The 55,154-nt window shown below is 57.9% G+C and carries 61 protein-coding genes (2 of these 61 running past the window's edge); 28 read left to right on the top strand and 33 right to left on the bottom strand.

Going from position 1 to position 55,154, the window contains the following annotated elements; translation table 11 throughout:
- Positions 1-581: the 3' portion of a lipocalin-like domain-containing protein gene (locus I9H07_RS06115; RefSeq protein WP_024672259.1), read on the top strand. It extends 499 nt beyond the left edge of the window; 581 of the gene's 1,080 nt are visible here — the last part of the coding sequence; the start codon falls outside the window, past its left edge; the stop codon is at positions 579-581.
- A 15-nt stretch (positions 582-596) separates the two neighbouring features.
- On the opposite strand, the gene I9H07_RS06110 is transcribed toward I9H07_RS06115, so the two are convergent.
- Together I9H07_RS06110 and I9H07_RS06105 are read right to left on the bottom strand one after the other, a co-directional pair.
- Positions 597-1,001 carry a type II toxin-antitoxin system HicB family antitoxin gene (locus I9H07_RS06110; protein ID WP_024672260.1) on the bottom strand — a complete coding sequence of 135 codons (405 nt, stop codon included), beginning with the start codon at positions 999-1,001 and terminating at the stop codon, positions 597-599.
- Between the two features lie 35 nt (positions 1,002-1,036).
- Positions 1,037-1,219 (bottom strand): type II toxin-antitoxin system HicA family toxin, encoded by a 183-nt coding sequence (locus I9H07_RS06105; protein ID WP_024672261.1) that lies wholly within the window; start codon positions 1,217-1,219, stop codon positions 1,037-1,039.
- Between the two features lie 275 nt (positions 1,220-1,494).
- Between I9H07_RS06105 and I9H07_RS06100 the strand changes: the two genes are divergently transcribed.
- The 4 genes from I9H07_RS06100 to I9H07_RS06085 all read left to right on the top strand — a co-directional run bounded on the left by I9H07_RS06100 (position 1,495) and on the right by I9H07_RS06085 (position 6,595).
- Positions 1,495-3,267 carry an N-acetylglutaminylglutamine amidotransferase gene (locus I9H07_RS06100; RefSeq protein ID WP_024672262.1) on the top strand — a complete coding sequence of 591 codons (1,773 nt, stop codon included), beginning with the start codon at positions 1,495-1,497 and terminating at the stop codon, positions 3,265-3,267.
- Positions 3,268-3,270: 3 nt separating this feature from the next.
- Positions 3,271-5,019 carry an N-acetylglutaminylglutamine synthetase gene (gene ngg / locus I9H07_RS06095; protein WP_236423636.1) on the top strand — a complete coding sequence of 583 codons (1,749 nt, stop codon included), beginning with the start codon at positions 3,271-3,273 and terminating at the stop codon, positions 5,017-5,019.
- Between the two features lie 79 nt (positions 5,020-5,098).
- Positions 5,099-6,295: an osmoprotectant NAGGN system M42 family peptidase gene (locus I9H07_RS06090; protein ID WP_024672264.1), complete on the top strand. Its 1,197-nt coding sequence runs from the start codon at positions 5,099-5,101 to the stop codon at positions 6,293-6,295.
- Between the two features lie 72 nt (positions 6,296-6,367).
- Positions 6,368-6,595 carry a YheU family protein gene (locus I9H07_RS06085; RefSeq protein ID WP_003314533.1) on the top strand — a complete coding sequence of 76 codons (228 nt, stop codon included), beginning with the start codon at positions 6,368-6,370 and terminating at the stop codon, positions 6,593-6,595.
- A gap of 27 nt (positions 6,596-6,622) precedes the next feature.
- Here I9H07_RS06085 and csrA read toward each other — a convergent pair whose 3' ends face one another.
- From csrA to I9H07_RS06065, 4 genes are all read right to left on the bottom strand, one after another.
- A complete protein-coding gene (csrA, locus tag I9H07_RS06080; RefSeq protein ID WP_236423638.1) occupies positions 6,623-6,817 on the bottom strand; it encodes a carbon storage regulator CsrA in 195 nt (64 codons plus the stop codon).
- Positions 6,818-6,987: 170 nt separating this feature from the next.
- Positions 6,988-7,320 (bottom strand): YnfA family protein, encoded by a 333-nt coding sequence (locus I9H07_RS06075; protein WP_024672266.1) that lies wholly within the window; start codon positions 7,318-7,320, stop codon positions 6,988-6,990.
- 395 nt (positions 7,321-7,715) lie between these two features.
- Positions 7,716-8,531: an SDR family oxidoreductase gene (locus I9H07_RS06070; protein WP_236423639.1), complete on the bottom strand. Its 816-nt coding sequence runs from the start codon at positions 8,529-8,531 to the stop codon at positions 7,716-7,718.
- 104 nt (positions 8,532-8,635) lie between these two features.
- Positions 8,636-9,013 (bottom strand): DUF2784 domain-containing protein, encoded by a 378-nt coding sequence (locus I9H07_RS06065; RefSeq protein ID WP_024671896.1) that lies wholly within the window; start codon positions 9,011-9,013, stop codon positions 8,636-8,638.
- Between the two features lie 323 nt (positions 9,014-9,336).
- On the opposite strand from I9H07_RS06065, the gene I9H07_RS06060 reads away from it, so the two are divergent.
- Complete coding sequence (locus I9H07_RS06060) at positions 9,337-9,495, top strand: DUF3309 family protein (protein ID WP_002552554.1); 159 nt, start codon at positions 9,337-9,339, stop codon at positions 9,493-9,495.
- 120 nt (positions 9,496-9,615) lie between these two features.
- On the opposite strand, the gene I9H07_RS06055 is transcribed toward I9H07_RS06060, so the two are convergent.
- From I9H07_RS06055 to I9H07_RS06040, 4 genes are all read right to left on the bottom strand, one after another.
- Entirely contained in the window at positions 9,616-11,274 is a 1,659-nt protein-coding gene (locus tag I9H07_RS06055; protein WP_024671895.1) for a cation acetate symporter, read from the bottom strand.
- Complete coding sequence (locus I9H07_RS06050) at positions 11,271-11,582, bottom strand: DUF485 domain-containing protein (RefSeq protein WP_024671894.1); 312 nt, start codon at positions 11,580-11,582, stop codon at positions 11,271-11,273. Before I9H07_RS06050 ends, I9H07_RS06055 begins: the two co-directional genes overlap by 4 nt.
- A gap of 235 nt (positions 11,583-11,817) precedes the next feature.
- A complete protein-coding gene (locus I9H07_RS06045) occupies positions 11,818-12,672 on the bottom strand; it encodes a glycine betaine ABC transporter substrate-binding protein (RefSeq protein ID WP_236423641.1) in 855 nt (284 codons plus the stop codon).
- Between the two features lie 44 nt (positions 12,673-12,716).
- Positions 12,717-12,956, bottom strand: a complete 240-nt coding sequence (locus I9H07_RS06040; protein WP_161632837.1) for a hypothetical protein — start codon at positions 12,954-12,956, stop codon at positions 12,717-12,719.
- Positions 12,957-13,748: 792 nt separating this feature from the next.
- On the opposite strand from I9H07_RS06040, the gene I9H07_RS06035 reads away from it, so the two are divergent.
- From I9H07_RS06035 to I9H07_RS06015, 4 genes are all read left to right on the top strand, one after another.
- Positions 13,749-15,047 (top strand): serine/threonine protein kinase, encoded by a 1,299-nt coding sequence (locus I9H07_RS06035; RefSeq protein ID WP_058823926.1) that lies wholly within the window; start codon positions 13,749-13,751, stop codon positions 15,045-15,047.
- The gene (locus I9H07_RS06030; protein WP_024671891.1) at positions 15,040-15,852 is read left to right on the top strand and encodes an MlaA family lipoprotein; all 813 of its coding nucleotides are present in this window, start codon (positions 15,040-15,042) and stop codon (positions 15,850-15,852) included. Before I9H07_RS06035 ends, I9H07_RS06030 begins: the two co-directional genes overlap by 8 nt.
- A gap of 118 nt (positions 15,853-15,970) precedes the next feature.
- The gene (locus tag I9H07_RS06025; RefSeq protein WP_024671890.1) at positions 15,971-16,558 is read left to right on the top strand and encodes a polyribonucleotide nucleotidyltransferase; all 588 of its coding nucleotides are present in this window, start codon (positions 15,971-15,973) and stop codon (positions 16,556-16,558) included.
- Between the two features lie 509 nt (positions 16,559-17,067).
- The gene (locus I9H07_RS06015; RefSeq protein ID WP_024671889.1) at positions 17,068-18,144 is read left to right on the top strand and encodes a diguanylate cyclase; all 1,077 of its coding nucleotides are present in this window, start codon (positions 17,068-17,070) and stop codon (positions 18,142-18,144) included.
- 4 nt (positions 18,145-18,148) lie between these two features.
- Here I9H07_RS06015 and I9H07_RS06010 read toward each other — a convergent pair whose 3' ends face one another.
- From I9H07_RS06010 to I9H07_RS05985, 6 genes are all read right to left on the bottom strand, one after another.
- Positions 18,149-19,018 carry a hypothetical protein gene (locus I9H07_RS06010; protein ID WP_024671888.1) on the bottom strand — a complete coding sequence of 290 codons (870 nt, stop codon included), beginning with the start codon at positions 19,016-19,018 and terminating at the stop codon, positions 18,149-18,151.
- A 54-nt stretch (positions 19,019-19,072) separates the two neighbouring features.
- Entirely contained in the window at positions 19,073-19,507 is a 435-nt protein-coding gene (locus I9H07_RS06005) for a hypothetical protein (protein ID WP_080266483.1), read from the bottom strand.
- A 256-nt stretch (positions 19,508-19,763) separates the two neighbouring features.
- Positions 19,764-20,483, bottom strand: a complete 720-nt coding sequence (locus I9H07_RS06000) for a hypothetical protein (protein ID WP_024671887.1) — start codon at positions 20,481-20,483, stop codon at positions 19,764-19,766.
- 169 nt (positions 20,484-20,652) lie between these two features.
- Positions 20,653-20,922, bottom strand: coding sequence for a helix-turn-helix domain-containing protein (locus I9H07_RS05995; protein WP_080266482.1), 270 nt, complete (start codon positions 20,920-20,922; stop codon positions 20,653-20,655).
- Between the two features lie 397 nt (positions 20,923-21,319).
- Positions 21,320-22,612 carry an MFS transporter gene (locus I9H07_RS05990; protein ID WP_236426084.1) on the bottom strand — a complete coding sequence of 431 codons (1,293 nt, stop codon included), beginning with the start codon at positions 22,610-22,612 and terminating at the stop codon, positions 21,320-21,322.
- Between the two features lie 619 nt (positions 22,613-23,231).
- Positions 23,232-25,406, bottom strand: coding sequence for a TonB-dependent siderophore receptor (locus I9H07_RS05985; protein WP_058823928.1), 2,175 nt, complete (start codon positions 25,404-25,406; stop codon positions 23,232-23,234).
- Positions 25,407-25,703: 297 nt separating this feature from the next.
- Here I9H07_RS05985 and I9H07_RS05980 point away from each other — a divergent pair, with 297 nt between their 5' ends.
- Complete coding sequence (locus tag I9H07_RS05980) at positions 25,704-26,015, top strand: PepSY domain-containing protein (RefSeq protein WP_024672731.1); 312 nt, start codon at positions 25,704-25,706, stop codon at positions 26,013-26,015.
- 83 nt (positions 26,016-26,098) lie between these two features.
- Here I9H07_RS05980 and I9H07_RS05975 read toward each other — a convergent pair whose 3' ends face one another.
- From I9H07_RS05975 to I9H07_RS05945, 7 genes are all read right to left on the bottom strand, one after another.
- Entirely contained in the window at positions 26,099-27,262 is a 1,164-nt protein-coding gene (locus I9H07_RS05975) for a PQQ-dependent sugar dehydrogenase (RefSeq protein WP_024672732.1), read from the bottom strand.
- Positions 27,263-27,324: 62 nt separating this feature from the next.
- Positions 27,325-27,645 (bottom strand): hypothetical protein, encoded by a 321-nt coding sequence (locus tag I9H07_RS05970; protein WP_024672733.1) that lies wholly within the window; start codon positions 27,643-27,645, stop codon positions 27,325-27,327.
- A gap of 151 nt (positions 27,646-27,796) precedes the next feature.
- A complete protein-coding gene (locus I9H07_RS05965) occupies positions 27,797-28,981 on the bottom strand; it encodes a GAF domain-containing sensor histidine kinase (protein WP_024672734.1) in 1,185 nt (394 codons plus the stop codon).
- A 122-nt stretch (positions 28,982-29,103) separates the two neighbouring features.
- The gene (locus I9H07_RS05960; protein WP_024672735.1) at positions 29,104-30,279 is read right to left on the bottom strand and encodes a PAS domain-containing sensor histidine kinase; all 1,176 of its coding nucleotides are present in this window, start codon (positions 30,277-30,279) and stop codon (positions 29,104-29,106) included.
- Positions 30,269-31,090, bottom strand: a complete 822-nt coding sequence (locus I9H07_RS05955) for an alpha/beta fold hydrolase (RefSeq protein WP_024672736.1) — start codon at positions 31,088-31,090, stop codon at positions 30,269-30,271. Before I9H07_RS05955 ends, I9H07_RS05960 begins: the two co-directional genes overlap by 11 nt.
- A gap of 340 nt (positions 31,091-31,430) precedes the next feature.
- Entirely contained in the window at positions 31,431-31,877 is a 447-nt protein-coding gene (locus tag I9H07_RS05950) for a nucleoside deaminase (RefSeq protein ID WP_236423645.1), read from the bottom strand.
- A gap of 140 nt (positions 31,878-32,017) precedes the next feature.
- The gene (locus tag I9H07_RS05945) at positions 32,018-33,031 is read right to left on the bottom strand and encodes an ABC transporter substrate-binding protein (RefSeq protein ID WP_236423646.1); all 1,014 of its coding nucleotides are present in this window, start codon (positions 33,029-33,031) and stop codon (positions 32,018-32,020) included.
- A gap of 127 nt (positions 33,032-33,158) precedes the next feature.
- On the opposite strand from I9H07_RS05945, the gene I9H07_RS05940 reads away from it, so the two are divergent.
- Positions 33,159-33,569, top strand: a complete 411-nt coding sequence (locus tag I9H07_RS05940; protein ID WP_058823930.1) for a GNAT family N-acetyltransferase — start codon at positions 33,159-33,161, stop codon at positions 33,567-33,569.
- A 24-nt stretch (positions 33,570-33,593) separates the two neighbouring features.
- Here the strand turns inward: I9H07_RS05940 and def are convergent, their stop codons facing one another.
- The 4 genes from def to I9H07_RS05920 form a co-directional block, all read right to left on the bottom strand.
- A complete protein-coding gene (gene def / locus I9H07_RS05935) occupies positions 33,594-34,133 on the bottom strand; it encodes a peptide deformylase (RefSeq protein WP_024674670.1) in 540 nt (179 codons plus the stop codon).
- Positions 34,134-34,179: 46 nt separating this feature from the next.
- The gene (locus I9H07_RS05930; RefSeq protein WP_058392626.1) at positions 34,180-35,151 is read right to left on the bottom strand and encodes a YihY/virulence factor BrkB family protein; all 972 of its coding nucleotides are present in this window, start codon (positions 35,149-35,151) and stop codon (positions 34,180-34,182) included.
- 226 nt (positions 35,152-35,377) lie between these two features.
- Positions 35,378-35,569, bottom strand: a complete 192-nt coding sequence (locus I9H07_RS05925; RefSeq protein WP_024674668.1) for a CsbD family protein — start codon at positions 35,567-35,569, stop codon at positions 35,378-35,380.
- The gene (locus I9H07_RS05920; protein WP_058392625.1) at positions 35,550-35,810 is read right to left on the bottom strand and encodes a hypothetical protein; all 261 of its coding nucleotides are present in this window, start codon (positions 35,808-35,810) and stop codon (positions 35,550-35,552) included. The genes I9H07_RS05925 and I9H07_RS05920 overlap by 20 nt, the downstream gene beginning before the upstream one ends.
- Position 35,811: 1 nt before the next feature.
- On the opposite strand from I9H07_RS05920, the gene I9H07_RS05915 reads away from it, so the two are divergent.
- A complete protein-coding gene (locus I9H07_RS05915; protein ID WP_024674666.1) occupies positions 35,812-36,192 on the top strand; it encodes a hypothetical protein in 381 nt (126 codons plus the stop codon).
- A 77-nt stretch (positions 36,193-36,269) separates the two neighbouring features.
- On the opposite strand, the gene I9H07_RS05910 is transcribed toward I9H07_RS05915, so the two are convergent.
- The gene (locus tag I9H07_RS05910) at positions 36,270-36,671 is read right to left on the bottom strand and encodes a DUF2177 family protein (protein WP_236423648.1); all 402 of its coding nucleotides are present in this window, start codon (positions 36,669-36,671) and stop codon (positions 36,270-36,272) included.
- 137 nt (positions 36,672-36,808) lie between these two features.
- Here I9H07_RS05910 and I9H07_RS05905 point away from each other — a divergent pair, with 137 nt between their 5' ends.
- Entirely contained in the window at positions 36,809-37,441 is a 633-nt protein-coding gene (locus I9H07_RS05905) for a DsbA family oxidoreductase (protein ID WP_058823932.1), read from the top strand.
- Between the two features lie 45 nt (positions 37,442-37,486).
- On the opposite strand, the gene I9H07_RS05900 is transcribed toward I9H07_RS05905, so the two are convergent.
- Positions 37,487-38,323, bottom strand: coding sequence for a CvfB family protein (locus tag I9H07_RS05900; protein WP_024674663.1), 837 nt, complete (start codon positions 38,321-38,323; stop codon positions 37,487-37,489).
- 308 nt (positions 38,324-38,631) lie between these two features.
- On the opposite strand from I9H07_RS05900, the gene I9H07_RS05895 reads away from it, so the two are divergent.
- From I9H07_RS05895 to I9H07_RS05880, 4 genes are all read left to right on the top strand, one after another.
- Positions 38,632-38,820: a hypothetical protein gene (locus I9H07_RS05895; RefSeq protein WP_002554403.1), complete on the top strand. Its 189-nt coding sequence runs from the start codon at positions 38,632-38,634 to the stop codon at positions 38,818-38,820.
- 165 nt (positions 38,821-38,985) lie between these two features.
- Entirely contained in the window at positions 38,986-39,498 is a 513-nt protein-coding gene (locus tag I9H07_RS05890; RefSeq protein ID WP_024643698.1) for a hypothetical protein, read from the top strand.
- Positions 39,499-39,640: 142 nt separating this feature from the next.
- Positions 39,641-40,369: a TorF family putative porin gene (locus I9H07_RS05885; protein ID WP_024674662.1), complete on the top strand. Its 729-nt coding sequence runs from the start codon at positions 39,641-39,643 to the stop codon at positions 40,367-40,369.
- Positions 40,370-40,438: 69 nt separating this feature from the next.
- Complete coding sequence (locus I9H07_RS05880) at positions 40,439-41,302, top strand: DUF6279 family lipoprotein (protein WP_024674661.1); 864 nt, start codon at positions 40,439-40,441, stop codon at positions 41,300-41,302.
- 133 nt (positions 41,303-41,435) lie between these two features.
- Here I9H07_RS05880 and I9H07_RS05875 read toward each other — a convergent pair whose 3' ends face one another.
- A complete protein-coding gene (locus I9H07_RS05875) occupies positions 41,436-41,735 on the bottom strand; it encodes a hypothetical protein (RefSeq protein WP_024674660.1) in 300 nt (99 codons plus the stop codon).
- A 195-nt stretch (positions 41,736-41,930) separates the two neighbouring features.
- A complete protein-coding gene (locus I9H07_RS05870) occupies positions 41,931-43,268 on the bottom strand; it encodes a DEAD/DEAH box helicase (RefSeq protein ID WP_024674659.1) in 1,338 nt (445 codons plus the stop codon).
- Positions 43,269-43,539: 271 nt separating this feature from the next.
- Between I9H07_RS05870 and I9H07_RS05865 the strand changes: the two genes are divergently transcribed.
- The 7 genes from I9H07_RS05865 to I9H07_RS05835 are packed head-to-tail and all read left to right on the top strand — an operon-like array spanning position 43,540 to position 49,845.
- On the top strand, positions 43,540-44,217 hold the full coding sequence (locus tag I9H07_RS05865; protein WP_024674658.1) for a thermostable hemolysin: 678 nt from the start codon (positions 43,540-43,542) through the stop codon (positions 44,215-44,217).
- Positions 44,207-45,688 carry an AMP-binding protein gene (locus tag I9H07_RS05860; protein WP_236423650.1) on the top strand — a complete coding sequence of 494 codons (1,482 nt, stop codon included), beginning with the start codon at positions 44,207-44,209 and terminating at the stop codon, positions 45,686-45,688. Before I9H07_RS05865 ends, I9H07_RS05860 begins: the two co-directional genes overlap by 11 nt.
- A complete protein-coding gene (locus I9H07_RS05855) occupies positions 45,685-46,374 on the top strand; it encodes a TenA family transcriptional regulator (RefSeq protein ID WP_024674656.1) in 690 nt (229 codons plus the stop codon). The genes I9H07_RS05860 and I9H07_RS05855 overlap by 4 nt, the downstream gene beginning before the upstream one ends.
- Positions 46,361-47,170 (top strand): SDR family oxidoreductase, encoded by an 810-nt coding sequence (locus I9H07_RS05850; protein ID WP_058392621.1) that lies wholly within the window; start codon positions 46,361-46,363, stop codon positions 47,168-47,170. Before I9H07_RS05855 ends, I9H07_RS05850 begins: the two co-directional genes overlap by 14 nt.
- Positions 47,167-47,808 (top strand): tetratricopeptide repeat protein, encoded by a 642-nt coding sequence (locus I9H07_RS05845; RefSeq protein WP_058392620.1) that lies wholly within the window; start codon positions 47,167-47,169, stop codon positions 47,806-47,808. Before I9H07_RS05850 ends, I9H07_RS05845 begins: the two co-directional genes overlap by 4 nt.
- A gap of 10 nt (positions 47,809-47,818) precedes the next feature.
- The gene (locus I9H07_RS05840; protein WP_236423652.1) at positions 47,819-48,481 is read left to right on the top strand and encodes a response regulator; all 663 of its coding nucleotides are present in this window, start codon (positions 47,819-47,821) and stop codon (positions 48,479-48,481) included.
- A complete protein-coding gene (locus tag I9H07_RS05835) occupies positions 48,478-49,845 on the top strand; it encodes an ATP-binding protein (RefSeq protein WP_236423653.1) in 1,368 nt (455 codons plus the stop codon). Before I9H07_RS05840 ends, I9H07_RS05835 begins: the two co-directional genes overlap by 4 nt.
- Before the next feature lie 27 nt (positions 49,846-49,872).
- Here the strand turns inward: I9H07_RS05835 and I9H07_RS05830 are convergent, their stop codons facing one another.
- Together I9H07_RS05830 and I9H07_RS05825 are read right to left on the bottom strand one after the other, a co-directional pair.
- Entirely contained in the window at positions 49,873-51,111 is a 1,239-nt protein-coding gene (locus tag I9H07_RS05830; RefSeq protein ID WP_236423667.1) for a HAMP domain-containing sensor histidine kinase, read from the bottom strand.
- A gap of 11 nt (positions 51,112-51,122) precedes the next feature.
- Positions 51,123-51,812, bottom strand: a complete 690-nt coding sequence (locus I9H07_RS05825) for a response regulator transcription factor (protein WP_024674650.1) — start codon at positions 51,810-51,812, stop codon at positions 51,123-51,125.
- Between the two features lie 203 nt (positions 51,813-52,015).
- Here I9H07_RS05825 and bamA point away from each other — a divergent pair, with 203 nt between their 5' ends.
- From bamA to I9H07_RS05810, 3 genes are all read left to right on the top strand, one after another.
- Entirely contained in the window at positions 52,016-54,388 is a 2,373-nt protein-coding gene (gene bamA / locus I9H07_RS05820; RefSeq protein WP_236423655.1) for an outer membrane protein assembly factor BamA, read from the top strand.
- Positions 54,389-54,509: 121 nt separating this feature from the next.
- The gene (locus I9H07_RS05815; RefSeq protein ID WP_024643691.1) at positions 54,510-54,923 is read left to right on the top strand and encodes a hypothetical protein; all 414 of its coding nucleotides are present in this window, start codon (positions 54,510-54,512) and stop codon (positions 54,921-54,923) included.
- 185 nt (positions 54,924-55,108) lie between these two features.
- Positions 55,109-55,154, top strand: the beginning of a protein-coding gene (locus I9H07_RS05810; RefSeq protein WP_236423657.1) for an NAD(P)-dependent alcohol dehydrogenase. Its footprint extends 887 nt past the window's final position; 46 of the gene's 933 nt are visible here — the first part of the coding sequence; the start codon lies at positions 55,109-55,111; its stop codon lies beyond the right edge, outside the window.

Genomic DNA, 55,154 nt, shown 5'->3' with positions numbered 1-55,154 from the left:
AGAATTTCCGCTACGACCTGCACCTCACGTCCAGCAAACCGCTGGTGCTGCAAGGTGATCAAGGCTACAGCCAGAAATCCGAAGCAGGCCAGGCCTCCTACTATTACAGCCAGCCCTTCTTCGAGGCCAAAGGCAGTATAGAAATCGAGGGTAAAACCCATCAGGTCACCGGTAACGCCTGGCTGGACCGGGAATGGAGCAGTCAGCCATTGACCGCCAATCAGAGCGGCTGGGACTGGTTCTCCCTGCAACTGGCAGACGGCGACCGCCTGATGCTCTATCGCATCCGCCACAAGAGTGGCGAACCTTACCTGACCGGCAACTGGATCAGTGCCGATGGCACCACGAAAATGCTTCACGCCAACGAAGTCAGCCTTGAACCCCTCAAGGAGACGTCAATCGGCGAACATCAGGTGCCGACCCGCTGGGCAATCAAGATTCCCGGCAGAAACCTGGATATCACCACCGAAGCACTGAACCCCAAGGCCTGGATGGGCACCAGCATTCCCTACTGGGAAGGCCCGGTGAAGTTCAGCGGCAGTCAGGCGGGGGTCGGATATCTGGAGATGACCGGGTATTGATCATTTCGACCGCCGTTACGCCCGACCAAGTTTTTCAAGCGCGGCATCGGCGAGGAAGGTCGAGCGACTCTTGATGCTGTGATCCCGCACATAGCGGTCGATCTGCTTGATGACGAAACCCGGCAAGGTGACGTTGACTTTCTCGGTCTTTCCCAGATAAAGGGTTATATCGATTTCGAGCATGCCCCAGCCCATTCCGGAGAAGTCAGGGTTTTTGGCATGCTCGGCAACGGTCCTGGCCTTGGGGAGGGTTCCACCACTGGCGGCGATCTCTTGCAGCATGATATGCGCAATCTCCACGGCCGCCGCATGAGCTTGCTCGAAGGTATCGCCTGCACTGATTGCGCCGGGAATGTCAGGGATCTGGATACCGAACGCTGTGGTTTCATCTCCCCACTCTATGCACATTGGATATTTCATTTTTTTCTCCGAGAAGGTTGCAGGATAAAACTGAATTACACCAATCCGGCCAGCTTTCTGATGGCTTTCACCGTACCCACTGGCAAATCCTTCTTGGGATGTGGCACTGGAACTGTCTGAGCTTTTTGCGGATGTTTGAACATATGATGACTGCCGGTAACGCGATCAAGAATCCACCCGTGTGCTTCAAGCTCCTTCATCAAATGCCTGCTCTGCACCTCAGTCTCCTTGCGTGAAAATATAACCCTGGGCGCATGTTAAAACAATGCAAAATGGGCGCCCAGAGTTATGTTTTTTAATCCAATACAACTCGTTTCACAAAAAGCCGGCAGCCAATATCCAAGTCCTCAATGCCGCTAAAAGGCACCGCCTCAAAAGGCGCAACTCGCCGCTTATAACTTTTTGATCTAAAACTACCCCGCCTTCACTGGGTCAGTTTCTGGGTGACTGCACTTTCTCAGTCACCTCCCCAACGGAAACCCGGTAAGGACTTATGTGCGGATTAGCAGGTGAACTTCGTTTCGACCATCAACCAGCGGACCTCGCCGCGGTTGAACGCATTACCCATGAGCTGGCGCCTCGCGGCCCGGATGCGTGGGGTTTTCATAGCCAGGGGCCGATTGCCCTTGGTCATCGCCGTCTGAAAATCATGGACCTGTCAGATGGGTCGGCGCAGCCGATGATCGACAGCAACCTTGGCCTGTCTCTGGCCTTCAACGGTGCGATCTATAACTTCCCGGAACTGCGTGCCGAGTTGGAAAGCCTTGGCTATCAGTTCCACTCAGGTGGCGACACCGAAGTGCTGCTCAAGGGCTACCACGCGTGGGGCGCAGACATGCTGCCCAAGCTCAACGGCATGTTCGCGTTTGCCATTTGGGAGCGCGACAGCAAGCAGCTGTTCATTGCCCGTGACCGCCTCGGCGTAAAGCCGTTGTACCTGTCGAAAACCGACAAGCGCCTGCGCTTCGCATCCTCGCTGCCTGCCCTGCTCAAGGGTGGTGATATCAGCGGGATGCTTGATCCGGTGGCACTGAACCATTACCTCAACTTCCATGCCGTGGTGCCTGCACCGCGCACGCTGCTGGCCGGTGTCGAGAAGCTGCCGCCGGCGAGCTGGATGCGGGTTGACGCCAGCGGCAAGGTCGAGCAGAAAGTCTGGTGGACGCTGCCTTATGGTCCGCATGAAGACGAGAAGAACCTGACCCTCGAAGACTGGCGCGACCGGGTGCTGGACAGCACACGCGAAGCGGTTGCCATTCGTCAGCGGGCGGCAGTGGATGTCGGTGTGCTGCTGTCCGGTGGTGTCGACTCCAGCATGCTGGTCGGTCTGTTGCGTGAAGTCGGCGTCGAAGACCTGTCGACGTTCTCCATCGGCTTTCAGGATGCGGGCGGCGAACGTGGCGACGAATTCCAGTACTCGGACCTGATCGCCAAGCATTACGGCACACGTCACCATCAGTTGCGTATTCAGGAAAGCGAGATCATCGAGCAGTTGCCTGCGGCGTTCCGCGCCATGAGCGAACCGATGGTCAGCCATGACTGCATCGCCTTTTACCTGTTGTCGCGCGAAGTGGCCAAGCATTGCAAGGTTGTGCAGAGCGGCCAGGGCGCTGACGAGCTGTTCGCCGGTTACCACTGGTATCCGCAGGTCGACGGTGCCAGCGACCCGGTTGCGGCCTACCGCGATGCATTCGTGGACCGCAGTTATGCAGAATACGCTGAGACCGTTCAGCCAAAATGGCGCACGGCCAACGATGCAGCCGGTGACTTCGTTCGCGATCATTTCGCTCAGCCGGGTGCCAGTGCAGCGGTCGACAAGGCCCTGCGCCTGGACAGCACGGTGATGCTGGTCGATGACCCGGTCAAGCGTGTCGACAATATGACCATGGCCTGGGGCCTGGAAGCGCGTACACCGTTTCTCGACTATCGTCTGGTCGAACTGTCTGCGCGTATTCCCGGCAAGTTCAAGCTGCCCGATGGTGGCAAGCAGGTACTGAAAGAAGCCGCACGCCTGGTCATTCCTTCGGAAGTGATCGACCGCAAGAAAGGCTACTTTCCGGTGCCTGGCCTCAAGCATTTGCAGGGCGATACCCTCAACTGGGTACGCGAGCTGCTGACCGATCCGAGTCAGGACCGTGGCCTGTTCAATCCGGCCATGGTCGACAAACTGCTGACCAACCCCGAGGGCCAGCTTACGCCACTGCGTGGCTCCAAGTTGTGGCAGTTGGCAGCGCTGAACCTGTGGCTCAGCGAACAAGGACTGTGATTGATGAAACAGAACGCGACGACTTATAGCCAACGCCTGTTGCGCGGACAGTCGCCCTCGTATGAACGTTTGCAAGCGCGCCTCGCTGAAGACGGCAGCCAGATCGATGCAGAGCCCTTGGCGCTGCATTGTGGCTGGGGGCGCTTGCTGATCGGTCACACTTATCCTGATCCGGTGGCGCTGGCACAGGACCTGCTGAACGAGAAACCCGGTGAACGCGATATCGCCCTGTACGTGGCCGCGCCACAGCAAGTACTGGCGCAATCACCGCAGCAGTTGTTTCTCGACCCATCGGACACGCTACGCCTGTGGTTCAGCGACTATCGCCCTGCCCAGCGTGTGTTCCGTGGCTATCGTATTCGCCGTGCGCACAACGACACCGACTGGCAGGCGATCAACAATCTGTACCTGGCGCGCGGCATGCTGCCCATTGACCCTGCTCTGCTGACGCCGCGTCATCAAGGTGGCCCGGTGTATTGGGTGGCCGAGGACGAAGGCAGCAACACGATTATCGGCAGCGTCATGGGCCTGAACCATCAAAAAGCGTTCAACGACCCGGAAAAAGGCAGCAGCTTGTGGTGCCTGGCGGTAGATCCGCAATGCACACGCCCGGGCGTCGGTGAAGTGCTGGTTCGCCACCTGATCGAACACTTCATGAGTCGCGGTCTGAGCTATCTTGATCTGTCGGTGTTGCATGACAACGAACAGGCCAAGGCGCTGTATGCCAAGCTGAATTTCCGCAACCTGCCGACCTTCGCCATCAAGCGCAAGAACGGCATCAACGAGTCACTGTTCCTCGGCCCGGGCCCGCAGGCGGACTTCAATCCGTATGCGCGGATCATCGTTGAAGAAGCCCATCGTCGCGGTATCGACGTGCAAGTCGATGATGCCGATGCCGGGCTGTTTACCCTCTGCTACGGCGGCCGTCGTATTCGCTGCCGGGAATCGTTGAGCGACCTGACCAGCGCCGTCAGCATGACGCTGTGCCAGGACAAAAGCCTGACCCATCGTGCACTGAAAGCAGCCGGGCTGCGTCTGCCTGCGCAACAACGGGCAGGCGACGAGGCGGGGAATCTCGCATTTCTTGAAGAACACCGGCAAGTCGTGGTCAAGCCGCTGGACGGCGAGCAAGGCCAGGGCGTTGCCGTGGATCTGCGCACGATTGAAGACGTGCAGAGCGCTATCGAACAGGCGCGTCAGTTCGACAGTCGGGTGATTCTGGAAAGCTTCCACGAAGGCCTGGACCTGCGCATTGTGGTGATCGGCTTTCAGGTGGTGGCCGCAGCGATACGTCGCCCGGCAGAAATCATTGGTGACGGCCGTCACACCATCAAGCAATTGATTGAGGCACAAAGTCGTCGGCGTGCGGCCGCAACCGATGGCGAAAGCCGCATTCCGATGGATCAGGAGACCGAGCGCACTGTGCGTGAGGCGGGCTACGACTATGCCGACATTCTGCCGATGGATCAGCGCCTCGCCGTGCGGCGCGCCGCCAATCTGCACACCGGTGGCTGCCTGGAAGATGTCACGGCCATTCTGCACCCGGTGCTCAGCGATGCGGCCGTGCGTGCGGCGCGAGCGCTGGACATTCCGGTGGTCGGCCTAGACCTGATGGTGCCTGCTGCCGATCAGCCCGACTACGTGTTCATTGAAGCCAACGAGCGTGTCGGGCTGGCCAACCACGAACCGCAACCCACTGCCGAACGCTTCGTCGATCTGCTGTTTCCGCACAGCCTGCCTGTGCATATCTGATCGCAGCTGCGAGTATCAGGCTGCAAGCGGTCGCGACCCTTGCAGCCTGTGGCTTGCAACTGCTCCATAAGGAGCATTCATGACCCCTGCAACCATTCCCGATCCGGATCTGAAGTACCTGCAGAAAGTGCTGTTGGAAATGCTCGCGATCCCGAGCCCGACGGGCTTTACCGACACTATCGTGCGCTACGTGGCCGAGCGTCTGGAAGAACTGGGCATCCCGTTCGAGCTGACCCGCCGCGGCACGATCCGCGCCACGCTAAAGGGCAAACAGAACAGCCCCGATCGCGCTGTTTCAGCACACCTGGACACCATTGGTGCCAGCGTTCGCGAAGTCAAAGAAAATGGCCGACTGGCACTTGCCGCAGTCGGCTGCTGGTCCAGCCGGTTTGCCGAAGGCAGCCGGGTCAGCGTGTTCACGGACACCGGCGTGATCCGTGGCAGCGTTCTGCCGCTGATGGCTTCTGGTCATGCATTCAATACCGCTGTGGATGAAATGCCGATCAGCTGGGACCATATCGAACTGCGCCTGGACGCTTACTGCACCACGCGCGCCGACTGTGAATCGCTGGGCATCGGTATTGGTGACTTCGTAGCGTTCGATCCATTGCCGGAATTCACTGAAAGCGGTCACATCAGTGCTCGCCACCTGGACGACAAGGCTGGCGTTGCAGCACTGCTGGCGGCGCTCAAGTCGATTGTCGAAAGTGGTGCCGAACCGTTGATCGACTGCCATCCGCTGTTCACCATCACCGAAGAAACCGGCACGGGTGCGGCGGGCGTGCTGCCTTGGGACGTGAGCGAATTCGTCGGTATCGACATCGCGCCAGTCGCACCGGGCCAGCACTCCAGCGAACATGCGGTCAGCGTGGCCATGCAGGATTCCGGCGGTCCATACGACTATCACCTGTCTCGTCACTTGCTGCGTCTGGGCGTGGAAAACGAGCTGCCGGTGCGTCGTGATCTGTTCCGTTACTACTACAGCGATGCGCATTCTGCAGTGACTTCGGGACACGATATTCGTACCGCCCTGCTGGCATTCGGTTGCGACGCGACTCATGGCTATGAGCGCACCCACATCGACAGCCTGGCGGCGCTCAGCAAGCTGCTTGGCGCGTACATCCTCAGCCCGCCGGTGTTTGCCAGCGATGCCAAACCGGCGCAGTCATCACTGGAGCGGTTCAGCCATCAGCTGGAACACGATGCGCAGATGGAATCCGATACCCGCGTGCCGCCGGTCGACAGCCTGATCGGGCAGAATCGCGAAGAGAGTTGAGGCGCAATGAATTGAATTGCGGTGCCCGGCACCGCAGTTCTATCATCGCCGCTCATCGACAAGAGAACCGCCATGCTTATCCCCTACGATCAACTGGAACCCGACACACTTACCCGCCTGATCGAGGATTTTGTCACCCGCGAGGGCACTGACAACGGCGACGAAACGCCACTGCAAACCCGGGTGCTACGTGTGCGGCATGCGCTGACCAAGGGTCAGGCAGTGATCTTTTTCGACCTCGAGAGCCAGCAATGCCAGTTGATGCTCAAGCACGATGTGCCCAAGGAATTCTTTGAATAAGCGCTGCCTGAACGTCATCGGTGCTGTTTATTGGGGTGGCGTTGGCGCCTGCTGTGAAAGCATCTTGGCAATCCGCTTGTAGACCTCGGCACGGTGAACCTTGACATCTTTGGGCGCACTGATTCCGAGCCTGACCTGATTGCCGTTAATCCCCTGAATCTGCACGGTAATGTTGTCACCAATAGAAAATGTCTCACCAATTTCCCGTGTCAGTACCAGCATCGTCCTACCCTCGCTTTGCATAAAAGGAGGCAGGGTGCACGGCACGCGCGAGGGCTTCAACGTGGTGGTGGCAAATCAGTAATGTCCTTCAAGGCCATCGGAAACCACTGAAGGAAACATCTTACTTTCAAGCCAAATCTGTAGGAAAAGCCTTGTTTGAAGCTGCGATTTCAGGGCGCTGACCAGCGTGGGCCCAGCAGAATAATGGTCGCGCCGATGACGCAGAAAGCCAGGCCCAGCCAGTCGCTGCCCAGTGGCCTGACCCGCTCGACCAGCCCCAGCCAGGCAATCGACGCCACGATGTAAATCCCGCCATACGCCGCATAGGCACGCCCGGCATACGCCGCTTCGACTCGTGTCAGTAACAGTGCGAAGACTGTCAGGCTGATCAACGCCGGGATCACCCACAAGGCGCTCTTGCCTTGGCGCAGCCACAGCCAGAAGGCATAGCAGCCGAATATCTCGAACAGCGCGGCGAGAAAGAACCACAGGTAATTGAGCATGAACGGTTCTCGGGATAGAGCTGAAAGATGCGCGCAACCCTAGCAGAAAACCGCGTGTTAATGACCACGATGACTTCAGGCATGCAGCGCGGCGCACGTCTGTGACGCAGAGCGTCACGCAAGGCGTTCCCACGCTGGAGCGTAGGGAACGATAATCCCAACTATGACCACCATCGTGCGACGCTCTGCGTCCTCTTTTGCGACGCGGAGCGTCACGCAAGGCGTTCCTACGCTGGAGCGTAGGGAACGATAATCCCAACGATGACCACCATCGTGCGACGCTCTGCGTCGTCATGCCGTTCGGGACGCTCCGCGTCCTCTTTTGCGACGCGAACTGTATTCCCACGCTGGAGCGTGCGGAACAATCATCCCAACCACGGTGCCTATGCCCCGCGTCAAGAATGCCCTTTCTGCGCCTTCGCGCGCATCTTGGCGCACATGACGGTCATTTCCTCGTACATCGCCTGTGGCTGTTTACGCTTCATTTCCCACGCCATCCGTCCTTCTTCGTGAGGCAGGATCATGAACTCGCCCTTGGCAACCTGCGTAAACATGTAGTCGGCGATGTCTGCGGCGCTGATCGGCGATTTCTCCAGCAGTCTGCCGATCTGCGCTTTCATCGCCGGGGTCGGACCGCGGAACGAATCCAGCAGATTGGTCTGAAAGAATGACGGGCAGACCACATGCACGCTCACATCCTGATCACTCAATTCAACCAGCAGGCTCTCGGAAAGCGCCACAACCCCGGCCTTGGCGACGTTGTAATTGCTCATGGCCGGTGCCTGCATCAACGCAGCCATTGAAGCAATGTTGATGATCTTGCCCTTGCTGGCCAGCAGCATCGGCAGGAACGCCTTGCAGCCTTTGACCACGCCCATCAGGTTGATCGCGATCTGCCAGTCCCAGTCCTCCAGTGACAATTCGTTGAAAAAGCCACCCGACGCCACACCCGCATTATTGACGATCACGTCGATACCACCAAAACGCTCGTCACACGCCTGCGCAAATGCGGTGAGCTGGCTGTAGTCGCGAACGTCGCAGCGCAGGACAAACCCGTCACCGCCCGCCTCGCGCACCAGCCTTATGGTTTCCTGCAGACCGACATCGTTGACGTCCGACAACGCCAGCCGCCACCCTTCGCGTGCCCAGCGCAGGGCAATTTCACGACCCAGACCTGAGCCGGCGCCAGTAATCATGATGCGGTTTTGCATAGCCGAATGCCTTGTGGTGTGCAGGAGTCGGCTGAGTGTAATCACAGTCGAGGCCCGATAACCCCACCATCAAGGCGCTGAATGCCTGGAGCAAACCTGCAGACTCATGCCCGCCTGATCCGAGCCACGCAGCGCATCAGCAGCACGCCATATACCGCCGCATTGATCAACAGAACGACACCACCCAGCCAGAGCTGTATGCCCGGCGTCAGCCCTGCGGGATAAATCAGAGGAATCAGATAGTGTTCGACGAAGCCGCCTTCATAGCCCTGCTCGCCAGCCTTGCTGCGCAATGCGTTTTCCAGAGGGGTCAGCGGACAATAAAGATGCAGAAACTCAACTACGGCCCCCCAGATGATCGCAGGAACGTGCAGCAACGCCAGCCAGGGCCGTCTCAGTACCAGCAGGCCGCCAACGAGGACGAACACAATGAACAACAGATGGAACGCCACTACCGCATCCGCCGCTACTCGGTAAAACATCGGCATGCCCTCAACCAGACCAGAAACAAAGGAACTCAAATCACACACGCATGTAGACGAAAAGGGACACACCTTTAAGTTCAATCATTTTTAAGACTATTTAACCCCACTACTTGCCGTTAAAACCGAGTTATTGTCGGACAAAACCGCATCAACTCCATGATTTTAATGATTTTTAAAATTTGTAAGGAATTATTGAAAATAGACCGAACCTTTCCTGAACGGTGGCAGTCGGATGATTCAAGCAGGTAAATACACCACCTTCCGGTGCGAAAACTTATCGGCACTCGCTATTCAACTGCAATTAAAAGAGGGAACTCATTATGGGCATCGGCACTATTCTTATCATCGTTCTGATTCTGCTGCTGGTCGGCGGTCTGCCAGTATTCCCGCACTCGCGCAGCTGGGGCTACGGTCCGTCGGGCATCATCGGTACGATCCTGGTGATCCTGCTGATTCTGGTGTTACTCGGCAAGATATAACCTGCTGCCTCAGGCGGTAGACCAGAGCCCCGCTTTCTCAAGCGGGGCTTTTTATTGCCCGAAAAAACATTGCCCATGAAAAAGCAGCCCGAAGGCTGCTTCGTTCATTACCTGTGCTGCTTAGTGCGAAACCGCACCGCTGGCACCCAGCCCGGTTTGCGACCGGACGAACTGCGGGTAGAACAAGGCGCGCTCGCCCTCTGCCGCTTTCGACTTGTCGGTGATGGAGAAGAACCAGATACCCACGAATGCGATGGCGATCGAGAACAGCGCCGGGTATTCGTAAGGGAAGATGGCTTTCTCGTGATGCAGGATCTGCACCCAGATGGTCGGCCCCAGCACCATCAGCACCACGGCGCTGACCAAGCCCATCCAGCCGCCGATCATGGCGCCACGGGTGGTGAGGTTTTTCCAGTACATGGAAAGCAGCAGGACCGGGAAGTTACAGCTGGCTGCGATGGAGAAAGCCAGGCCCACCATGAACGCGATGTTCTGGCTCTCGAACGCGATGCCCAGCAGGATTGCCACGACTGCCAGAGCAATCGTCGTCATCTTCGAGACACGGATTTCGTCTTTCTCGTTGGCCTTGCCAGCCTTGATTACGCTGGCATACAGGTCGTGAGACACCGCCGAAGCACCAGCCAGGGTCAAGCCGGCAACCACTGCCAGAATGGTGGCGAACGCGACTGCCGAGATGAAGCCCAGGAACAGACTGCCACCCACCGCATCCGCGAGGTGCACCGCCGCCATGTTGTTACCGCCCAGCAAGGCACCTGCTGCGTCCTTGAACGCCGGGTTGGTGCTGACCAGCAGGATCGCGCCAAAACCGATGATGAAGGTCAGGATGTAGAAGTAGCCGATGAAGCCCGTGGCATACAGCACTGATTTACGGGCTTCCTTGGCATCGCTGACGGTGAAGAAGCGCATCAGGATGTGTGGCAGACCGGCCGTACCGAACATCAGCGCCAAACCCAGCGAGAACGCAGAGATCGGATCTTTTACCAGGCCGCCAGGGCTCATGATCGCTTCACCTTTGGGGTGAACCTTGATCGCTTCGGAGAACAGCATGTTGAAGTCGAAGTTGACATGCTTCATGACCATCAGCGCCATGAACGACGCACCGGACAGCAGCATGACTGCCTTGATGATCTGCACCCAGGTGGTGGCCAGCATGCCGCCGAACAGCACATAGAGGCACATCAGGATACCGACCAGAACGACCGCAACGGTGTAGTCCAGACCGAACAGCAACTGGATCAGTTTGCCGGCACCGACCATCTGCGCAATCAGGTAAAACGCCACCACAACCAGCGAACCGCAGGCAGACAGCGTGCGAATTTCTTTTTGCTTGAGGCGGTACGACGCCACGTCGGCAAAGGTGTATTTGCCCAGGTTGCGCAAACGTTCGGCGATCAGGAACAGAATGATCGGCCAACCGACCAGAAAGCCGATCGAGTAGATCAGACCGTCGTAGCCAGAGGTGTAGACCAGCGCGGAAATACCCAGAAAGGATGCTGCCGACATGTAGTCGCCAGCGATGGCCAGCCCATTCTGGAAGCCAGTGATCTTGCCGCCCGCCGAGTAATAATCCGATGCAGTCTTGTTCTTCTTCGAGGCCCAGTAAGTGATGTACAGCGTGAAGGCAACGAAGATGACGAACATGATGATCGCCGCAACGTTGAGGGGTTGTTTCTGTACTGCGCCAGTCAACGCGTCTGCCGCCCAGAGGGTCGGAGCGAATGCGGCCAGGCCAAGTGCTGCGGATAGGCGCCAGATCATTGCTGAGCCTCCTTCAGGATCGCGTTGTTCAAGTCATCGAACTCGCCGTTTGCACGACGAACATAGATGGCGGTCAGCACGAACGCAGAAAGGATCAGCCCTACGCCTATCGGCATTCCCCAGGTAATGGTCGATGTGGCGCTTAGTTTGGCACCCAGAATATGGGGCCCGTAAGCAATCAAAAGAATAAAGGCTGCATACAGCCCAAGCATGATCGCCGAAAGAATCCAGGCGAAACGCTCTCTTTTGGATACCAGCTCCTTGAAACGGGGGCTGTTTTGAATCGAGAGGTAAATGCTGTCGTTCATTGTTTTTGTCCTCGCAGCACAGATGAGATGTCACGTAACGCACTTTAGTCGGGTCCGGCGTGCACTCCAGACGACCTTAGTATTAGAACGACATTAGCCGTCGTTTCAGCTCCACGCACGGTGGCGACGCACCGCCAGTCGGTCGTGCAGAAAATACTGGGGGGCAGAAAAGCAAAAAGCCGTCTGGCGATAACACCAGACGGCCTTGAGAAGGTCATTACAGAGCGTTTCGAGACTATTTAGCAGTCCACGCAGCGACACGGTCCGGGTGTTTGGCAACCCAGTTCTTGGCAGCCGCTTCAGGCTTTGCGCCGTCCTGAATCGCCAGCATCACTTCGCCGATCTCGTCCTTGGAGGCCCACTGGAACTTTTTCAGGAAAGCCACGACGTCCGGCGCTTTTTTCTCCAGGCTCAGGCTGCCAATGTTGTCGACGGTTTCTGCAGCGCCGTAGACGCCTTTGGGATCGTCCAGAAAGCGCAGCTTCCATTTGGCGAACATCCAGTGCGGTACCCAGCCGGTGACCACGATGGCTTTTTTGGCCTTCTCGGCACGGGTGAGCTCGGCGATCATGCCCGCGCCGGAACTGGCCTGCAGTTTGTAGCCGTCCAGCCCATAGTCCTTGATGGCCTGATCGGTTTTGAGCATCACGCCCGAGCCGGCATCGATCCCGGTGATCTTCTTGTTGAAAGAATCATCGGTCTTGAGGTCGTCAATGCTTTTGGCTTTCACGTATTCAGGCACGATCAGGCCGATCTTGGCGTCCTTGAAATTGGGCCCGTAGTTGACGACCTGATCCTTGTACTTGGCGTAATACTCGCCGTGAGTACCCGGAAGCCAGGCGGACAGCATCAGGTCCAGCTTGTCGGTGGCCACCGCCTGCCACATGATTCCGGCTGCGACAGACTGCAACTTGACCTCATAGCCGAGCTTTTGTTTGATCACTTCGGAAGCCACGTAGGTGGTGGCGACGCTGTCGGACCAGCCTTCTACGTACCCGATGGTCAGGCTCTTGGTTTCGGCAATCGCCAGCGTGGAACTGACAGCAAGTACCAGAGCGGCACCCGCCCCCAGTATTTTTCGCATCATCATTGTCGCTTCCCCGGAAGTCTGCACCGACGGTTGTCGGGGCATGGTTAACGTTGTTCTCCAGACCGCCCCCGCGCCCAGCCTCGGGCACCCTGCGCCCTGCACGCTTTGATCGCTGCCGCACGCAATGGCACGCACAGCAACGCCACCTTGATCATCAACCTGCCGAGCAAACAGCCATGCTCTGGCTGCGACACTGAGGCAACGGAGAACGACAACATCCAGCCACCAGCGACGACGCAGGCGAGAAACGTCATGCCCGGCCCGATCTGCAAAGGAAACAGCATGTGTTACCACGAAGTGACAGGGACGAGCCCGAACGGGTAACACGGAAACATTTTTTGCGACGCCGCACAGGTCAGGATTTCGTTACCACAGGCAAGTTTTTGTTTTTAAACGAATTTTAAAAACTGGCACGGGTCCTGCTATGTCTCTAGTACAACAAAAACAAGAAACGATGCAGCAAACCAATAAAAATAAGACGTAACGGCTCTGACACAACAAGAACAAAACGGACAGAGGCGCAGCTAACAGATTTTTTTGGAGTGGATCAGCTTTACAGGGACCTTTCAATGAAAGGCCTCGCGACCGGACCGAGAACAATAAAACTACCGTCAGGTAGCTCCAGAACCGGTGGGATTACCCTGTTGTGCAGGCAGGTGATTAAAGTGAATCAGCGCTCAAAAAAATACGTTTGCTCTTGACCCCGGATGGGGGTCGCACAACAACGCTGTAAAGGGACTGGTCGCCAACAACAATAACAGGCCGCCCTATAACAATAAAAAGAGCACGTGAAACGCATTGGAGGAGAGCTACGGCTCTCCTTTGTGTTTTCCGGCCTCTGAAACCTGCCTGGCTGCCGGCGCTGTAGTGGTGGTCATTCCCCACGCTCGGGTGATCACAGCAGTCCGTTCTCGCCGCATGCGAAAAATAAACCGCATATCTGCATTGAAAAATCCCCGGACCGTGTATTGTTCCGTCATATTTACACGGTTAACCGGTGGATGCGGCACTTTGGCACTACACCTTGGTCATAGCCTGCGTATTTCATCAGCACTTCTTTCCCAAGGGATTTAGTCATGCTCCGTTTTCTGCGCTTCGCTACCGTTATAGGTGGCTTGTGTTTAAGTGCGTCCGCTCTGGCGACCAATGTCGACCCAGCCACCTATGGCTACCCGCTGACTAATCCGTTCGAAGCGACCATTGCGACAACGCCGCCCGATCTGCGGCCCGATCTGCCTGACGATGAAGACATCGATCAGGATGTTTACACCCTGAACCTGCACCCCGAGCGCGAGTTCACCCTGCCCGACAACTTCTGGGCAGTGAAGAAGTTGCACTACCGCCTGGCGAAACAGGATCACGCTGCACCGCTGATTTTCCTGATTGCCGGTACAGGTGCGCCTTACAACAGCACCATCAACGAATTCCTGAAAAAGCTGTATTACGGCGCGGGTTATCACGTCGTGCAGTTGTCCTCGCCTACCAGCTACGACTTCATGAGCTCGGCCTCGCGCTTTGCCACTCCAGGTGTGTCCACGGAAGACGCTGAAGACATCTACCGGGTCATGCAGGCCATTCGTGCCCAGCAGGCGCAGTTACCGGTAACCGAGTACTACCTGACCGGTTACAGCCTCGGGGCGCTGAATGCGGCATTCGTCAGCAAGCTCGACGAAACCCGTCGCAGCTTCAACTTCAAGAAAGTGCTGCTGCTCAACCCGCCGGTCAACCTCTACACGTCGATCAGCAACCTCGACAAACTGGTGCAGACCAACGTCAAGGGCATCAACAACACCACCACGTTCTATGAACTGGTGCTGGCCAAGCTGACCCGTTACTTCCGGCAAAAAGGCTACATCGACCTAAATGACGCCTTGCTGTTCGACTTCCAGCAGTCCAAGCAGCACCTGACCAACGAACAGATGGCAATGCTGATCGGTACGTCATTCCGCTTCTCGTCGGCCGACATCGCGTTCACCTCTGACCTGATCAACCGTCGCGGCCTGATCACACCACCGAAATTTCCGATCTCCGAAGGCACCAGCCTGACGCCGTTCCTCAAGCGTGCCCTGCAATGCGACTTCGATTGCTACCTGACCGAACAGGTCATCCCGATGTGGCGTGCACGCACTGATGGTGGCAGCCTGCTGCAACTGGTGGATCAGGTCAGTCTGTATGCACTCAAGGATTACCTGCACAACAACACCAAGATCTCCGTCATGCACAACGCTGATGACGTGATTCTGGGCTCCGGTGATCTGGGCTTTCTGCGCAAGACCTTTGGCGATCGCCTGACCGTTTATCCTTACGGTGGTCATTGCGGCAACCTTAATTACCGCGTCAACACCGACGCCATGCTGGAGTTTTTCCGTGGCTAAACGTCTTTTACTCCTTGCCGCCCTGCTCTGTGCAGGCACCGCTCAGGCCGCTGACGCGGACACCAGCAACAAGGCTCAGCATCCCGCCACCGTGGCTCGCCAGACTGACGCAGATGGTTTCACTCAGCCACTGAAGTCGCTGCAGTTCAACCCGGGGCTGGATCAGCGCGAATTCGAACGCGCTTCCATCAACGCACTGGAAGTCTACGACCCGCTGGAGTCCTGGAACCGCCGGGTCTACCACTTCAACTACCGCTTTGATGAATGGGTATTCCTGCCTGCCGTGAACGGCTATCGCTATGTGACGCCAGGCTTCGTGCGCAGCGGTGTCAGCAACTTCTTCAGCAACCTGGGTGATGTCTCCAACCTGCTGAACAGCCTGCTGCAGTTCAAGGGCGAGCGCTCGCTGGACACCACCGGTCGCCTGCTGCTCAACACCACTATCGGTATCGCCGGCCTCTGGGACCCGGCCACCATGATGGGTTTGCCGCGCCAGAGCGAAGACTTCGGCCAGACATTGGGCTTTTATGGTGTTCCTGCCGGCCCTTACCTGGTGTTGCCATTGTTCGGCCCGTCGAACCTGCGTGACACCGGCGGCATGCTGTTTGACTACACGGCTGAAAACCAGATCAACTTCCTGAACGTTGCCGAAGTCAGCAACGACCATCCGGAAATCACTGTATTGCGCGCGATTGATCGTCGTTACGTGACCAGCTTCCGCTATGGCCAGTTGAACTCGCCGTTCGAGTACGAGAAGGTCCGCTACGTGTACACCGAGTCGCGCAAATTGCAGGTCGCTGAATAAGCAAACCGCCACACAAGAACGGCCAGCCGGAGTGATCGGGCTGGCCGTTTTTCATGGCACTTTCTTTGTGCCTGAGCACTCCCATGCGGCAGTCATTACCCGTTAAAAAGGAATTTTCATGCGTTCTTTCGGTTTCAAGGCAATTGTAGTGTGCGTCGCGCTGGCCGCCTGCCAGAGCATGATCAGCGTTCAGGCCGCCACCAAACCGCAAGCAACTGCGCCTGCCGCTGCGGCGCAAAAGGTTTCGTTGCTGGGCGGCAAACTGGCGTTTACCGTGCCGGCTGGCTATGTGCAGGGCGAAATGCCTGAGATTGACGCAAAGGCCAAGGCACAGGGCGTATCGGGAGCGTTGTACACCAATGCCACCGACAAACGTGTGCTTATCGTTACCGAAACGCCGATCCCGATGGGCGTTCAGGCCAGCGACAACGACAGCGTGGTGCTGGACGGTCTGGTCACCGGAATACTTGCGCAACAGAGTACCGGCTACAAGGATTTCAAAAAGCTGGGCGACCGCAAGATCGTCAAGAAGAATGGCCTCGGCGTGCGTCAGGTCGACACTTCCGCCACGATGAGTGACACATCAGTGCTGAGCACCTCGATTGTCACCGCGTCCGGCTCTCGGGCCGCCGTGCTGAACGTGGTGTCCAACGCGAAAAATCCCAAAGAGCACGCAGCGCTGGTGAAGACCGTTATCGGTCAGTGATGCACACACCTGCGCAGCTTCGTGCAGTCACTCAATCCACGTGCAGCACGCCGGACAGCCTTGGGCCGGGATCGGTCTGGGGTCGATTATCGGCGGCCTGACCATTGAGCATCTGGGACTGGGCGCAGGGAGGTACGTTGCGGCCGTGGTTGCATTGCTCGCTATTGCCGTCGCTTGGGTTACCAAGACTCAGCAACAAAAAGCATTCGTATAACGTTATTCCGCCTCTCTGAATGATCGGGCAGTGTGTTTGTAAATACGCAGACACACTGCCTGGTTATTTCAACCGGCATCGCCTTATATCTTTCGTCATATTTTTGAACAGTTTTAAAGACTGGTTCTGTCAGTTAATTGACTCTGAAACAGCCCTTCATCTGCAATATGTAGCTATTTGACATCTCCCAGCAAAATCCTCTTCCCATGGCTCTGGTGAACGCTCAAACTCCCGCCTTTCGGTTAAGCGATGGTGTTTTCTGACCGATTCAGAAAGTCACGTCTGGTAAGAAACCATGAGCACACATCACCGTAGGGGACTGTCATTCGCGAAGCGAATTTACGCCCCGAGAACACTCGGTGGCAGTGTTGGTTTTATTACTGTCGCGGTGTCGTTGTATTACATGAATGCTGCGCACTGGCTCTGGTCACTGGCGCTGATCAATGCATTGGTATGGCCTCATTTCGCTTACCAGGTCGCCAAAAACTCGGATGAACCCTACGCGGCAGAATGGCGCAACCTGCTTTTCGATTCGCTGATGGGGGGCTTCTGGATTGGCGCGATGGGATTCAATGCAGTTCCCGGCGTCACAGTCATCGCAATGATGGCCATGCATAACATGGCCGCGGCAGGTCCGCGACTGATGCTGCAAGGCTTTTGTGCGCAGGCACTGGGGGTGCTGATCTCGCTGGCCGCACTCGATCCTGTCGTCAATCTGCAAGGCAACATGGCGCAGATCTATGCCTGTCTTCCCGTGCTGGTGGTCTACCCCATCTTCATCGGCTGGATGAACCATCAGGTCACGCTAAAGCTGCGGGAGCACCGCAATATCCTGCGCCAACTCAGCCGCACCGACAGCCTGACCGGCCTGCTCAATCATGGCGCGTGGAAAGACCTGCTCGATCTGGAGTTCGCCAAGAGCCGCAGCCAGCATCGACAGTGCGCTATCGCCTTGCTCGACATTGATCACTTCAAGATCATCAACGATACCTACGGCCACCTCATGGGCGATACGGTGCTGCAGAATATCAGCGAGGCACTGGTCGAAAGTCTTCGCGATACCGACCTGATCGGGCGCTGTGGGGGCGATGAATTCTGCGTCATTTTGCCGGATACAAGTTCACGCCAGGCGGAGGAAATTCTTGAGCGCCTGCGCCAGGCCATTGATGACTTCACCTATTCACTGCACTTTGAACTCAGGGTCAGCCTGAGTATCGGCATAGCTGCACATACCCCTGAACTGACCGACGCCTCGACCTGGTTGCATGAGGCAGACAAAGCGCTTTACCTCGCCAAAAGCAACGGCCGCAACCGCGTGGTGAATGCTGACACTGCGCCAGAAAAGTGCCCGGCACTGGGCGTCAAGGCCTGATCCTTCAACGCTTGTCCTTGAACAACATATCGAACAGGGATGAGAAACTTTTGACCCCCATGGCTTTCAGGAAGGTCTCGCGCATGTCGGCGCGCAGGCTTTCAAGGGTTATTTCCTTGGGTTTGGTGGATTTTTTTGCGGATGTTGTTTCTTGAGCGTCGCCTTCGCCGGGCGTGTACTTTTCCTTGGACAGCGTCCTTATGTAGTCGCTCTTCTGGCTTTTATAAGTAGCGAAATCTGCACCCAGTTGCTCAGCTCTTTCCCCCGCCGTCGAGAACCTGTTGATTACTTTTTCCATGAACTCAAAATTATTGTGACCTATGGACCCGTAGTCCTTGTCAGTGATGAAGCGAACAAACCCCTGATCCAGCCGCGTTGTTTTTAACGTATCGCTCTCGGTAATACGCTTCGCGGTGGCCGCGTGCTGCTCGGTAAAACTGTAGAAAACCTTGTGGCCTTCCATGTCATATGTTTTGCCTTGGTTATGAGGAAGCATTATCCCTCCATTATCACTCTCCCTATAAGACGCCAACTCAAACGCCAGATCATCGACATAGCCCAGATCAGCTCCCTGAGCACTCGCCCACTCGTAAACATCACCCAGCAACCTGCGATCATCCCGGGTTAAAAAAAACGCCTCGGGCATGGACATTCCACATTCGGCTTTCCCGAGCATGGGCGCAGAACGACCAGAGTCCGCGAGCCCGAACACTCTGTGTTTCAAGAGAGCCTGGCCGCTGATACTCACTGCAGAGTCTGGAGAACTTGGTCGGAGGGGGAGATTGGCAAATGGGGGCATATTTTTCGCCGCCCTTTTATCGTCAAGTTGTTGCGCGACTATCAGTGCTTCTGCTCCGGAACTTATGACTCGCATGACGTTGGCTCCTGCCCCGTAAGATCCCTGACGGTTATCGCCAGGGATTAACAATTAATACGTTAAATGAAAAGTGACTGTTTCTGGTCCTGCGGGCTTACTTTGCCATGGTCCACTTGCAGCTTTGTGTTTTATCAAAACATCTGATGCATAGCTGAACCCCGAGTTATTAAAGTAATCAGTATCGCCTGGCATACCTGGATCAATCTGGATACAGCTCGACTCGTGTACGCCTTCGCGTCGAAAGCATATTTTTGCTTCCTCGCCTGTACTCTGAGGAAAAGACGTAGCCGTCCAGGAAAGCTTTCGCAACCGGGAATTATTAGCTGCACCCCGGGGATAATCAGACAGCTTCAACTGGTGCCTGGAAAACGCACTGTGGCCAGGTCCGTTGATAGACGTCGGCGTTCTTGTAGTCGTTACCGAATAATCGGCCGCCTGGCTGGCAGCCGATACCAGCAACAAAATCAAAGGTGCTACATTTTTCATAGTTTTTACTCCAATATTTTAAAAATCAAATACGTTGGCCGTACGAAAGCTGCAGACGTGGAAAACTTTCGCACGAACGCCTATTCCTTATCATTCACCGAACGCGCTAACGCGCATCAAGCTTGAAATTGTTTTGTTAGAAAAACCCGAATCACTTATAAAAAATCACATCAGCCGACCTGTATCAACATCCACTAACATCACAGTCATTTCTGACAATACTGATACGCCTCGCAACAACCCACCCCGCACGCTCTCAATCAATAGAAAGCTCAAAAGAGGACAGGTTATTCAACAACCATTCCGGCGTATGCCTTTCCAGCAAAGCGCCAATGGGCTGTTCCATTATCAGTTTGCCGTAGCGTGTTTCCTCGTAATCAAGGTGCGCTTGCTGGGCAGCCCGATAGTTGAGCGGGTAGATACTTTTTTCGATGGGCAACAGCCTGTCAAAGTGTTCCAGCAGACCATGGAAGACGATGCGGCGCTCGACGGTTTCCCGGGTGGTGGCGATCAGCTTGACGAAGTACTCGCTGTCACGGTGCCTTAGTGCCTCACGGGCTGCGTAACGCTCAACCAGGGTGTGCATCGAGCAGTCATCGAACACGATGCAGCACAGGTCTTCGCGCAACATGCCTTTGAACGGGTTTTCTGCCTGGGGTCGGCGGCAATGCAAACCCAGTACAAACTGAACCGCACGTTCGGCGATGGCTAGACGCTTGCGTCCGCGCAACCCCTCCAGGTCTTCGAACAAAGGTGCCTGACGCCCATGCGTGCGGACCTGACGGGCGAATTTTGCAAACAGGCCCACAGGGCCTGATAGCTTGGCCTGCTGCTCCGCCAGTTGAGGAACAGAAAGCGCGGACTGTCGTGTCGCCAACTGGTGAAAATCCGTGGTCAGATTCAAGCCGGATCGGTGCGGGTCCAGTTGCAATGGCTGAACGAGTTGTGACTCGCTCCGACGAAAACAAACAGTCATGAGAGACTCCTTTATTGTTTATATGTTTTGCACATATCCCTTTGTACAGACGGCCAGGCAGAAGACCGCCCCTGTAACGACCAGGAAGCAACATGCTTTTTTATCGACCTGCCTGACAGTGCCCAGCAATACTGAACGTGCTAACACGTAATGTTTATCTCAAGACACATTATGTATGAACAAGCTCATTGCACAATCCGACAGATGTAGGGGGTCGCGTATTTTTTAGGGGGATCAGTAACGATACACAGCGAGCCATGAGCTCGACACGGGTCCTGACCTGATTTTTTCTGAGCAGCGAAGACACATGATCGCGCACTGTGTAGCCACTGATACTGAGCTGTTTGGCAATTTCCTTGTTCGTGCAGCCTTGCAGCAACAGGCCAAGAACTTCTTGTTCCCTGATCGTCACCCACATGATATTCCCTCTTGCCATCATTTTGCCCAAAGACAGTTTGTAAGATTGTTCCTACATTTGCCGCCCATGGCTCAAAGAGTAAATCGGCACGGAGTTCTTTTTATTTAGGTTTGTGTTCTCCATGACCTGCCTACCTCTCCATGACGTCTTGTAACAACTTCCCTGATCAGAAAGAAAACCGTTCGAAAACACCTAACATGAGGAAAATTCCTACATGAAATACGGAAAACTTCCGACTATTTTATTTTCATTCCCACAGCAAGACGTGAGCCGACACACTTTTTAGAAAGCGTACTAAAGCAGACTAATTAAAGGCGACGTATGTACCGACAGGGGCAAGATAAACTTGCGCAATGAGAATTACAATCAGCTGTTACAATTACGCTGACGGGCTTGCGGAACTTTCCCGAAATCTTTGTTACACAGCCTTTATATTTTGCTGCCTGCCGTACACGGTGGCGGTGAGCCCCCCTAAAATGCCCATGATCAGGCTATACAGCACACAGACCCAGATATTCCAGGGCATCAGCGCGATCAGCAGCAGCGGCGTGGTACTTGCCCAGAGCGCATAGGCGATGTTGTAGGTAAAGGAAATGCCCGAGACCCGGATGCTTGCCGGGAACAGCCCGATCATTATTGAAGGCACCACGCCGACGATCCCGCACGCCATGCCGGCGATTGCATAGGCGACGCCAAGAGGCAGCCAATGATTGATGAGGCTGGCGTACAGCACGCCAATGCCCATTGGCATCAGCAGGCTGTAGATCATCGCAGCGCGCCATGCGCCGATCCGGTCGACCAGCCTGCCTGCCAGCACACAGCCGATATTGAGGAACACGATGCCCACGGCGCTCAGTGCAAAGGTCTCGCTGGCGCTGATACCAAAACGCTGTTGCATGACAGTCGGGGTAATCACCACCAGCACCACCACAGCGGAGGTCAGTACGAACGTCAGCAGTGCAGCGGGCAGCAAGGATGGCCGATGATCACGCAACACGTGGCCAAGCGGCAAACCTGGCTGATTTTTGCGCTGGGCGTGCATGGCGATAAAAACCGGGGTTTCGCTAAGCCAGCGGCGCAGCCAGACACCGACTACGCCGAATACGCCGCCGAGCAAAAACGGTATGCGCCATGCCCAATCGAGAATCTCCGCCGGGCTGAAGACCCGCGCCAGCCAGGCGGCGGTCAGCGCGCCCAACAGATACCCGAACGTCAGGCCCGCCTGCAACACGCCCAGTGCATAACCCCGGCGACCTTCGGGCGCGTGCTCGGCCACGAACACCCATGCACTGGGCACTTCACCGCCCACCGCAGCACCTTGCACAATGCGTAGCGCCAACAGCACCAACGGTGCCCAGTAACCGATCTGTGCGTAGGTAGGCATCACGCCGATCAGCAGACAAGGCAGGGCCATCATCAGGATACTGAGGCTGAACACCCGCTTTCGCCCCAGTCGGTCGGCGAAATGCGCCATCAGAATCCCGCCCAGCGGGCGTGCCAGGTAGCCGGTGACGAAGATGCCGAAGCTTTGCAACAGACGCAGCCACTCGGGCATGTCCGGTGGAAAAAACAGCTGGCTGAGGGTCAGGGCGAAGAACACGAAAATGATGAAATCGTAGATTTCCAGTGCCCCACCCAGCGCCGCAAGGCTCAAGGTCTTGTAATCGGCTTTGCTGAAAGGCTGAGGAGTGGAATGTACGATGGCCGTCATGAAGTGGAGCATCCGAAACATGGCTGAAAAGAACACCCTGCGCTCGCAGGGCGCGAAGAATAGCAAAGCTTGCAGGCGTACTGATACGGAGCTGAAGGCTGCGCCAGGATGTCAGGTGTTCATCGCTGCCATTTGAAGGTAGAACGCTTATGGTTCTTGTAAGGTCAACCGACTCTCGTGCCACTTGGCATTGACCTGCCGTTCAGGAAACTCTGCGTCCCTTGCGACGCAGAGCGTCGTGAACTGTATTCCCACGCTGGAGCGTGCGGAATAAGAATCTCAACTATCGTGCCAATGCTCCGCGTTGGTTGCCCTTCAGGACGCTCCGCGTCTGCTTGCGACCAGAGCGTCGAAACTGTATTCCCACGCTGGAGCGTGCGGCACAAGAAGCTCAACTATCGTGCCAATGCTCCGCGTTGGCATGCACTTCAGGGCGCTCCGCGTCCGCTTGCGACCAGAGCGCCGAGAACTTTATTCCTACGCTGGAGCGTGCGGCACAAGAATCTCAACTATCGTGCCAATGCTCCGCGTTGGCATGCCCTTCAGGACGCTCCGCGTCCGCTTGCGACGCAGAGCGTCGAGAACTGCATTCGAACAGGCTCGCAGCCTGCTTATCGGTTCAAAAATTGACGGTGGCCGACAATCTAGCGGTTCTGGGTGCACCCATGAACAGGTAGTCATCGCCCAGGTATTCGCCAGCATCGCGCCAGTAGCGCTTGTCGAACAGGTTGTCCACGGTCAGTCGCAGAACCGTGTCGTAACCGCTCAAGTTGGTGCTGTAGCGGCTGCCGACGTTGAACAGCGCATAGTCATTGACCTGCACCGTCCCTGTGCGGTCAGCGTATTTGCTTGCGCTGTATTGCACGCCACCCAGCAGCGCCAGGCCGTGGATCGGCAAGCTGTAATCGGCCTGCAACGCCGCACGGTATTTGGGCACGTTGAGCGCCTGATGGCCTTCATAGGTCTCGGTGCCGCTGCCTTCAACGCGTGCACGAATTGCCGCCGCGCTGGCCGATATCTGCAGACGGTCGGTCACCCGGCCACTGGCACTCAGTTCGAGCCCGGTATTCTTCTGCTCGCCCTGCTGAACATACGTAAAGGTGCCGTCGTCGTTGGGCCTGGAATACTGATAAGCCTGGCGGGCCTGAAACAACGCAGCAGTCAGGCTCAGGCGCTGCCAGTCGTATTTGATGCCCGCCTCCAGCTGCCTGGACACAGTGGGCGCGAGGATTTCGCTGGCATTGGTGGTGAACCAGGCGGCAGTCCCGCCCAATGACAGGCCCTTGCTGTAGCTGGTGTAGAGCGAAACGTTGTCCACCGGCTTGTAGATCAGCGCCGCCTGAGGCAGAAAGACCGAACGCTCGGTATGCCGTGCATCGCTGCCGTCCTCGGCAAACGCCTGCTCGTCAAGTCGCACCTGACGGCCGCCCAGCACGGTTTGCCAGTGTTCGTTGAAGCTGATCCTGTCCGTGACGAACAGTCCGTACTGGCGGCTGTCCAGACGGCGCTCAGTGTGCGGCAGAGCCAGGCTGGACGGTGCAACGGTGTCGGGCGACTCGTTGATGTTGCCCGAACCGACGAACTCGTTGAAGGTACCGCGCGTGTCTACCGTGCGCCGGTAACCACTGGCGCCATAGGTCAGCTCATGTTCGAGCGGGCCGGTAGTGAATGTGCCGGACATCGCCGCCTCGACCTCATCATTGCGACGCGTGTCGTCCGGGCTGCGAAAGTCGTAGATATCATAGCCACCCTCGGCGCTGAAATGATTGGGCACCGCCTCTGCCGCGCAGCTGGCCGAACCGTAGCAGCCCCAGGCGAACGCACTGTAGTCGTCAATCACCACCCTGCTTCGCGAGGCGCTGAGGCTGCCCTTCCAGGCATCGCTGAAGCGGTATTCGAAACGACCGCTCATGTTCAGCGAATCCATTCCGACCGGGTTGGACCAGTGCTGATAACCCAGCAGCTTGCGCGGCGAGGCATCATGGGGCAGCGTCGTACCACCGAGCAGTTGGTAGCCCGGCACCGAGCGCTGCTCTTTGGTCTGGTATTCGACGTCGAGTTGCAGCAAGGCACGCTCGCTGATGTTCCAGTCGAACGCCAGCGACGCGAAATCACGCTGGCCATCAGCATGCTGCACGTACGAGCGAATATCTTCATGAGCGAGGTTGGCGCGCAATCCGAACTGTTGCTCGCTACCAAACCAGCCGCCAATGTCGGTCGCCAGGTAGCGCTCACCCTGTTCATTGGTGGACACCGTGACCGAGCGCACATCCTGCGCCCGCTTGGTCTGATAGTTGATCACGCCGCCGGGCTCTGACACGCCGCTCTGCAGGCCAGACAGGCCCTTGAGCAACTCGACCTGCTGTTTGTTTTCCAGCGCCACGTTCTGTTCACCGGCAATGCTTCGGCCGTTGATGCGATAGCTATTGGCCGCGTTCAGGGAAAACCCGCGCACCACAAAATTTTCGTAGTAGCCCACCGGCGCATAACCGTCACCGACCGAGGCATCGTTACGCAGCACGTCGCTCAGCAGCCTGGCCTGGCGATCCTTGATCAACGCTTCGGTAAAGACAGAAACCGAAGCCGGCGTGTCCAGCAACGAAGCCTGATCGGACCCGGCAATCGACGCGCGCGTCGCCTGGTAATCCGTGGCGCTGGCCTGATCGCTGAGCCCTGTCACATTGACCGCCTCCAGGTTCACTACCTCGGCGGCCAGCAGAGGCGAGGCGAAGGCCATGCTCAAGGGCAACAGACGCCGGGCGAATCGCGTGGCAGGTCGGCAGGGCGTACTCATTGATCTGACTCCGGAAGGGCTGGCCTGGATAGACGCAACGCACCTTCCGGCAGGGGGCCACCTTTTACGTTCAACGGTGGTTTTTTTCAAGCCTTGCATGACACGCTGACTGCAAACACACTGCGCTGGAAAACCTGACTTACGCCTCAAACAACAAGCACCCGACCGAGGCGAAACGCGAGTGAGGATAATTAAGCGTGAATTAAGTATGCATGGCTAATCTGGCTTCAACAAAAACGCTGAACCCCTCGGCGTGTCATGTATCTATTAGAACAGATCAATCAGAAAGGAAATATCATGAAACTTATACCTGCCCTCTTCGCTGCCGTTACCTTGACCGCTGCTGCCGGTATTGCCCAAGCCGACATCGGCCCTGATGAAGTCGTTCGCCTGCACAAGGCTGGCACCGTCGGCGACTTCGAACAGTTCAACAAGCAGGCACTGGCCAAGCACCCTGGTTTCACTGTACATGACACAGAATTGGAAAAGGACAAGGCCGGTCGCCTTGTCTATCAGATTGAATTGAAAAACACCAAGGACAATACCGAATGGAACTACGACGTTGATGCCAAGACCGGTGAAGTCGTGCGTGACTCCAAGGACAATTGATCCTGTCACTTGATGCGTCAAAGCCATAAAGAAAATTCCCACACTCTCGTGGGAATTTTCTTATTCAGCCTACTGAAACTTCATTATTTGGCCAGACCCACTTTCAACACACTGCCATCGTCATCATCGGTCAGCAAGTACAGGTATCCATCTGGCCCCTGACGAACATCGCGTATGCGCTGCTTCATGTCTTTCAACAGACGCTCTTCATGGACAATCTTGTCGCCGTCGAACTGCAGGCGAATCAACTCTTCAGTTGCCAGCGCGCCAATGAACAGACTGTGATCCCACGCCTTGAACTGGCTGTGATCATAAAATGCCATGCCGCTGACGCCCGGTGATTGCTCCCATACCTGAAACGGTACTTTAGTGCCCTCTACGAACTTGCCTTTGGCCTCGGAGATCGGCACGCCCGAATAGTCGATGCCGTGGGTAGCAATCGGCCAGCCATAGTTCTGCCCGCGCTCGACGATATTCACCTCATCCCCTCCTTTGGGACCATGCTCGTCAAGCCACAACGTACCGGTCCACGGATTAAGTGTCGCGCCCTGCGGGTTGCGATGGCCGTAGGACCAGATTTCCGGACGTACGTTTTTCTGCCCGACAAAAGGGTTGTCTTTAGGTACGCCACCGTCGGCGTTGAGCCTCACCACCTTGCCCTGCAGTTTGTCCAGGTCCTGAGCAGTCGGCCGGTTATTGTTCTCGCCCAGCGTGATGAACAAGTAACCGTCACGGTCAAAGACCAGCCGTGCGCCGAAGTGGTTGCCGACCGACAGTTTTGGCTCTTGGGTGAAGATCTTTTCAAAACCTTCCAGCTTCGTCATGTCGGCAGACAGACGACCTCGTCCAGCCGCGGTGCCAGCCTTGTCGCCCTCGGCGGCAGTTTTGCCGTTACCTTCGGAGTAAGTCAGGTAAACCATTCGGTCTTTGGCGAAGTCCGGAGACAGCACCACGTCAAGCAGGCCGCCCTGCTTCTGTGCCCAGACCTCGGGCACGCCTGAAAGCGGTGCCGACAGTTTGCCGTCGGCCGTCACCAGGCGCAGATTGCCGGAGCGCTCAGTCACCAGCATGCCTTGTCTGTCGGGCAGAAACGCCACTGCCCATGGATGATTCAAGCCACCAGCCACCTGGCTGACCGTCACTGTGCCCAGCTCGCTCTTGTAGTTCTCTGTAGCAGCACCGGCAGTCAATGGCAGGCTCAGGATGGCCGCAGTACACAACGTCGCGATCAGGGTTTTTCTCAACATGGGCGATTCCTTATGCATTAGGTGGGCGTGCCGCCTGGTGAGGAGCACGCAGATTTGACGATTCAGTTGTCGCGCTGGGGCGAAGTCGAGGGCGTAACAGGACGAGAGGGTGTCTGGCGCGTTGGATAACCGTTGCCGATGCCACCGTTTTCCAGGGTCGGCTTGCGAACCGGTGGCGCAATGTTCGGCGCGCGAGTGGGCGGTGTATTGGGTTCGGTCCCCTGACGGCTATTGGGGTTGGCCCGACGGATCGGACTGTTATAGGGGTTGCTGCTGGCACCGCTGTCGCGCGTACTGTTCGGCAGGGTTTGCGCCTGGACGACACTGACACTCGCCGATACACCAAGCACGATCCAGGCGATATTGCGCACAAAACTGTTCATCACTACCTCTGCGGAACGGTGAGGACTCGGCTGTTTGATGGCAGATGAGGCTGCAGGTTCGACCGGGCGATCTCGATGAGCAAGCAAAGCGGTGCGAGAGTTTGTAACAAGAATGGTCAACTGCTGCTCGGAAAGCCGTTCGCAGGGACCGTTACGCGGACTTCAACGGCATGCTGAACGTGAAAATAGTGCCTCGCTCACGGGTTGAGCACACGCTTAGCGTGCCACCATGGGCAAGAGCAATCTCGTTGGCGATGTACAGGCCAAGGCCCAGCCCGGCCTGCGGTTCGTCGGTCACAGGGCGCGAATAAGGCAGGAACAGCTGCGAACGGATCGATTCGGGTATCGGCTCACCCTGGTTGGTCACGCTGAGCAGAAACAGCTCGCCTTGCACCTCTGCCGCAACCTGTACCGGGCTGTGGGCATCACCATGAGTGATCGCGTTGGAGACCAGATTTGAGAGCATTTGCGCGATCCGCTCGTGGTCGCAACGAATGCGCTCCAGCATGCCGATATCCGACTCGATCACCCGGGACGGGTGGACTCGCTGTATTTCTGACACGACGTGCTCTAGGGTTTTATCCAGCCCTTCGGCGTCGTGAATGCTCAACGGGATGCCATGGCCCATTCGGCCACGGGCGAAGTCGAGCACGTCGTCCACCAACTGAGAAGCGCGTTTGCCTGACCTCAGGATGTGCTGAACGATCTCACAGGCTTTGTCATCCAGCATGCGCCGCTGCAACAGCTCGGCGCTGGCAGTGATGGCAAACAGCGGATTGCGCAGGTCATGCCCGAGCACGGCAATGAACTGCTCACGTAACTCGGCCACTTCGCGTTCCGCCAGCAAGTCAGCCTGCACTTGCTGCATGCTTTCCTCGGCCTCGATCTGCAAGGCCAGCAGACGCGCGAACGACTCCATCATGGCCTGGACAGGCGTGCCGATGAGCTTGGCGGGCTTGGGGTCCAGTGCGCAAATAGTGCCGAAGAAGCTGCCGTTAGTAAGAAACACCGGCACCGAAATGTAGCTCTGGAAGTTGTACAGGCGCGGGGTGTGATGCTCACAGAACAGGGCATCCTTGGCCACGTGATCGATCACCACCGGCTGATGAGAACTGCGTATTTCGTGGCAGATGGTGCTCGTCAGCTCCAGCTCGCCGCCTGGCTTCAGACCAAAACTCAGGTTGTCCAGCACGGCACAGGCTGTCCACGAACTTTCCGTGACGCGGGCGATGGCTGCAAAGCCCAGACCGGTGGATTCGGTAATGACCTGCAGAATGGCCGGCACAGCGCTGATTCGGCTGATTGTGGCGATATCGTTTGCAACGGAATGCCGCATCTCGGACCTGTCAGGAAGCTTGCGGGGAAATTAAGCGCGCTATGTTAAGGCCGTATCATTTTTTGTGCATCAGAGAAGTTCCCGAACCGTGATGACCGGTTCACCTGTTGCAGGGATAGATCTCAGGCTGCAGGACGCGGAAAAGTCGCCGTGAACGTCGTGCCCTCTTGCACCGAGGAGCGCACCGTCACCTCGCCCAGATGCGCCCGAACGATTTCGCGAACGATGAACAGACCCAGCCCGACGGTACGGGTTTCGTCGCTGTCGCTGACTATGCGTACCACTGGCTCATACAGGTCATCCACTTTCTCCATCGGTATGGGCTCACCGAAATTGTGCACAGAGAGCCTGATCACATAGGTGTCGAATGACGAGGTGATGATGATGTCGCTGCCCTGCGCACCATAGGCGACGGCATTGCTCACCAGATTGCCGAGCATTTGCAGCAGTCGATCCGGATCAGCGACGCATGCACCCTCGCCTTCACTGCGATGCATCAAGACGCGCTCGGGGAACACCTGGCGCAGCTCTTCGACGCCACGGGCGATGACTGTGTGCAGGTCTATCGGCTGAAGGGCAACCGTAATGCCGCTGCCGACACGGGCATGAGTAAAGTCCAGCAGGTCAACGATCATGCGATCAGCACGATCGGTGGAATGGTTGATGTGACCGAGGATCCGCTCCTGCCGCGATTCCAGTTGTGTCCGCTCCAGCAGGCCGGCCGCCATTTTTATGGCTGCCAGCGGGTTGCGCAGGTCGTGGCTGACAATGCCGATCATCTGTTCGGCAAAAATGGCCCGAATTTCCGCTTCGGCATGGGCCAGACGCAGACGATTGCGTGCCGAGGTAAGCTCTGTCTGAACGGTCATCTGATGTTGCAGCAGCTCTTCGGCCAGCTTGTGCGCCGCGAGCAGTTCGCGCTCGTACTTGTTGCGCTCTTCGGCAAGAAACACGGCGACCTCGTGGAGAAAACCGGACGGGTATTCGCGACGTACGGCGTTGAGCATCATCGGTACTGGATGACCGTCGGCGTGGATCAATTCGACTTTGACTTCGGCAATCGAACCCTGCGTCTGCAGCATCGGCGCCCAGTGAGTCTGCAGAAACACTTTGCCTGCCACGTTCAGCAAGTCCTGAAAGCGGCGGCCCAGAACAGCCTCACGCGTGAGGCCCAGCCAACGGCAAAAGGTCAGATTGGCGCGCTCGATGGTGCCATTGGGTAGCGTCACCAGCAGCCCGCAGGCCGCGTGCTCGTACAGCTCTTCCGTCACTGGCAGGCTTACCTGTTCAACCGGCATGTTCGACACTCTCGTGAGCATCCAGAAACAGGTTCATGGCTGCGATGCATTCTTCCGGCGCGCTCATATGCGGATAGTGCCCTACGTTATCGATCATGTGCAGCGTGCTGCCCGGAATGACTCGATGCAAGTACTCGCCCACTTGAACAGGCACTACCAGATCATCACTGCTTTGCAGGATCAAGGTCTTGCTCTTGAGCTTTGCGACGTCGGCGCGGTGGTCAGACAGGAACGTCACGCGGGCGAATTGCTTGGCTATCTCGGCGTTGGTGCGGCACAGACTGCTGGCAAGTTCCTCGCCCAACTCCGGCCGGTCCGAGGCCCCCATGAGGGTGGGCGCCATGGTGCTGGACCAGCCCAGGTAATTGCTTTCGAGGGTTTCCAGCAGTGAGTCGACGTCGGCACGGGTGAAACCACCCACGTAATCACCGTCATTGAGGTAGTGGGGTGAAGGGCCGATCATGATATGCCCGTCGAAGCGGCCGGGTGTTTGAAGCTCGGCAAGCACCGCGATCATGCAACTGACCGAATGCCCGACATGTATGACCGGCCCGCTCCCGGCAAACTCGTTCACCAGTTCCAGCAAGTCTGTTGCGTAGCCCTTGAGCGAGGCGTATTTGTGCGGATACCAGGCCGAAACCTCGGAATTGCCACTGCCCACCAGGTCGAACAGCACAACTTTGAAGCGCTCTGCAAAGTGCGGCGCCAGGAACCGCCACATATGCTGATCGCAGCCAAAACCATGGGCAAAAATCAGGGTGGCCGGTCCGTTGCCCATGATGTTGACGTTGTTGCGCTGTAGAACCGACATATCGGGCTCCGAAAAATAGCCACGCAACCGCCACGGTATGCATGCATTAAAGAGGGTTGGAAGAGACTACCATCGTTAAAGGCACACTAGTGGCACAAACAGAACTTTAACGGTGCTGTTTGATGAAATGGCACTGTCGTTCTAGCCCGCGCCTCATGCCCTCGCCCGACTGACGCTGGTGTCTATGCAGAGCGCTCATCGTCTCGCTTTTGATTCTGGCCGAAGGCCTACGGCCAGAAACATGACAGCCCTGTATTCCGGGGTCTACGGGAGTTGTGTATACCGATGAGTGCAGAGCGTGGGCACCAGGGTCGTAAACACGCTCTGAAAGCGACAGGCTTCAGCCCGTTACTTCACCGATGTCTTCGTTCCACAGTTCAGGCTTGCGGGTGATGAAGCCTTGCATCATGTGCCTGCACGCCTCGTTATCAAGGACTTCGATGTGCACACCACGGGAGCGCAGCAGCGCTTCTTCGCCCATGAACGACTGGTTCTCGCCCACGATCACTTTGCGGATGCCGTAGAGCAGGATCGCGCCGCTGCACATGGCGCAGGGTGACAGCGTTGTGTAGAGCACCGCGTCACGATAGACGCTGGCCGGTTGGCGACCGGCATTTTCCAGCGCGTCCATCTCGCCATGCCGGGTAGGACTGCCTTCCTGGACACGGCGGTTGTGGCCGCGACCAATGATCTTGCCGTCATGCACGATGACCGAGCCGATAGGAATTCCACCCTCATCAAGCCCGAGTTGTGCTTCATCAATTGCAGCTTGCATGAATGCGTCCATGATCTTGCTCCGTATCGTTGACTGTCAGTGTTGCAGCGTCATAGGTGTCGGTCGCATTCACGATACCGGCAAACGTGACCACGCGCGAGGCGACTTGATCATGCCGCCCGTTGCGTCAGGCGTCTGGCAAAGGGTTGTGCTCACAAGCTGGCGCTGACTTTGGTCGCGACGTCGGCAGGCAGCCAGGCTTTCCAGACTTCAGGATGCTGCTTGAGAAAGGCCTGGGCCACGACTTTGGGGTCTTGATGCTTAGCGCTCATTTCGCCCAGTGTCTTGTTCAGCAGATCAATCGGCAGATCGACCTTTTCGAAGACGCTCACCAGGTCCGGGTACTGCTTCTTGAACTCGGCAGAGACACCGACCGACAGATTGGCATCCAGCGAGGCACTGCCGCGTGGAGCAGGATTGCTGGCGTCGGTCAGGGTTTTCCAGGCCTCGGCATCAAAAGGCGGTTCTTCCAGTTTGATCAGCTTGTAGCTACCCAGTAACGGCGTGGGTGACCAGTAGTAAAAGAGCACCGGCTTGCCGCGACGAATAGCTGATGCGATCTCCGCATCCAGTGCGGCGCCCGAGCCGGTGCGGAAGTTGACGAAGCTGTCGTTCAAACCGTAGGCCTTGAGCTTCTGGGTGTTGACGATTTCCGAGGTCCAGCCGCTCGGGCTGTTAAGGAATCGGCCTTTGTCAGGCGATTCAGGGTCTTTGAACACGTCCTTGTAGCGCACCAGATCAGCAACCGACTTCAGATCAGGCGCCAGTGGCTTGATGCCTTTCGCGGCATCGCCCTTGATCACGTACTCAGGCACCCACCAGCCTTCGGTGGCGCCTTTGACGATATCGCCCACGCCGAATACCCTGCCTTCGGCTTCAGCCTTGATCCATACCGGACTGCGCCCCGTCCACTCTTCGGCAATCACCTGAATGTCGTTCTTCGCCAATGCGGTTTCCAGGCTCACCGTGCTGCCGGGCAAGGTGTCAGTCGGGTAGCCGTAGCCTTTCTCGACGAGGGTGCGCAGCACTTCGGTGATCAGGCTGCCACTTTCCCAGGTCAGTGCGCCAAAGCGGATCGGGGCGGCTTGGTCAGCCGCCGATACCGACTGACCAAGCAGTCCCAGCGCCAGGAGCGAGTAGCCCAGCAGTCGTGTTATGGATTTCATGTTCACCTCGAATGGCGTGGCAGGATCGGATCTGAACGTATCGACATCAGCACACCACCATTAGTTGTGGCGGCAGCAGGCTCTGTATGATGCTAGCCCTCCATTCCGAGCTGTCGAGCCGCCCGAGATGTCCAAAATCACCTTCTGCACGCTGCCTGACGAGTGCCGCCCCTTGCTGGGCAAGTTCTATCGCGAGCATCAGTCATCCATGCGCGCAACCAGCAAGGGCGAAGTATGGGTGGCCAGACAGCAGGACATCATCGGTGCGCTAAGCCTGACTCCAGTCGCCGACGGCTATTGGCTGACCGCCTTGTTCGTGGCGCCCTCGATGCGCGGCAAACACGTCGCACACCGCCTGATCAGTACTGCGACCGGGCCACTGCAAGGGCCTGTGTGGCTGTTCTGCCACCCTGATCTGCTGGTCTTTTATCAACGTGCGGGGTTTGAAGTTGCCCAGCGTCTGCCGCAGACACTGGGCGAGCGTTTCATGCGCTACAGCCGCAGCAAGCCGTTGATTGCGTTGTGTCGAGAAGCGTAGCGGCGGTTTCGCGCCGACGGCCGATCATTCGTCAGCGTTGGGGTCCATGTCCGGGAACATGACCTCCATGAAGCCGAACTTGCTGAAATCGGTGATGCGCGACGGGTACAAACGACCGATCAGGTGATCGCATTCATGCTGGACAACCCGTGCATGAAAGCCATGGGCGATGCGCTCGATCGGGTTGCCTTGAGGGTCGAAACCCTCGTAACGAATGCTCTGATAACGGTCGACCATGCCGCGCAGGCCGGGCACCGAGAGACAACCTTCCCAGCCCTCTTCCAGCTCGGGACCCAACGGCGTAATCACCGGGTTGAGCAGGATTGTCTGCGGAACCGCTTCGGCTTCGGGATAACGCTCGTTACGCTCGAAACCGAAGATGACCAGTTGCAGGTCGACACCGATCTGCGGTGCTGCCAGCCCCACGCCACTGACGCTGTGCATGGTTTCAAACATGTCGGCAATCAGCGTATTCAGTTCGCTGCTGCCGAACATTTCCGTGGGCACTGGAGGGGCGATGCGCAGCAAGCGCTCATCGCCCATCTTCAGAATGGTACGGATCATGACTGCCTGACCTTTACGTAAAAGGCGATCTTGCCACAGTTAACAATCAGGTTTCATCTGCCTTTGGCAGCGGCACGGAATGATCGCGGCCCAGGCCGGAAACATGCTGTTTGGCACCTGTGTCGCTCTGGTCATCGCCGAGGCCGTCGCCCGGTTCTTTCTCGCCTGCTTCTTTGCCTTCAGCGGACATGTGCTCGATCACCGCATTCATTTCCGCCCCCAGCAGCAACACGGCAGCGGAAATATAGAAATACAGCAGCAACACGATGATCGCACCGATACTGCCGTACATCGCGTTGTAATCGGCGAAGGTTTTGACGTAGAACCCGAACGCCAGCGAGGCGACGATCCACACCACCACCGCCAGCACCGAGCCCGGCGTGATAAAGCGAAACTCCTGTTTGACGTCAGGCATCACGTAGTAGATCAGCGCCACTGCGATCATCAACAGCAGGATGATCGCCGGCCAGCGCAGGATGGTCCACAGCGTGACAATGAAGTCTTCCATACCGATCTGCGCGGCGATCCAGTTCATGACCTGCGGCCCGAGCACCATGAAGGCCGCTGCAGCCAGCAACATGCCGGCAATACCGACGGTATACAGAATCGACAGTGGCAGACGCTTCCAGATCGGCCGCCCTTCGACCACATCGTACGCGGCGTTCATGGCGCTCATCATCAAACGCACACCGGCTGAAGCCGTCCATAGCGCGATCACGATACCGATCGACAGCAGCCCGCCTTTCGATTGCTGCAACTGATCGATGACCGGGTTGACCTGCTCAAGCGCCTGGGGTGGCAGCAGGAACTCGGATTGCAGCCGCAGCCAGGAGAAAAAGTCCGGCAAATGCAGGAAGCCGATCAGCGCGATCAGAAACAGCAGAAACGGGAACAGTGAAAACAGCATCTGGTAAGCCAGTGCTGAGGCATACGTGGACATCTCGTCATCGAGAAACTCGTTGACGGTGCGCACCAACACTTTACCGACGCGCAAATTACGCAAATGGGGGAAAATCATGGCGCTTCCTCTTGCTCCCTTACTGGAACACCTAACATCCTGAAGACCGGAATTTCCGGCATCGGCCGGTACGATCAAGGTAACGGGCCTGCGATTACCGATGGCACATTGACTGGGCAGGTCAGGAAAGGTTTCAGTTCCCTGAAGCAGAAAGCATAACGGCCATCCGTGGATGACCGTTAGCGGTGTGGCCTGTTCCGGCGTTCAAACGCCGAAAACGGTCAACTTACACCTTGTCGACGCCCTTCTTGATAGCGTCCTTCACTTCGCCTTTGGCCTGCTGGCCTTCGCCTTTCAGCTCTTGCGCTTTGCCTTCACCCTGCAGTTTGGTGTTGTCGGTGGCCTTGCCAACAGCCTGCTTGACGTTACCAACTGCTTCGTTGGCCATGCCTTTGACTTTATCGCTGGTGCTGCTCATCGAAAATCTCCTGGGTCTGAAGACCGCGCTGGAATCGGATGTCGTACTCGACATAATGATTGACCCGCGCCTCTCGCCAAGAGTTGCAAGAATATTGCGGCCCTTTCGTACCGCTCGTCTGCTGCCCGCCAGCCCTGCATTTCAAGCGCTTACGACGAGTTGCGGCGAACTTTGTGCGAGAATGCGCGGCACCGTTGTCCGGCAAGGCCGACAGGCTGAACAATCCGATTTGCAGGAACATTATGAAACTCGATAAAAAGCTGGCCATCGCGCGCAGAAACCAGGATCTGGGCGGCGCAGTGCTTGGCGTCAACAACACCCATTTCGCCGTGCTCGACCCCAAACGCAACATCTGGTGGTTCGACCTGCCGGTCCCGCGCCTGCAAGTGGGCCAGTACGAGTGGCTGCACCTGCTGCTGCACACGCCAGAGACCGATCAACTGCTGCACTTGAAGGTGACCACGGTGTTCATGCGCGATCACATGGAAGGCCTTGAGGTACGCAATGCCGACAAGCGCAAGCCGACGGTCAGCCTGGAGTTGAGCGCCGACAAGGACTCGTTCCTCAAAGACATGCGCCCCAAGGGCAGTAACCTGGGTTTTGCCGGTTTTTTGCAAAAGTAAGCGTGATGCCCGAGCTGAGTGAAAGTCGCCTGATCGCGACTTTCAACACGTAACACTGCTGCTGATGAGTTAACCCATCAAGTAAAGCGTCGCACCGCCAAATAACCTGCCGTCCCCGCCAACGCCGACACCACTGTACCCCAGGCCAGGTCCACCAGCGCCAGTTGCGCGGGCCAGCCCTGAAGTGTGGCCCAGTTGGTCAAGTCATAAGTGCCGTAGGCGACCAGCCCCAGCAGGCCGCTGTAGAGCGTCGCCCTGCCCAAGCGCTGTTCGCGAACCGCAGGCATCACGCCGAATACCACCACGCCCACCCCGTAAAGCAGATAGAACGCGACAGCCGGCCCCAGCACGGGCGTGGCCAGCATCAGTGGCCCCAACCATTCCCGGTAGGTCGGCCCCATGATCACGCCCAGCCAAAGACCATCAAGGATCAGAAACGCCAGCAATGTGGCGACGTAAGCCACGAGATATTTTTTCATGGGGGAGTCCTTCAGCAGAATGATGAGAAGCCTGATAACGATAGGACCCACCCGTGATGACAATCGATCCTTCGAATGTCAGGACTTTTAAGCGCTTACAGGAGTCAGTGTTAACTAGCGTTAAGGAGTTTTATTCAATGAGCACTGTTGCCCCTTTGAAAATCGATGTCTGGAGCGACTATGTCTGCCCGTTCTGCTACTTGCAGTTATCCGTTCTGGAGCAGCTTGGCCAGACCTACGGTGAGCGGCTCGAATTCAACTGGCACGCGTTTGAATTGCGTCCCGATCCGCTGACCGCACTCGACCCGAATGCCGACTATCTGCGCGAGACCTGGTCACGCTCGGTGTTGCCGATGGCTGACCGGCGTCAGGTAGTGATGAAGATGCCAACCGTCCAGCCACGCAGCCGCAAAGTACTGGAGGCGGCAGCGTTCGCCAGAGAAACGGGCCGCTTCGGTGCTTTTCACAAGGAAGCCTTCAAGGCGTTTTTCGAGAAAGGCCTGGATATAGGCGAGGTACAGACGCTGCTGGCGCTGGCCACCAGTACAGGCCTGGATCAACACGCGCTGGAGCGTGCGCTTGCTTCCAGTGACTACGAAGCCCAAGTGCTGGCAGACCAGCAACTGGCACAGACACTGGGGCTCAGGGCCGTACCGGTCGTGCTGCTGCGTCGCGGCAACGAGGCGCTGGAGCAGGCCCGGGTGTTCAGCGGTACGTTGCCGTTCGAACGCCTGAGCCGGGAAATCGACGAGCTTGCCGCCCGGGCCTGAGGTGCATCGCCTGCACACTCAGGTCTACGGGCTGGCAACGCTTGATCAGACCAGATCGATGCGGTCGGCGTGAATCACGATCAGCCCTTGTTTGTACAACGCACCAATGGCCTTTTTGAAGTTGCCTTTGCTGACGCCGAACAAACCACTGATCACCTGCGGATCGCTCTTGTCGTTGACCGGCAGCGTGCCGTTGTTTTCGCGCAGCTTGGAGAGAATCTTCGAATTCAGGCTGCTGGCTGCTTCCGCACCGACCGGTTGCAGGCTCAGGCTGATATTGCCATCGGCCCGGATTTCCTTGATGAAGCCTTTCTCCTGCTTGCCGGCGCGCATGAACTTGAACACTTCGTTCTTGTGAATCAGGCCCCAGTGCTTATTGTTGATAATGGCCTTGAAGCCCATGTCGGTCGCTTCCGCCACCAGCAAATCGACTTCCTGCCCGACGCTGTAGTTGGCCGGGGTCTTGTCCAGATAACGGTCAAGACGCGCAGTAGCCGTGATGCGGCGCGTGTGCTTGTCGAGATAGACGTGCACCACGCAATACTCGCCGGCCTGCAAGGTGCGCTTCTCTTCGGAGTACGGCAGCAACAGATCCTTGGGCAGACCCCAGTCGAGGAACACACCGATACTGTTGACTTCGACCACCTTGAGGCTGGCGAACTCGCCGACCTGAACCTTGGGTTTTTCAGTGGTGGCGATCAGCTTGTCTTCGCTGTCCAGATAGATGAAGACGTTGAGCCAGTCTTCATCTTCGGTCGGAACATCCTTGGGGATGTAGCGATTGGGCAGAAGAATCTCGCCGTCCTGCGTACCGTCCAGATACAGACCGAAGTGCGTGTGCTTGACGATTTGCAAGCTGTTGTAGCGCCCGATTAAAGCCATTTCCAGATACCCTCATTACGTGGGCGGCATTCTACCCGAGTTTGGGTTCATGTTCGCGCTGCGCTGCCTGAGGCGCGGGCAAGTCTTCCGCTCGTCAGTTTCCCTGTCAGTGCACCTCAGTCTGCGGCACATGCCACACGTTGTGCGTGAGGTGATCTTGTTATTAAAAACATAGAGTTAGCCAGGCCATGGCAGCACGGCCGCGGCGTGTGACGCTTTTATATGTCGCTCGACAGCCACTATATTTGCCAAGCAGGATTCAGGCATTTCCTGTATTCTGGCTGGCCGTATTACGTTTATGAAGGTAAATGGCAGCCATGCGTATCAAAGCATCCCACTCGAAAGCCAAACCCGCCCCAGCCGTTGAAACGAGCGACTCGATCAACGCGCAAATTGCGGCTTTCCTGAAATCCGGCGGCGAAATTCAGCAAATTGCCAAAGGCGTGAGTGGCCAGACTTTCGCACCGTCCAAACAGATCAATCTGGGTAAAAAGTAACACCGCATTCGCCAGTCGATCTCTACGCGTCTTGCCGCCAAGGCGCTAGATTGACGATCCTTCGCTGGATATTCTTCCGGTCTCGCTGCTACTCTCTTCTCTGATATCACATTGACCATGAGCAGGATCACGCTCTGGACGCTGTCTCATTTGCGGAATGCTCGAATGAAGAACTGGATGCTTTTCGGCGCACTTGTCTATCTCGGTGGTTGCGCATCGCACCACTGCGAAAATCCCAATGACAGCCAGCTGACCGACAGCCCTTGCCGGGCCGGGCATCTGCTGTATCAGAACGACATGCTCCAGGCCAAATTGCTGATCAGCGAAGACAACCGCGAAAATTACGAACTGGCTGAAGCCATCCTGCGCCGCGCCGGCATCGATGATGCGTCGGGCGAAGCCGAGTTCTATCAGGCCGTATTGCTGATCCGCCAGCAAGCCGACCAGAAGCAGATCGTCGACCTGCTGCAAACTGCAGCAAAACACAAGCATCCGCTGGCTATTGCCCTGCTCTCCCAGCAGTTGAGCATCAGCGACCCGACCTTGTCCGAGCACTACCGCTCCGAGTACGCCGAACTGGATGTCGCCAAGAGTGGTTATCCGTCGTTCGAGCAGGCGCTGGTGGTCATTCGCGGGCTGGTCATTCCGTCCGCCAATGTGGCAGCTGTTAACCGATAGACCGGCGGATCGACGAACGGTCGGACCGGACAGTATTTCACCGGTATCCTTACAGCGCTCTAGCACGCGGCTTGTGTCGGCTCCCCAGCCATTTTCGATACGCCATTTCTGACCACACTCCTCGCAGATCAAGGAGTGAGCCATGCTCAGCCATCGCTTGCAGGTGCTGTCTTTCAGCGCATTGATTTTCTGTCAAACCGTTTCTGCCCAGGTTCTGGAGCGGGATTTGGGTCAATTCGACCTGAAACTTGCCACCACACCCACGCGCAGCATGGCGCAAGGGCTGGTCACGCCCAGCGGCGGCTCGGACTCGTTCCATGGCGGGCTCGACCTGACTCACGCAAGCGGCTTTTACTTCGGCCAGTGGACACCCAATATGGGCTTCGCCTCCGACAGCGGCATGGAGCTTGACTCGTACATGGGCTTCAAAAAGCCCTTCGACAACACCCTGGGCTACGAGCTGGGCATGATCCGCTACAGCTACCCGGACACCGACCAGATCGACAGCCACGAATTTTACGCCGGGCTGCGCATGCTCAACAGCCGCGTCGGTGCAGCCTTCAGCAATGACGTCGGCAGCCGCGACAGCACGGTGTTTGTGGACTTGGGGGCTATCGAGCAATTGGGCGTGGGCGTACGCATGCAGTACGCCAATCATCAATTCGACATTCCGCAGGCGTCTACCGATGGCAGCCTGATCAGCGGTTTCAATGACTGGTCACTGAACCTCTCACGCCCCTGGCTGGGCATCGACATGAACCTGATCTACAGCGGCTCCAGCCTGAGTGGCGGCGATTGCAGTGTTTACAGTGGTCACAACGCGCGATGTGAAGGCACCTTCACGCTGAAAGCCGTGCGTGCATTCTTCTGACACATTATCCGGGTTGAACTGCTAGCCATTACACTCCTCTACTGCAAGTCAGTACGCCAAGGAGTTGTCATGCCGTCTCTTTTCAAAGGCTTCATTACCCTGTTGATGACCGTCTCACTGCTTGCCGGATGCAATCAGGTGGGCTTGGCGTATCGCAACCTCGACGTGATCATTCCATGGACGCTCAGCGACTATCTGGACATGAACTCGGAACAGAAAGGCTGGCTGGATACGCGGCTCAAAGAACATTTGAGCTGGCATTGCAGCACCCAGTTGCCGAGTTATCTGGCCTGGCTGGACAAGCTGGAGGAGATGGTCAAGAACGATCAGGTGACCTACGAGGGGCTTGAGGCCCGCACCCGCGAGGCCAAAGAGGCCATATCGACGATTTCCCGAGAGATCACACCGTCTGCCGTCGAACTGCTTTCGCGCTTTGACGACAAGCAGGTGCAGGAAATGCAGGAATCGTTTGCCAAAGATCAGCGCAAACGCGAGAACAAATACCTCGACCAACCGCTGGAGCGCCAGATTGCCGAGCGCGCCGACCGCATGGAAAAACGACTGACGCCGTGGATAGGCAAGCTGAATCAGGCACAGAAGGATCGCATCCAGACCTGGTCCGCCTCGCTTGGCGAGCAGAATAAAGCCTGGATCGATAACCGCACACGCTGGCAGAACCTGTTTCTCGCCACCGTGCAGCAGCGCCAGTCCAGCGACTTTCCGCAGCGCATCGCCGCCCTGCTGCAGGACCGCGAGACATTCTGGACGCCGGAATACCGCAAAGCCTACGACCAGACGGAAAAGGCGGCGATCTCACTGATCGTCGACGTCACCGCCATGAGCACCCCGGAACAACGCACCCGCTTGCTGAGCCGGATTGCAGATATGCGCAAGGACTTTACTGAACTGGATTGCCTGAAATCGCAGCAGTAATCGAGCGCAAGATGCTCATCGCTATATACACACCTCGTGGGAGCGTGAGAAACGGGAGGTGTCCAGCTTTACGGTTATCGCTCCCACGCTCCGCGTGGTAGCGCCGTTCTGGACGCTCCGCGTTCTGTCTGTTTCAGGCGATCTGAGGCTTGGAGGCGATTATGTCGAACGTCGCCGGGTCGAGAGGATCATCGTGTTCGTTCAAGACCTGAAGCGGATGGGCGTTATCAGGGATAGCGCTGTCGATAAGAGCCAGCAGGCTTGCGCCGCGCTTGGTAAGAATGTAAGTCGAACCATTGCCGCCCTCTTCGACCGGACGCGGCTCAATGAACCCGCGGTTCAGCAGTGTTTCGAATTCAGTGGTTGTCGATTGAGTGCCGTCGTTCTGAACGTCGTGCAGCAGGCTCTCGATAAGATCCCAGTTGTAAGTCATTTTTCTAAACCTCCGTCCAGCATGGATTGATCGCCCATAACATCCAGCCACAGGCATACGACTCAGAAAATGTGACCTGCGGGGTTTATGACGGTTCAGAGAAGCTGCTGGAAGGTATAACAGGCGGTTGTCTGCAAGAAGGCAAACAGGGGAAGAAGCTGACCGCTCCCGCCTGCGCGGGAACGGTCACGGCAATCACTCTGGGGCGGGTGCCGGGGTGCTGCGTTTTTTCAGCGGTGCCATGCCGTCCTGGCTGACCAGATCAGACTTGGGACGGTTGGCGGTCTTGCGCTTGGTCGGACCTTTGGCGGCGACTTTTTTCTTGTCGCCCTTCACGTCGGTCTTTTTCTTCTTGACGCCGACCGCCTTGCCCGACGCCTTGACCTTTTTAGGGCCGCCGTAAGTGCCTTTGACTTCTTTGATGACGCGGCGCTCGAAGCTCTGCTTGAGGTAGCGCTCGATGCTCGACATCAGGTTCCAGTCACCGTGGCAGATCAGCGAGATCGCCAGACCGTCACTGCCCGCACGACCGGTCCGGCCGACACGGTGTACGTAGTCGTCGCCGCTGCGCGGCATGTCGAAGTTGATCACCATGTCCAGGCCTTCGACATCAAGACCGCGTGCCGCCACATCGGTAGCGACCATGATCTTCGCACCACCCTGCTTCAGACGATCAATGGCCGCCTTGCGGTCCTTCTGATCCTTGTCGCCGTGCAGCACGAACGCTTTGTATTCCAGCGCCACCAGACGACCGTACAGACGATCAGCCATCGCCTTGGTGTTGGTGAAGATAATGGCTTTCTGGTAAGTCTCGTTCGACAGCAGCCAGTTCAGGACCTGCTCTTTATGAACGTTGTGGTCGGCAGTGATGATCTGATGGCGTGTGCCAGACGCCAGTTCGCTGACGTTGTTGACTTGCAGATGCTGTGGATCCTTGAGCACCTTGCCGATCATTTCACGCAGGCCGGCACCGCCGGTGGTCGCGGAGAACAGCATGGTCTGCTCACGACCGGCGCACTCCCCCGCCAGACGCTCGACGTCTTCGGAGAAGCCCATGTCCAGCATGCGGTCGGCTTCGTCCAGCACCAGCACTTCAACGTGCTTGAGGTCCAGATTGCCAGCGTTGAGCTGCTCCAGCAGACGACCCGGCGTACCGATCAGGATATCCGGCACCTTACGCAGCATGGCCGCCTGCGCCTTGAAGTCTTCGCCGCCAGTGACCAGACCGGCCTTGACGAACGTGAACTGGGAGAACCGCTCGACTTCCTTGAGGGTCTGTTGCGCCAGCTCGCGGGTCGGCAGCAGGATCACCGCGCGGATATCGACGCGAACCTTGGCCGGGCCAATCAGGCGGTTGAGGATCGGCAGTACAAATGCCGCAGTCTTGCCGCTACCAGTTTGCGCAGTCACCCGCAGGTCGCGCCCTTGCAAAGCCAACGGGATGGCGGCCGACTGCACAGGCGTAGGCTCGACAAATTTAAGCTCGGCCACAGCTTTAAGCAGGCGTTCGTGCAGGGCGAATTCGGAAAACACGGGTGCTACCTCGACGAAAAACAAAAATACAGCTGCATAGCCTAACGGTTTCGAGCGCCGGGGCCGAGTTTCTTTACTACCAATGGCCGATTTTGTTTGCCTATGAGCCGATAAGGGCTGTATCGCACGCCCTGTATCGGCACCAAAAGCCCTCGCGCAAGCGCATTTTAGCGACACGAGCGGCTGCAAAACTTTTTTTCACCTTCAGATTCGGTTAAGAAACCCTCCCGATACTTCTCCCTACCCGCTGACTGGGAGAGGAACCTCGCCAATGCCCGCTATCGACTGGAATATTTGCCTACCCCTGTGCTTCGGTAATCCGGAGGCATGCGCCCTGACCCTCTCCCGCGCCATGGCCGACGAGCCTCAACGTCAGGCGCTGGAACTGTTCGTTCAGCAGCAATTTCGCAAGGCGCACAACGCCGACATTCGACAATTCATGCCCGAGCTTTTCGGGCTGAGCGATGGCAGCGGCGCGTTATGCGCAGTGGCCGGTATCCGTCGCGCCAGTATCGACACGCTGTTTCTGGAGCGCTATCTGGATCAGCCCATCGAACAGCAGGTCCATGCGGCCGCGGGCCGTTCGGTCGAGCGGCATGGCATCGTCGAAGTCGGCAACCTCGCGGCCAACAGCTTCGGCAGTGCACGACTAAGCATCATCACCGTCACCTGGCTGCTGGCGATGGGCGGCCTGGAGTGGGTCGCCTTCACGGGCAACGCCGGATTGGTCAACAGTTTCAACCGCCTCGGCCTGCAACCGGTCACGCTATGCGCTGCCGACCCTGCGCGGCTCGGCGAAACACGTCACACCTGGGGCTCGTACTACGACTCCAGGCCCAATGTGCATGTCGGAGATATCCGCGCCGGCTTCCTGCACCTGAGTAGCATGGGCATCTTCGAGCGCTTCGGGCTGCCACAAACCCTGGAGCCACATTGCCATGTCGCATGAAACTCAAGCCTTCTGGCAACGATTGCTGACCATTGCCAGCGATCAGCCCCACGCTGTCGCCCTGCGCGGTGACGACCTGACCCTGGATTACGCAGTACTGATCAACGAAATCACCAGGCGTCGCGAGCAACTGCGCAGCGCGGGTGCAAAAGTCGTGGCGCTGTTGCTGGAGAATGGTCCGAACGCCATGCTCTGGGACTTGGCGATACTGTTCGAGGGGTTGAGCTGCGTGGCCTTGCCGCCCTTTTTCAGCCTTGATCAAAAACGGCATTGTCTGGAGCAAAGCCAGGCCGACTCGGTGATTGCCGAACCAGGCTTTGCACAAGAATTACAGGCAGCTGGCTATGTACCGGGCGATTCATTCTGGCGGCGCGCCATTGCCGGGCAAACAAAGATGCCGGTCGGCACCGCCAAACTGACGTTCACATCGGGCACCACAGGAACCCCGAAAGGTGTTTGTCTGAGCGCCGACAGCGTCCTGACCGTCGCTCGCGGACTTTTTGAAGCCAGTCAATCGGTGCGCCCCAGCCATCACCTGACGCTGTTGCCACTGGCCATCCTGCTGGAAAACATCGGCTGTTACGCCGCCCTTTATGCAGGAGGATGCGTCAGCCTGCCCAGCCAGCAAACGCTCGGCATTCAGGGCGCCAGTGGCGTCGACACCGCTCGCCTGCTGATATTTTTGCACCAGCGACGACCGGACAGCATGATTCTGGTCCCGCAACTGCTCCTGTTGCTGGTGACCGCTCGCGAGGCTGGCGCTTTTGATGCGTCAATGCTGCGCTTCGTGGCAGTCGGAGGGGCTCGCGTCAGCGTTGACCTGCTGCAGCGTGCTCACGCCGCAGGCCTCCCGGTTTTCGAAGGCTACGGCCTGTCGGAATGCGCATCAGTGGTCGCACTCAATCGGCCTGGCGCTCATCGCTCCGGCAGCGTTGGCCGCCCACTGCCCCACGTTCAATTGCGCCTCGCAGGCGACGGCGAAGTATTGGTGTCTGGCAGTCCTATGCTGGGTTATCTGGGCGAAACGGCACCGGCCGATACCTGGTGGCCAACAGGTGATCTGGGCGAGTTCGATGCCGAGGGCTATCTGTACCTGAAAGGTCGCAAGAAGCATCAGTTCGTCACCAGCTTCGGACGCAACGTCAACCCCGAATGGGTAGAAGCCGAGCTCACCCAGAGCGGCCGCATTGCACAGGCGTTCGTTTACGGCGAAGCATTGCCGTTCAATCATGCGCTGCTGTGGCCGTCCCGTCCCGAAATCAGCGACCTGCAACTGGCAGAAGCCGTTGCCAAGGCCAACCAAAGGTTACCCGATTACGCCCGGGTGCAGAGCTGGACCCGACTGAGTGAACCGTTCAGCACCACCAACGGCCTGTCCACGGCCAATGGCCGACCGCGTCGCGACGCCATTCTTGATCAATTCCGTCATCTGTTCATTTCCTCAAACCTGCCACTAGGTGCCGCATCATGAGTTTTTTCCAGACCCTGCAGGATGCTACCCAGCAACAACGCGAAACCCTCTTCACCCTGCCGATCATCCGTCAGGCCATGGCCGGTCAGGTCAGCCTGGAAAGCTACCGGGCCTTTCTTTCCCAGGCTTACTACCACGTTCGTCATACCGTACCGCTGATGATGGCCTGCGGTGCCCGTCTGCCTTCGCGCCTGGAATGGCTGCGCGCTGCCGTGTGTGAATACATAGACGACGAATACGGCCATGAGCAGTGGATACTCAATGACCTGCGGGCCTGCGGCGCAAATGCCGATGCCGTAGAGAAAGGGCAACCCGGCACGCCAATCGAGCTGATGGTCGCCTACCTTTACGACCTCATAGCGCGCGGTAACCCAGTGGGGCTGTTCGGCATGGTCAATGTCCTTGAGGGCACCAGCATCGCCCTGGCCACCCATGCAGCCGACAGCATGCGCCAAGGGCTCGGGCTTGGACCCGACGCGTTCAGCTACCTGAGTTCTCACGGCAGCCTGGACATCGGCCATATGGAGACCTTCCGCAAACTGATGGATCAGGTAGAAGACCCGCAGGATCAACAGGCGGTGATTCATGCATCGCGGATGGTTTACCGCCTGTACACCGACATGTTTCGCGAGTTGCCGGGTGCCGTCGTTCAGGCTCAACAGGAGCGGGCTCATGCGACTGTCTGAAACGAAGGTCGTTTTGACCGGCGCCAGTGGCGGCATAGGCCTGGAGATTGCCGAAGCGTTGTGCAGACAGGGCGCACACGTGCTGGCGGTATCGCGGCGCCAGCAACCCTTACGCCGGTTACTCGCGCAATACCCTGCTCACCTGCATTGGGTAGAGGCCGACTTGTGCACTGCACAGGGACGCACTCACGTTGTACGGTCTGCCGTTGCCCTGCAAGGCGTCAACCTGCTGATCAATGCCGCAGGCACCAACCACTTTGCGATGCTTGAACAGTTGTCGGCGCCTGACATCGAATCCATGCTGACCATTAATGTGCATGCACCGATTCTTTTGACCAGCCTGATGCTGCCGGTGCTCAAGCAAGCCAGCCAGGCCATGGTGGTGAATGTCGGCTCTACTTATGGCTCCATCGGTCATGCAGGATACGCCACGTACTGCGCCAGCAAGTTCGCATTGCGCGGCTTTTCCGAGGCCTTGCGGCGCGAGCTGGCCGACACCAACGTCGGCGTTCTGTACGTTGCTCCCAGGGCAACCCAGACCGGCATGAACAGCCCCGCTGCGCAGGCGCTGAATGACGCGCTGAGTTCGGCAGTCGATGATCCGCAAGACGTTGCACGCGCGGTGCTCAACGCAATCGCGGGTGGCCGGCGAGAACTGTACCTGGGCTGGCCTGAGCGCTTTTTTGTCAGGCTCAACAGCATTTTGCCAACCCTGGTAGACCGCGGCCTGCGCAAGCATCTGCCCTTGATCCGTCACCTGAGTACTCCTGCTCCGGAAGAGAAACACATCCCATGAAAATCATTGCTTTTATCGTCATGAGCCTGATCAGCCTGCCTCTCTGGGCACTGGATGCACCCGACCAGCAGCGTCTGGCCGGTATTCAAAAGGAATGGGCGCACATTCAGTACAGCCTGCCGGACGCACAGCGCGTCGATGCGTTCGAAAAACTGGCCAGTCAGGCTTCGGTATTCACTCAGGATCGCCCGACTGCCGCAGAAGCGTGGATCTGGTCAGGTATCGTTACCAGCAGCTGGGCCGGTGCCCAGGGCGGTATCGGCGCATTGGGCAAGGCCAGGCAGGCCAAGGCCGATCTGGAAAAGGCACTGAGTCTGGACCCCAACGCCTTGCAGGGCTCGGCCTATACCAGCCTCGCTGCGCTGTACGACAACGTCCCGGGCTGGCCGATCGCTTTTGGTGACACCGCCAAAGCCGGACAATTGCTGGAGCAGGCGCTGAAGATCAACCCGAACGGCGTGGACCCGCTGTTTTTCTGGGCCAAACATCAGTTTGATCAAAGCAACTATGCTCAAGCGCGGGATGCCCTTAACAAGGCCTTGCAAGCGCCGCCGCGTCCGGGCCGGGAAGAGGCAGACGCGGGCCGCAAGAACGACATACAGTTGCTGATGGCAAAAGTGAACAAGAAACTCGACTGACGGAGATACCATGCGCCTGCTGCTCATCGAAGACGACGTTGCACTCGGCGAAGGTATTCATCAGGCACTCAGCCGCGAAGGCTACACCGTCGACTGGATAAAGGACGGCGGCAGTGCGCTGCATGCGCTGCTCAGTGAAAGCTTCGACCTGGCGATTCTAGACGTCGGTCTGCCGACCCTGAATGGTTTCGAAGTGTTGCGCCGTCTCCGGCATAGCGGCTCGACACTGCCGGTCATGGTTCTCACCGCACGCGACGCCACCGAAGACCGGATCACCGGCCTGGACAGCGGCGCTGACGATTATCTGGTCAAACCGTTCGATGTCTCGGAGCTGAAAGCCCGGCTGCGCGCCCTTCTGCGGCGCAGCGCAGGTCGCGCCAAGGTGCTGATCGAACATGCCGGCATCCGCCTGGACCCCGGCACCCAGCAAGTCAGTTATCACGGTGCCGCCGTTACCCTGACGCCCAAGGAATACCAACTGCTGCACGAACTGCTCTCGCCGCCAGGCCGGGTGATGACCCGCGAGCGGCTCATGCAGCTGTTGTATGGCTGGAACGAAGAGGCCGAGAGCAACACCCTTGAGGTGCATATTCATCATCTGCGCAAAAAGTTCTCAAGCACGCTGATCCGTACCATCAGAGGCGTGGGCTATCTGGTGGAGGAGTGCTCTTGAGGTCGATACGCCGTCGCACACTGACCCTGATCATCGGCCTGCTGCTGACGGGTCTGTTGGTACTGACTCTGTTCAACGTGCATGACAGCAATCACGAAATTGCCGAAATCTACGATGCCCAACTGGCGCAGAACGCGAGGCTGCTGGAAGGCGTCATGCGCATGCCCATGGAGCGCAAGGAACACGCGCAGCTCTATCAGGCATTCAACCAGGCGCTTGCCCAGGCCGACCCGCGCGTGGACGGCCATCCTTATGAGGGCAAGATTGCCTTTCAGGTCTGGGACAAGGACAACAATTCACTGGTACACACCGCCAGCGCACCGACGTTCACTCATCCACCACAGAGCACAGGTTTCAGTGATTTCAACGACATGAGCGGGCATCAATGGCGGGCCTTTGTGCTGAAGGATGCGCGACACGGGCTGCTGGTCTGGGTCGGTGAACGCGACGATGTACGCTCGGATCTGGTCAATCGCATTGTGCGTCACACGGTATTGCCGAACCTGATCGGCAGCGTGGTGCTGATGATCGCCATCTGGCTGGCGATCCGCTGGGGCTTGAGGCCCCTTGCTGACTTCGCCAACACCCTGCGCGGGCGTCATGCCGGTTCTCTGCACCCCATGCAGGTCAAATCATTGCCCACTGAACTGGAACCCATGCAGGCCGCTTTGAACCGTCTTCTGGGGCAGATTCAGGACCTGCTCAAACGTGAGCGGCGCTTCATCGCCGATGCTGCCCATGAAATGCGCACGCCATTGGCCGTGCTGCGGGTGCACGCGCAAAACGTCCTGGAAGCGCATAACGAAGCACAACGGCAACAATCGTTGGGTTATCTGATCATCGGCGTGGATCGCACCACCCGGCTGGTCAACCAGTTGCTGACCATTGCACGCCTGGAGCCCGGCCCCTCGCCCAGCGGCAAGGTAGCGGTCGACCTGGTTAACGCCGTGCGCGACAGTCTGGTGCAGTTGACGCCCTGGGTGCTGAGCAAAGGTCTGGAGCTGTCCTTCGAATGCGACGAAACCTCACACGAAGTCACCACTGATTTCGCTGCTCTCGACATTGCCCTGCACAACCTGATTACCAACGCTGTCAACTTCTCGCCCGAAGGCGGTCAGGTCACCGTAGGGCTGACATTCGCCAGCAATCAATTCCTGCTGAGCGTCGACGATCAGGGCCCCGGCATCAACGAGCAGGAACGCGAACGATTGTTTGAGCCGTTCTACAGTCGCGGCAACGATCAGGGCGTGGGGCTGGGACTGGCCATTGTGCAAAAGGTCGCGTTGCAGATCGGCGCCACGGTCAGCCTTGACAATCGTCCGCAGGGCGGGTTGAGGGCCAGCCTGCAAGCGCCGCTGCATTGAAACCAGCCTGGACGCCGTGGAACACGCTCAGGCCATCGGCAAAACCATGTCCACGACCAGCCCGCCACCCGGACGGTTGCGTGCAGCGATCTGCCCGCCGTGCATTTCCAGCGCCCGAAGCGCAATCGCCAGCCCCAGGCCGAAGCCCTGCGCGGTGTTGTCAGAACCGCGCTCGAACGGCTGAAACATGCGTTGCAGGCAATGCGCGTCCACGCCCGGCCCCTGATCGATGACATTGACGATAAGGCTGGGCGGATGCGCCTGCACGTTGGCAACCACCACCACATCAGTGCCGATGGCGGTATGGCGCACGGCATTGCGGATCACGTTTTCGAACGCCCGGTACAGCAACTCGCTGTCGACCTGCGCCACGAAAGGCGTCGGGGCCTGCAACCTGACCCGGCACTGTTTCAGGCCGGCCTCGAACTCGGCATCTTCGACGATGGCCGCGAGCAGGCTGATGACATCGACCCTCTCACGCGACAGGCTCTCGGGATGACTCTGCATGCGCGCCAGGGTCAGCAGCTCCTCAATCAGCGCGTCCATCCGTTCTGACTCACGCTCGACCCGCTCCAGCATGTCCAGCTGGCTCGGCGCCTGGCGCAGCAAGCCGATCGCAGCATTCATGCGCGTCAGCGGCGAGCGCAGCTCATGAGAAACATCGTGCAATAGCTGTTGCTGAGAATCGGCCATGACCTTCAGCTGATTGGCCATGCGGTCGCAGTCTTCGGCAAGATCGACGATCTCATCGCGCCGCCGCCCCATGTCGGGCTTCACGCGCGTGTCAAAACGACCTCGGGCCACCTTGCCCATTGCCTCACGCAGCTTCATCAGCGGCGCGACCAGGTAGCTGCTGAGAAACCAGCTGAACAGCGCACTCATGACCGTGCCCGTGATCAGCGGGTTGAGATGGGACGGCCCTTTATTGTCAGGCTCGGGCCGAAGCGTCGACCTGATGTGTACGGTCGCGCCTTCCCAGGTGTGCACGGCCAGCTCGAAACTCGCGGTGTCTACCGCCTTGCCCGCCAACAACCGGCCCTGATCATCGTAAAGCCCGACCCGATCGTTGCGGTCAGGCTGCCAGACATCGAGCAACACCTGCCCCGCGGGAATGCCGGATCGCTGCAGGATGCGGACTTCGTTGTCGAGCACGGTGCTGAGAGAAGGATCTCCGGGGCCGGAGCGGGTAAAGATGAACAGACCTGCTCCGACCAGGAACGTCAGGCTGGTCGCCAGCCAGAACGCCAGAAACAGCTTCCAGAACAAGCGGCTCGGCCTCATGGCGTGATCAACATGTAGCCCAGGTTGCGCACACCCTGTATCCAGCTCTGGTTATCGTTGCGCGGACCGAGTTTGTGGCGAATGCTGCTGATGTGCACGTCGATACTGCGGTCGTAGCGGGCCAGCGGTCGGCCCAGCGCGTTCATCGACAGGTTCTGTTTGCTGACGAGTTGCCCGGCATGCCGCGCCAGTTCTTCCAGCAGGCAGAACTCGTTGCCGGTCAGTTCCAGCGTCACGCCCTGCCAGCGCGCCTCACGCTTGCCCGGCCAGAGCATCAGCTCTCCGGCCTGAATCACATCCCTAACCGTATCGACCACCGACACCGCCCGCACACGCCGCATGATCGCCCGCAAGCGCGCCACCAGTTCGCCCGGCGAGCTGGGTTTGGGCACGTAGTCGTCGGCGCCCAGCTCCAGCCCGGAGATACGATCGATGTTGTCGCCGCGTGCAGTCAGCAGAATGACCGGTACCTGGCTTTGCGCACGGATGCGCCTGAGCACTTCGATCCCGGAGATGCGCGGCATCATGATGTCGAGCACCACAATATCGTGACGGCCGGACAAGGCTTCGATCTCGCCCTCTTCGGCGCTGTTGGTGCAGGTTACGTCGAAGCTTTCGCGGGTCAGGTACTGGCTGAGCATTTCCGTCAGTTCCCGATCATCATCGACAAGCAATACGGAAGTCATGGCAGGCCCTTGATTGGTGGTGGCCGATTATCCCGGCGCTGCTGCGGCGTGTCAGCCGGGCGCGATGATCTTTACCTAACCTTACACGGCGTTAACCGTGCCCAACATGCCCTCCCCCTATGCTGCGCAGCCAACAGCGCCTACCGGACCGGCCCTTTCTGGCGTGTCATTGGCCTTTGTCGCAGCTTTCTGGAAAGGGTTTGATGATTTCTTCGCGTCTGCTTCTATCGTTCTGCCTGGCATTCAGCGTCCCGCTGGTACACGCCGCCACTTTTTCCATCTCGGACATCCGCGTCAACGGCCTGCAACGCGTGTCCGCTGGCAGCGTATTCGCGGCCTTGCCGCTCAATGTCGGCGATCAGGCAGACGAACAACGCCTGGCCGAGGCATCGCGCTCCCTGTTCAAGACCGGTTTCTTTCAAGACATCGATGTGGCGCGTGACGGCAATGTGCTGGTGATCAATGTAGTCGAACGCCCGTCCATTGCCAGCATCGAGATCGAGGGCAACAAGGCGATCAGCACTGAAGACCTGATGAAGGGGCTGAAGCAGTCGGGGCTCAGCGAAGGCGAGATTTTCCAGCGCGCCACGCTGGAGGGCGTGCGTAACGAACTGCAACGTCAATACGTCTCCCAGGGCCGCTACAGCGCCTCGGTCGACGCCGAAGCGGTGCCCGCACCGCGCAACCGTATCGCCCTGAAAATCATCATCGACGAAGGCACGGTCGCGTCCATTCAGCACATCAATGTGGTCGGCAACAGCGTATTTTCCGATGAAGAACTGGCCGATCAGTTTCAGCTCAAAACGTCCAATTGGCTGTCGTTTTTCAAGAACGACGACAAATACGCCCGCGAAAAGCTGTCCGGAGACCTTGAGCGTCTGCGCTCCTGGTATCTGGATCGCGGCTACATCAACATGGACATCAACTCGACTCAGGTGTCGCTGACACCTGACAAGAAGAGCGTGTTCATCACCGTCAACATCACCGAAGGCGCCCGATACACGGTGGGCAGCGTTAAGCTGGGCGGCGACCTGAAAGTGCCGCAAGAGCAGCTCGAACAGCTGATTCTGGTCAAACCGGGCCAGGTGTTCTCGCGCAAGGTCATGACCGACACCACCAACCTGATCACCCGTCGCCTGGGCAACGATGGCTACACCTTCGCCAACGTCAACGGCTTGCCGAAAGCCAACGATGCCGATCACACCGTCGATATCAACTTCGTGGTCGATCCCGGCAAACGCGCCTACGCCAACCGCATCAATTTTCGCGGCAACACCAAGACCTCCGATGAAGTGCTGCGCCGCGAAATGCGCCAGATGGAAGGCGGCTGGGCGTCGACTTACCTGATCGACCAGTCGAAAGTACGTCTGGAGCGGCTGGGCTTCTTCAAGGAAGTGAACGTCGAAACCCCGGCAGTGCCAGGCAGCGATGATCAAGTGGACATCAACTACGCGGTCGAAGAGCAGGCGTCAGGCAACATCACCGCCAGCGTCGGCTTCTCGCAAAGTGCCGGGCTGATCCTGGGCGGTTCCATTTCGCAGAACAACATCCTCGGCACCGGCAACTTTGCCAGCCTCGGCCTGACCCGCTCCGAGTACCAGACCAAATACAACTTTGCGTTCACCAACCCGTACTTCACCCCGGACGGCGTGAGCCTGGGCTACAACGTTTTCTACAACGCGACCGACTACAGCAAGTATTACGACGATGACGACGAGGTCTCCTACTACTCGCTGAACAGCGTGGGTGCCGGGGTCAACCTTGGCTATCCGATCAGCGAGACGTCGCGTTTGACCTACGGCCTGTCGATCCAGCATGACACCCTTGATCCGGGCAGTTACAGCGCTGACGAGATCTACGACTTCATCCAGCGTGAGGGGGACGAATTCACCAACCTGAAAGCCAGTGTCGGCTGGTCGGAGTCGACCCTCAACAAAGGGGTGCTGGCCACCCGCGGCCACTCGCAGAACCTGACCCTGACCACCACCGTACCGGGCAGCGATTTGCAGTTCTACAAGCTCGATTACACCGGCCAGACGTTCGTGCCGCTCAGCAGTGCCACCTCGCTGCGCCTGCACACCAAACTGGGCTACGGCAACGGGTATGGCGACACCGACGGTCTGCCCTTTTACGAAAACTACAGCGCGGGCGGCCAGTCATCAGTACGCGGCTTCAAAGACGGCACGCTGGGACCCCGCAACACCCCGGCCACCGGCACGTACGCCAGTCAGGGGCAGGTTTACTATTCAGACCGCGACACCGAAGCACTGGGCGGCAATATCCTGATCACCGGCGGCATGGAATACCTGTTCCCGATGCCGTTCGTCAAAGACCAGAAATCCCTGCGCACCTCGCTGTTCTGGGACTTCGGCACGGTGTACGCCGACAAGTGCTACCTGAGCACCACGCAGAACTGCGGCGAACTCAATATCGATCAGATGGCCAGCTCGGTAGGCGTCGGTGTGACCTGGTACTCAGCCCTCGGCCCACTGTCATTCAACCTCGCCGTACCGATCAAAAAGCCCGAAGACGCCGAGACCCAAGTGTTCCAGTTCTCGCTGGGCCAGACCTTTTGAGCCCCGACCTTTTGAAGCATGAACCAGGCGGTCTTTACCCAGCCTTACCTGGCCCGGACCGCGCTTTACGTTTAGCCGATAAATACTGCCTGGCACTACCCATCAGGTCAGGAGCTGCATCATGAGTCGCGAAGTCAGACAGATCACCCCCGACGTGCAGGACATCATCCAGCACACCTTGCGTTCGCTGCTGGGCAAGGGCTTTGTGGTCGCGCTGTTCGGCAGTGAAGACCCGACCGGCGCGATGCAGTACCACCTGCGCATCGACCACGACGCCACTGGCCTGGGCATCGAACATCACGACATCATCGAAGACGGCTTCATCGACGACATTTTCATGCTCGCCACACGCATGAAAACCATGCTCAAGCAACGCGAAACCCTCAGCCGCATGAGCGGCGGGAGCCAGGCCACGGGCCAGGTTCGGCTGCTGACCTGGATCACCGAAGACGGCAGTCAGACGGTACTGCAAGCGGCCGAGAAAGCCGGGCGTGAATGTGTGAATGCGTTGCGTGCGCGGCGGATGGCGGGGTGACGCGCAGCTGTATGCAGAGGACACGTGATGCGCTCCCTTGAAAGGATAAGCAGGCGGTGGATCGCTGCGCCTGCTGCCTCTGCGAGTGACTGCGCCTGAAGCGTACCGCTCCAGCAATCATGGTGACAAAAACTGTCCCTGACGCTGTGTACTGTCATCTCCACACTCAACGGAGAAGATGACTGATGCAGCGAATTCAATACGGCAAGTACGGGGGACCGGAGCTGATGC

Origin of the sequence: Pseudomonas syringae (genome assembly GCF_023278085.1) — a bacterium.
GTDB classification, from domain to species: Bacteria; Pseudomonadota; Gammaproteobacteria; order Pseudomonadales; family Pseudomonadaceae; genus Aquipseudomonas; species Aquipseudomonas syringae_Q.
This window is presented reverse-complemented; position numbering and strand designations above follow the sequence as displayed.

Coding starts and splice junctions, on each gene's coding strand:
- I9H07_RS06110 (WP_024672260.1), bottom strand. CDS start 1,001: ATGAAATATCCAATGTGCATAGAGTGGGGAGATGAAACCACAGCGTTC.
- I9H07_RS06100 (WP_024672262.1), top strand. CDS start 1,495: ATGTGCGGATTAGCAGGTGAACTTCGTTTCGACCATCAACCAGCGGAC.
- ngg (WP_236423636.1), top strand. CDS start 3,271: ATGAAACAGAACGCGACGACTTATAGCCAACGCCTGTTGCGCGGACAG.
- I9H07_RS06090 (WP_024672264.1), top strand. CDS start 5,099: ATGACCCCTGCAACCATTCCCGATCCGGATCTGAAGTACCTGCAGAAA.
- I9H07_RS06085 (WP_003314533.1), top strand. CDS start 6,368: ATGCTTATCCCCTACGATCAACTGGAACCCGACACACTTACCCGCCTG.
- csrA (WP_236423638.1), bottom strand. CDS start 6,817: ATGCTGGTACTGACACGGGAAATTGGTGAGACATTTTCTATTGGTGAC.
- I9H07_RS06075 (WP_024672266.1), bottom strand. CDS start 7,320: ATGCTCAATTACCTGTGGTTCTTTCTCGCCGCGCTGTTCGAGATATTC.
- I9H07_RS06070 (WP_236423639.1), bottom strand. CDS start 8,531: ATGCAAAACCGCATCATGATTACTGGCGCCGGCTCAGGTCTGGGTCGT.
- I9H07_RS06065 (WP_024671896.1), bottom strand. CDS start 9,013: ATGTTTTACCGAGTAGCGGCGGATGCGGTAGTGGCGTTCCATCTGTTG.
- I9H07_RS06060 (WP_002552554.1), top strand. CDS start 9,337: ATGGGCATCGGCACTATTCTTATCATCGTTCTGATTCTGCTGCTGGTC.
- I9H07_RS06055 (WP_024671895.1), bottom strand. CDS start 11,274: ATGATCTGGCGCCTATCCGCAGCACTTGGCCTGGCCGCATTCGCTCCG.
- I9H07_RS06050 (WP_024671894.1), bottom strand. CDS start 11,582: ATGAACGACAGCATTTACCTCTCGATTCAAAACAGCCCCCGTTTCAAG.
- I9H07_RS06045 (WP_236423641.1), bottom strand. CDS start 12,672: ATGATGATGCGAAAAATACTGGGGGCGGGTGCCGCTCTGGTACTTGCT.
- I9H07_RS06040 (WP_161632837.1), bottom strand. CDS start 12,956: ATGCTGTTTCCTTTGCAGATCGGGCCGGGCATGACGTTTCTCGCCTGC.
- I9H07_RS06035 (WP_058823926.1), top strand. CDS start 13,749: ATGCTCCGTTTTCTGCGCTTCGCTACCGTTATAGGTGGCTTGTGTTTA.
- I9H07_RS06025 (WP_024671890.1), top strand. CDS start 15,971: ATGCGTTCTTTCGGTTTCAAGGCAATTGTAGTGTGCGTCGCGCTGGCC.
- I9H07_RS06015 (WP_024671889.1), top strand. CDS start 17,068: ATGAGCACACATCACCGTAGGGGACTGTCATTCGCGAAGCGAATTTAC.
- I9H07_RS06010 (WP_024671888.1), bottom strand. CDS start 19,018: ATGCGAGTCATAAGTTCCGGAGCAGAAGCACTGATAGTCGCGCAACAA.
- I9H07_RS06005 (WP_080266483.1), bottom strand. CDS start 19,507: ATGAAAAATGTAGCACCTTTGATTTTGTTGCTGGTATCGGCTGCCAGC.
- I9H07_RS06000 (WP_024671887.1), bottom strand. CDS start 20,483: ATGACTGTTTGTTTTCGTCGGAGCGAGTCACAACTCGTTCAGCCATTG.
- I9H07_RS05995 (WP_080266482.1), bottom strand. CDS start 20,922: ATGATGGCAAGAGGGAATATCATGTGGGTGACGATCAGGGAACAAGAA.
- I9H07_RS05990 (WP_236426084.1), bottom strand. CDS start 22,612: ATGACGGCCATCGTACATTCCACTCCTCAGCCTTTCAGCAAAGCCGAT.
- I9H07_RS05985 (WP_058823928.1), bottom strand. CDS start 25,406: ATGAGTACGCCCTGCCGACCTGCCACGCGATTCGCCCGGCGTCTGTTG.
- I9H07_RS05980 (WP_024672731.1), top strand. CDS start 25,704: ATGAAACTTATACCTGCCCTCTTCGCTGCCGTTACCTTGACCGCTGCT.
- I9H07_RS05975 (WP_024672732.1), bottom strand. CDS start 27,262: ATGTTGAGAAAAACCCTGATCGCGACGTTGTGTACTGCGGCCATCCTG.
- I9H07_RS05970 (WP_024672733.1), bottom strand. CDS start 27,645: ATGAACAGTTTTGTGCGCAATATCGCCTGGATCGTGCTTGGTGTATCG.
- I9H07_RS05965 (WP_024672734.1), bottom strand. CDS start 28,981: ATGCGGCATTCCGTTGCAAACGATATCGCCACAATCAGCCGAATCAGC.
- I9H07_RS05960 (WP_024672735.1), bottom strand. CDS start 30,279: ATGCCGGTTGAACAGGTAAGCCTGCCAGTGACGGAAGAGCTGTACGAG.
- I9H07_RS05955 (WP_024672736.1), bottom strand. CDS start 31,090: ATGTCGGTTCTACAGCGCAACAACGTCAACATCATGGGCAACGGACCG.
- I9H07_RS05950 (WP_236423645.1), bottom strand. CDS start 31,877: ATGGACGCATTCATGCAAGCTGCAATTGATGAAGCACAACTCGGGCTT.
- I9H07_RS05945 (WP_236423646.1), bottom strand. CDS start 33,031: ATGAAATCCATAACACGACTGCTGGGCTACTCGCTCCTGGCGCTGGGA.
- I9H07_RS05940 (WP_058823930.1), top strand. CDS start 33,159: ATGTCCAAAATCACCTTCTGCACGCTGCCTGACGAGTGCCGCCCCTTG.
- def (WP_024674670.1), bottom strand. CDS start 34,133: ATGATCCGTACCATTCTGAAGATGGGCGATGAGCGCTTGCTGCGCATC.
- I9H07_RS05930 (WP_058392626.1), bottom strand. CDS start 35,151: ATGATTTTCCCCCATTTGCGTAATTTGCGCGTCGGTAAAGTGTTGGTG.
- I9H07_RS05925 (WP_024674668.1), bottom strand. CDS start 35,569: ATGAGCAGCACCAGCGATAAAGTCAAAGGCATGGCCAACGAAGCAGTT.
- I9H07_RS05920 (WP_058392625.1), bottom strand. CDS start 35,810: ATGTTCCTGCAAATCGGATTGTTCAGCCTGTCGGCCTTGCCGGACAAC.
- I9H07_RS05915 (WP_024674666.1), top strand. CDS start 35,812: ATGAAACTCGATAAAAAGCTGGCCATCGCGCGCAGAAACCAGGATCTG.
- I9H07_RS05910 (WP_236423648.1), bottom strand. CDS start 36,671: ATGAAAAAATATCTCGTGGCTTACGTCGCCACATTGCTGGCGTTTCTG.
- I9H07_RS05905 (WP_058823932.1), top strand. CDS start 36,809: ATGAGCACTGTTGCCCCTTTGAAAATCGATGTCTGGAGCGACTATGTC.
- I9H07_RS05900 (WP_024674663.1), bottom strand. CDS start 38,323: ATGGCTTTAATCGGGCGCTACAACAGCTTGCAAATCGTCAAGCACACG.
- I9H07_RS05895 (WP_002554403.1), top strand. CDS start 38,632: ATGGCAGCCATGCGTATCAAAGCATCCCACTCGAAAGCCAAACCCGCC.
- I9H07_RS05890 (WP_024643698.1), top strand. CDS start 38,986: ATGAAGAACTGGATGCTTTTCGGCGCACTTGTCTATCTCGGTGGTTGC.
- I9H07_RS05885 (WP_024674662.1), top strand. CDS start 39,641: ATGCTCAGCCATCGCTTGCAGGTGCTGTCTTTCAGCGCATTGATTTTC.
- I9H07_RS05880 (WP_024674661.1), top strand. CDS start 40,439: ATGCCGTCTCTTTTCAAAGGCTTCATTACCCTGTTGATGACCGTCTCA.
- I9H07_RS05875 (WP_024674660.1), bottom strand. CDS start 41,735: ATGACTTACAACTGGGATCTTATCGAGAGCCTGCTGCACGACGTTCAG.
- I9H07_RS05865 (WP_024674658.1), top strand. CDS start 43,540: ATGCCCGCTATCGACTGGAATATTTGCCTACCCCTGTGCTTCGGTAAT.
- I9H07_RS05860 (WP_236423650.1), top strand. CDS start 44,207: ATGTCGCATGAAACTCAAGCCTTCTGGCAACGATTGCTGACCATTGCC.
- I9H07_RS05855 (WP_024674656.1), top strand. CDS start 45,685: ATGAGTTTTTTCCAGACCCTGCAGGATGCTACCCAGCAACAACGCGAA.
- I9H07_RS05850 (WP_058392621.1), top strand. CDS start 46,361: ATGCGACTGTCTGAAACGAAGGTCGTTTTGACCGGCGCCAGTGGCGGC.
- I9H07_RS05845 (WP_058392620.1), top strand. CDS start 47,167: ATGAAAATCATTGCTTTTATCGTCATGAGCCTGATCAGCCTGCCTCTC.
- I9H07_RS05840 (WP_236423652.1), top strand. CDS start 47,819: ATGCGCCTGCTGCTCATCGAAGACGACGTTGCACTCGGCGAAGGTATT.
- I9H07_RS05825 (WP_024674650.1), bottom strand. CDS start 51,812: ATGACTTCCGTATTGCTTGTCGATGATGATCGGGAACTGACGGAAATG.
- bamA (WP_236423655.1), top strand. CDS start 52,016: ATGATTTCTTCGCGTCTGCTTCTATCGTTCTGCCTGGCATTCAGCGTC.
- I9H07_RS05815 (WP_024643691.1), top strand. CDS start 54,510: ATGAGTCGCGAAGTCAGACAGATCACCCCCGACGTGCAGGACATCATC.